This is a genomic window from Pseudophaeobacter sp., assembly GCF_039971195.1.
Taxonomy (GTDB): Bacteria; Pseudomonadota; Alphaproteobacteria; order Rhodobacterales; family Rhodobacteraceae; genus Pseudophaeobacter.
The window spans coordinates 1-46,526 of the sequence record NZ_JBDWPJ010000010.1; the positions used below are offsets into that span (position 1 = coordinate 1).

A 46,526-nucleotide genomic window follows, 5' to 3' on the forward strand; every position below is an offset into this window, starting at 1 on the left:
TGACATTGGGGCGCAATGCACTTTCAGGCAGTGAGTGGGATCATGTTTGGCCGGTTGAAAGACTGGCGGCGCGTGGCAACCCGCTATGACCGGTGCCCCAAGGTCTTCCTGTCTGCCATCGCTCTCGCCGCAACAGTCATAAGCTGGTTAGGAGAGATGAGCCTAGACCCAACCGCGCGCGCCGTGAGGCGCGCGCTGGGCCCAACAGGAGCGGGGCATCTGTGATGCACCTGGCTCTTGGCGGGAGCGCTTGGTGGTGTGTTCAGCCGCCAGGCTGCAGCCCCAGGTTTTGCAAAACAGCGCCCATCTCTGCCTGCCAGCGGGTTTTCAGCTCGGCATTGGGGCTGCGGCGCAGCCCAAGAGATTTGAGTCCATCAAAAGCCGCGGAGGCCTCGGCGCCAAAACTGGCCGCCACCCGTGGCCACCAATAGTTGATTGCGGCTTGCAGATCGCCTTTGCCTCTGTCCTGGATCAGCCGTTCCAGGCCTTCCTGCGCCAGTTCTGCGTGGCGGGCCTCAATGGGAGCAATGGCGCGAAAGGCCTCTGCTAAGGGCTGGTAAGATATCATCGAGAATTCCGCCAGTTGCACCACAACCGCGCGGCCCATCAGCAGGTTCATCACCACCGCATCGGCCCAGCCTTCCAGCGGATAGTTGAACACCGCCAGCCGCATGTCATGGTCCGAGCGTTGTTGGCCGATGTCAGCATCCCGATGAAGCCGGGCGGTCCAGGGGTGGTGATCGGCGTAGCGCTCGGTATCAGCCCCAAACTCGCCCATGATCTGCAGTACCCGGTCAGCGTTGTCGCTTTTCTCCAGCACGATTTTGGCGGCGGCAATGCGTGCCTTGATGCCGGGGCCTTCGTTGATGATATCGGCAAAGCCTGCCGCCCCGGCCAGCTCGCTGTCCACAAAGGTGGCCATCAGTTTCAGCAAGGCAGCGCGGTAGCGCGGAGGAACATTGGCAGGGTTGCTCAACATCCCGCCCTGGGCGAGGTAGCTCTCAATGCTCATGTCGTCGGCCATGATGTCTCTCTCCTTTGAAACGCGTTACTGATCGTAGTCGACCACAACCTTGTCGGTTACTGGGAAGGCCTGACAGGAGAGCACATAGCCCTTCTCGACCTCGTAGTCCTCTAGCGCATGGTTGGCGACCATATCGACTTCGCCTTCAATCACCTTGCAGCGGCAGGTCGAACAGACCCCGGCCTTGCAGGCATAGGGCGCGTCCATGGCGTTTTCCAAGGCGGCATCCAGAAGGGTCATGTCCTTATTCATCTGCACTGTCTGAGTGGCCCCATCCAGGGTGATGGCTGCGGTGGATTGGTTCGCCGCAGTGGTGGCGCCTTGGCTGCCTTCCTTGCGTTTGGCGCGGCCGGGCTGGGCGCTGGCAAAGAGTTCAAATTTGATCTGGCCATCCTCCAGTCCGGCGCTGCGCAGGGCGGCGGCGATGCCCAGCATCATCGGCTCCGGCCCGCAGATAAAGGCAGTGTCGACGGATTTGATGTCGATCCAGTGTTCAAACAGCTGAGCGCATTTCTCTTCGGTGACCAAGCCGGTGAAAAGATCGATTTCCTGGGCGTCTGATTCCAGTATATGGATTACGTTGAAGCGCCCCATATAGATGTTTTTCAGGTCTTCCAGCTCTTCGCGGAACATGATCGTGTTCACGCCCTTGTTGGCATAGACCAAGGTGAAGGTGGACTCTGGCTCGGCTTCCAGGGTGGTCTTCAGGATCGACAGCACCGGGGTGACACCGGAACCGCCGGCAAAACCGAGATAGTTCCTGGCCGAACCGGCATCCAATGGGGTGAAAAAGCTGCCCATCGGGGGCATTGCGTCCAGCATGTCGCCTGTCTGCAGTTCTGTATTGGCCCAGGTCGAGAAGGCGCCGCCATCGACCCGTTTGATGCCGACTTGCAGGATGCCGTCACCCTTGCCGGCACAGATCGAATAGCTGCGGCGAAGTTCTTCGCCGTCAAAATCGCGCCGGAAGGTCAGGTATTGGCCCTGGGTGAAATCAAATTCCGCGGCCGCGCCATTGGCGGGCTTCAGAGAAACCACAACCGCATCGCGGATGGTTTTGCGGACATCGGTAACTTCGAGTTGGTGGAAGCGCGCCATGGAGCTCTCCTCAGATGCACTTGAAATAATCAAAGGGTTCAAGGCAGTCCTGGCAGCGCCAGTGAGCCTTACAGGGGGTGGAGCCAAACTGGCTCACACGGGTGACATTCTTGCTTTGGCAGTTGGGGCAGCGCTCTGGTCCGCCAGCAGCCTGCGGCGGAGCGATGCCGTAGTCTTCCAGCTTGGCGCGGCCCTTTTCGGACATCCAGTCGGTGGTCCAGGGGGGCGAGATCTGGGTTTTGAGCTGGATTTTCTCCAGCCCGTGGTCGCGCAGCGCGGTCTCGATATCGAGGTTGATGATGGCCGTGGCCGGGCAGCCCGAATAGGTCGGAGTGACGGAGACGACGAGAGTGTCTTCCTGCCATTCGACACCGCGAATGATGCCCAGATCGACCAGGCTGATCACCGGGATTTCCGGATCGGGCACAGCATCGAGCCAATCCCAGATCTGGTCTACGCTTGGTTTTTCAACGACTTGCTTCATGCGTTCTGTCCTTGGCTACGCCCCGCCTGGCCGGAAGGCCAGGCAGCGCCCGTCCGCCCCCATGGGCGGGCGCGTCGCTTCCGCCCGCGGGCAGGAACTGCCCTAAGCGGTGTCGCGCAATTTACCAGCTGGCGCCGGGATAGGCGCGCTGCAGCCACTGCATCTGGGTCAGCAAATGGCCCAGATGTTCGGTATGCATGGCACCGGTGCGGCCGCCCTTATGGGCAAAGGCACTGTCCGGAATGGTCAGCGTGGCCTCCGCTAGAACCCGGTTGATCAACGCATCATAATCGGCGCGCAGCGTTGCCGGATCCGGCGCGATGCCCGCTGCCACCATGGAGGCGTCCACATCATCAGAGACAAACATCTCACCCACATAGGGCCAAAGGTAGTCAAGCGCCGCCTGCATGAAGCCGTGGCTTTCAGCAGTGCCATCGCCCAGACCCACAACCGTATCGGCCGAGCGTTCCAGGTGATACGCCACCTCTTTGCTGGTCTTGGCTGCGATGGCTGCGATGCGCTCATCCGAGGACTTCATCAGGTGTCCCAGCTGGATCGAATGCCAGGCATCAAACAGGAACTGGCGCATCAGGGTGCGGCCAAAGTCCTCGTTTGGAACCTCGACCAGCAGCACATTGCGGAAATCCCAGACGTCACGCAAAAAGGCCAGATCATCGGCAGTTTTGCCTTCGCCCTGAGTTTCAGCCGCGAGGCCCAGCCACATCTGGGTCTGACCAATCAGATCCAGCGCGGTATTGGCCAGGGCAATATCCTCTTCCAGCACCGGCGAATGGCCACACCATTCGCTGACCCGGTGACCAAGGATCAGGGTATTGTCGCCCATGCGCAGCAGGAACTGAAACAGGGCCTCATCTTGTGTGAGCTTGCCCGCCATTACATCGCTCCCACTTCGTCGGGAATGTCAAAGAAGGTCGGGTGACGGTAGACCTTGCTCTCGGAGGGTTCATAAAGCGGGCCCTTGTCGCTGGGTGAGGAGGCGGCGATATTATTGGCCTCGACCACCCAGATCGACACGCCCTCATTGCGGCGGGTATAGACGTCGCGGGCGTTTTTGATTGCCATTTCGGCGTCTGGCGCATGCAGCGAGCCGACGTGGCGGTGGCTCATGCCGTGCTGGCCGCGGATGAAGACTTCCCAGAGGGGCCATTCGTTTTTCATAGCTCAGTTCTCCTGGCTGGGGCGGCCCTGACAATCTGTCAGGGCGCCTAATCGGTTTGATTGCAGCTGCGGCTTATTCAGCCGCCACTTTGCGAGCGGCCTTTTTTTTGCGGGCATGGGCCAGCAGACCGTCGCGCACCCATTGGCCGTCTTTCCAGGCCTTGTTGCGCGCCGCCAGCCGGTCCACGTTGCAGGGGCCATTGCCCTGGATCACGTCAAAGAACTCGGCCCAGTCAGGGTCTGAATAGTCGTAGCTGCCGCGCTCTTCGTTCCATTTGATGCCATCGTCCGGCAGGTCGAGACCAAGGAATTCGATCTGCGGCACAGTTTGATCGACAAATTTCTGGCGCAGCTCGTCATTGGTGTTCATTTTGATTTTCCAGGCCATGGACTGCTCGGAATGGGTCGAGTCCTTGTCCGAGGGGCCAAACATCATCAGCGCCGGGAACCAGAGGCGGTTGACCGCATCCTGGGCCATCTTCTTTTGCGCGGGTGTCCCTTCGGCCATCTTGCGGATGGCGTCAAAGCCCTGACGTGCGTGGAAGCTCTCTTCTTTGCAAACCCGGATCATGGCGCGCGAATAAGGCCCGAACGAAGTTCGCTGCAGCGGCACTTGGTTCAAAATGGCAGCGCCATCCACCAGCCAGCCCACGGCGCCCATATCGGCCCAGTTCAATGTGGGGTAGTTGAAGATGGAGGAGTATTTCATCCGCCCGTCCAACAGTTTTTCTGTCAGCTCATCCCGCGAGACGCCCAGCGTTTCAGCCGCACAATAGAGGTAAAGCCCGTGGCCGGCCTCATCCTGCACCTTGGCCAGAAGGATCGCCTTGCGCTCCAGGGTCGGCGCGCGGGTGATCCAGTTGCCCTCGGGCAGCTGGCCGACAATTTCTGAATGGGCGTGCTGACCGATCTGGCGGATTAGGGTCTTGCGATAGCCCGCAGGCATCCAATCCTTGGGTTCGATCTTTTCGCCGGCATCAATGCGGGCCTGAAAGGCGGCCAGCTTTTCGGGATCATCCGTTGAGGCTTCGGATTTGACCATCTGTGCATACATGACTTGCTCCTCCCCTATAGGGTTGCTGGCTTAAACGCGTTCGAGGATCAGGGCCGTGCCCTGACCGACACCAACACACATGGTGCACAGCGCATAGCGCCCACCGGTGCGTTGCAATTGATAGGCGGCTGTCAGCACCAGACGGGCGCCGGACATGCCAAGCGGGTGACCAATGGCGATGGCGCCCCCGTTAGGATTCACATGGGGCGCGTCATCGGCAATGCCAAGCTCCCGAAGTGTCGCAAGCCCCTGCGAGGCAAAGGCCTCGTTCAGCTCAATCACATCCATCTGGTCGATGCTCAGCCCTGTGCGGGCCAGCACCTTGCGGGTGGCAGGCACCGGGCCAATGCCCATGACGCGGGGCTCGACCCCGGCGGCGGCCATGCCAACAATCCGCGCCATTGGCTTCAAGCCGTTTTTGGCTGCAGCGGCTTCATTTGCCATCAAGATAGCAGCAGCGCCATCGTTGACGCCAGAGGCATTGCCAGCAGTCACCGTGAGGTCGGGGCCATTGACACCTTTGAGCTTGGCCAGTTTGTCGGCGCCGGTGCCCGGACGGGGGTGTTCATCGGTATCCACCACCAAGGGGTCGCCCCTGCGCTGCGGCACGGAAACCGGGGTGATCTCGTCGCCAAAGACACCGGCCTCGTGGGCCGCAGCCCAACGGGCCTGGCTGCGGGCGGCAAAGGCATCCTGGTCGGCGCGGCTGATGCCGTAGTCAGTCGCCACGTTGTCGGCGGTTTGTGGCATTGAATCAGTGCCATACATCGCCTGCATCTTCTTGTTTACAAAGCGCCAGCCGATGGTGGTGTCATAGACCTGATTGGCGCGGGTAAAGGCCGATGTCGCCTTGGGCATTACAAAAGGCGCGCGGCTCATGCTTTCGACGCCGCCAGCAATGGCCATGTCATAGTCGCCGGCGCGGATCCCGCGTGAGGCCATGCCCACCGCATCCATGCCCGAAGCACAAAGGCGGTTGATGGTGGTGCCGGGGACATCTATCGGCAGTCCTGCCAGCAGCGCTGCCATGCGGGCAACATTTCGGTTGCTCTCACCGGCCTGATTGGCATCGCCAAGAATCACATCATCAATGCTGGCCCAGTCAACCTGCGGATTGCGCGCCGCCAGGGCGGCAATCGGCGCGGCGGCCAGATCGTCGGTGCGCACCTGGCTGAGGGCGCCGCCGTAGCGGCCAATCGGGGTTCGGGTGGCATCGCAGATGAATGCATCCATGGTGTTCGCGTCTCCTGTCTGGCGGCGAAATAAGCCGACCGTTGGGTCGGTATAATGCTGCTTTGCGATTCGTGGCAAGTAAAACGTAACAGGTTTTTCCTCCTTGGCTGAATTGTGTAACGTATCTTCTTTACTCTAGTGACTTCACGTCGTGCGATAGCCCTGTAGGTTTTTGGTTGCAGGTGGGGGCAGGCTTGGATCATGGTAAAACAGAACGTTCGGTCTGTGAATTGATCGCCGAAGGTCTACCGCTTGAGAATGTGCAGCGGGCAGGCGGTCCGGCTGGGTGGAAGGAGGGAAGAGGATGACGAAAGCTTTGCGCATCGGAGGCGCCAGCGGGTTTTGGGGTGATGCCAGCGTGGCAACGCCGCAATTGCTGGCGGCAGGCGGGCTGGATTTCATTGTCTATGACTACCTGGCCGAGATCACCATGGCGATCCTGGCGCGGGCGCGGGACAAGGATCCACAGGCCGGCTTTGCCACCGATTTTGTCACTGCAGCCATGGCGTCAAACCTGGCTGAGATCGCCCGGCAAGGCGTCAAAATCGTGTCTAACGCAGGGGGAATGAACCCAGTAGCCTGTGCTGTAGCGCTGCGGTCAGAGATCGAAGCGCAGGGCCTGCAGTTGAAGGTGGCGGTGGTCATGGGCGATGATCTGTTGCCACAGCGCGATGAAATAGCACAGTCTGCGCCGCGCGAAATGTTTCGCGACACTGCCCTGCCGCCGGTAGAGAAGATCGCCAGTATCAATGCCTACCTCGGCGCCTTTCCCATTGCGGCAGCCCTGGACCGCGGTGCCGATATTGTCATCACTGGGCGCTGTGTTGACAGCGCTGTCACTCTGGGCGCAGCGATCCACCATTTTGGCTGGGCAGCCAGTGATCTGGATGCTTTGGCCGGGGGTAGTCTGGCTGGACATATTCTGGAATGCGGCCCGCAGGCTACAGGTGGCAACTTTACCGATTGGCGCGAGGTGGCAGAGGGTCTGGCAGAGATCGGCTATCCTATTGCGGAGCTGTTTGCCGACGGCAGTTTTGACGTCAGCAAGCCCGAAGGATCTGGCGGCATGGTCTCGCGCGGCACGGTCGCCGAGCAGATGCTCTATGAAATTGGCGATCCGCAGGCCTATCTTTTGCCGGATGTGGCCTGTGATTTTTCGCAGGTGACAGTGCAGGAAACGGGCGAGGATCGGGTGCACGTCGCAGGTGCGCGTGGGCTTGGCGTGCCAGATAGCTACAAAACCTGTCTGACCTGGGCAGATGGCTATCGCTCCGGGCATGTCTTTACCTTCTATGGGCTGGAGGCCGAAGCGAAAGCGCAGCATTTTGCCGATACCGTATTGAAGCGCTGTCGGACTGCTTTGGCGCGAATGCAGGCACCGGACTACAGCGATGTCAGTGTTGAACTACTGGGGGCAGAAAGCCAGTTTGGTGGCCTGCGTAATGCGGCCCCGGCGCGCGAGGTGGCTGCCAAGATCGCTGTTCGCCATGCGGATGCCCGCGCCGTTGGTCTGTTTTTGAAAGAGGCCACGGGGCTTGGCCTGGCAACGCCTCCGGGGCTCAGTGGCTTTGCCGGGGCGCGGCCCAAACCCTCTCCGGTGATGGCGCTATTCTCCTATTTGACCCCCAAAGATCAGGTCCGGGTTCTGCTGCAGGATGAGGCAGGGGAGCTGGACTGCTCCACAATGTCACCTCAGCCGGTGATCCAAACCGCCCGTCTTGAAGCCCCTCAGGCTCCCCAAGCCAACCGCCTAGCCGAAGTGCCGTTGGTCGATCTGGCCTGGGCTCGCAGTGGTGACAAGGGCGACATTGCCAATATCGGCGTGATCGCGCGGGATCCGGCGCTGATGCCCTGGATCTGGGCCGCCATGACGCCCGCGCATCTGCGTCAGGTCTTTGGCCATTTTCTGCAAGATCCCGGCACCGCCCGGATCGAACGATTCTACCTGCCTGGCAGCAGCGCGCTGAACATCCTGCTGCACGGGGCGCTGGGCGGCGGCGGTACGTCATCGCTGCGCAATGATCCGCAGGCCAAGGGCTATGCCCAGCTGTTGCTGGCCGCGCCGATCCCAGTGGATGCGGATCTACTTGCAGGGCTGGCAGGGCAAAAATGATGTACCAAAAAAGAATGAGATCACTGGTTTATGAGCACGCAGTGAACGGCGGCAAACAAACTGGTTCAAGGATCAACCCGATGAGGATATGCCGATGAAGGCTTTTGAAAGCAGGATCAACAGCGCCAGCGACAGTTTTGCCCAAAACCAGGCCGATATGCTGGCGCAGGTGGAGCGTATGCGGGTGTTGGAAGCCCGCGCCGCAGCCAAATCAGAGCAGCGCCGACCGGTCTTTGACAAACGCGGCCAGCTATCGCCGCGCGAACGTCTGGCAGCGCTCCTAGATACGGGCATGCCTTTTCTCGAACTCTACAATATGGCCTCCTATTTGGTGGACGATCCAGATCCGGAAACCTCGATCCCGGGCGCCTCGATCATCCTGGGGATTGGCTATGTCTCGGGCGTGCGCGCTATGGTTTTTGTCGATGACGCGGGCATCAATGCCGGCGCGATGACCGGGAAATCGGTGGACAAGGCGCTAGGGGCGATAGATATCGCGCTGAAACAAAAACTGCCCTTCATTCATCTGGTGGAAAGTGCGGGCGCGGATCTGACCCGCTACACGGTGGAGCTTTGGGCGCATGGAGGCGGCATGTTCGCAGGTCTGGCACGGCTCTCGGCGGCGGGCAATCCGGTAATTACGGTACTGCATGGGGCCTCCACTGCAGGCGGGGCTTATCAGCCTGGATTGTCGGACTATGTGATCGGGGTCAAGGGCAACGGGATGGCGATGCTGGCGGGTGCGGCTTTGGTGCAGGCGGCAACGGGTGAGGTCGCCAAGGATGCCGATCTGGGCGGTGCTGAAATGCATGCCGATGTCACCGGACTGGTCGAATACCTCGCCGAAGATGACGCCCATGGGCTGGAGATCGCCCGCGATGTTGTGGCAGGGCTCGGCTGGCAGGGCTGCGCTTCGACACTTGCAGAATATGCGGCCCCAAAATATGCAGCCGAGGAACTGGCCGGGGCCATTCCTGCGGATTACCGCAAGCCCTACGATATGCGGGAATTGGCAGCGCGACTAGTAGATGGCTCGGTGCTGCGGGATTTTAAACCCGGATATGGTCCGGCCTTGGTGTGCCTTCAGGCCCATATCATGGGGCAGCCGGTGGGTATCCTCGGCAATAACGGCCCGATTGATCCAGATGGCGCCACCAAGGCGGTGCATTTCTTGCAGGCGATGGATCAGGCGGGCACGCCGGTGGTCTTTCTCGGCAATACCACGGGCTACATGGTTGGCACCGAATATGAGCGTGCCGGCATGATCAAACATGGCTCCAAGATGATCCAGGCGGTGACCAATCTGCGCGTGCCCAAGATCTCGCTTTACACCGGGGCCAGTTTTGGCGCTGGCAATTATGGAATGTGCGGTCATGCCTTTGGCGCTGATTTCCTGTTCACCTGGCCCAATGCCATGACCGGGGTGATGGGCGGCGAACAGGCGGCCCTGACCATGGAACAGGTGGCGCGGCGCACTGCTGCGCGCAAAGGCATCGAGGTGGACGAGGCACGTCTGGCCAAACAGAGCGCCGGAATTGCCGCCCATTTTGACAACCAGTCGGATGCGTTTTTCACCTCTGGGCGGATGCTCGATATGGGCATGATCGACCCGCGCGACAGCCGCAGGGTGATCGGCTTTTGCCTTGCCACCTGCATGGAAGCGCGGCGGCGTGATCTCAACCCCAATGCCTTTGGCGTGGGCCGGGCCTGATGGGAGAGGATCAGACAATGACGGATTTCAATTCGATTTTGGTGGCCAACCGCGGCGAGATCGCCCTGCGCATCATGCGCACGGCCCGCGCCATGGGGCTGAGCTGTATTGCGATCTATACCGAGGCCGACGCGGATAGCCCGCATGTGGGTTTTGCCGACCGGGCCATTTGCATTGGTGCCGGACCGGTGGGGGACAGCTATCTGGACATGGGCAAGGTTCTCGCCGCCGCTGCCGAAGTCGGCGCCGAAGCGGTGCATCCCGGCTATGGCTTCCTGTCGGAGAGTGTCGAATTTGCTCAGGCCTGTCAGGATGCGGGCCTCGTGTTTATTGGCCCCAGCCCCAATGCCATTGCCCTGATGGGCAACAAGGCTGCCGCCAAGCGCCGGATGATCGAGGCAGGCGTGCCCTGCGTGCCGGGCTATGAAGGTGCCGATCAGGCTGCAAGCCTGCTCAAGGCAGAGGCCGACCTGATCACCTATCCGGTGATGATCAAAGCCGCCGCTGGTGGCGGTGGACGTGGCATGCGTCTGGTGTCATCGGCAGAGGATTTCCTCTCGGCGCTGGAGCTCGCCAAAAGCGAGGCAAAGGCCGCCTTTGGCTCGGATGAGATGATCCTGGAAAAGGCCGTGATGCAGCCGCGCCATGTGGAGTTTCAGGTCTTTGCCGATGCCTCGGGCCATTGTGTCCACCTAGGGGAGCGGGACTGTTCGGTGCAGCGTCGCCATCAGAAGGTGGTCGAAGAATCTCCCTGTCCGGTGATGACGCCAGAGCTGCGCGCCAGAATGGGTGCAGCGGCGGTCGAGGCTGCGCGGGCGATCAACTATCTGGGCGCGGGCACCGTAGAGTTCCTGCTGGACGGTAGCGGCGCCTTCTATTTCCTGGAGATGAACACCCGTCTGCAGGTGGAACATCCGGTGACGGAGATGGTCACCGGGCTGGATCTGGTGGCCCTGCAAATTCGCGCCGCACGGGGGCAGGATCTGGGCTTTGCCCAGGAAGACCTGTCCTTGCAGGGGCATGCCATCGAGGTGCGGCTCTATGCTGAAGATCCAAGCCAGGACTTCCTGCCACAATCGGGGCTGATCCATCAGTGGCAGCCGCCAGAGGCAGCGGGGATCCGGGTCGATGCTGGTATTCGATCTGGCCAAGAGGTCTCAGCCTTTTATGACCCGATGCTGGCCAAGCTGATTGCTCATGGCTCTAATAGGGCGGAAGCCTTGCAACGGCTGATCGCGGCGCTGGGCGATACGGTGTTGTTTGGCCCGGCCTGCAATCGCGACTTCCTGATGGATGTGCTGCGCCACGAGGTCTTTGCCAGCGGGGAAGCCACAACCGGGTTTATCGCCGATCATTTCGACCCTTTGCCAGTGCCCGCGGTGACCTCTGGCGATCTGGCACTAGGGGCGGCGCTGATCTACCGGGCCGAACAGGAGGAGCTGGCCGCGGCCTCGCAGATCCCGGCAGAGCTATCTGGTTGGTCCAGTCAGGGGGCATTGCTGGCGCGGATGCAATTGCAGGCTGGATCTGAGGAGGCGGTGACGGTGCTGCTGCAACAGCTGGGCAGCGGCCTGACGCTGCAGGTGGGGGAGGCGTCCCATCATCTAACCCAGCAGGGCGATTGCCTACGCCTAGATGGGCTCCGGGTCGACCTGCGACAACAGTTGAGAGTTGGCGATGAACTGTTTCTGGCCACTGGCAGTCGGCTGTTGAAACTGACCCGTCTGCGGCCCGGTGCCAGCGGTACAGCCGCTGCGGGCGGTGGCGAAGTGCGGGCGCCGATGCATGGTAATCTGCTGGAGATCTGCGTCGAGACCGGTGATCAGGTGGCGGTTGGCACCCGATTGGCAGTGCTGGAAGCGATGAAGATGCAACATGAGATCCTGGCTGAAGTGGCGGGATCCGTGCGCGAGGTTGCGGCTGTGGCAGCAACCCAGGTGAAAGCAGGAGACCTGCTGGTGCAGATGGATCCACAACAGACCACAGAGGAGACCAAGGTATGAATTCAAACCTGTGCAAACGGCTCGGCATCGAGTTTCCGCTTTTTGCCTTTTCCCATTGCCGCGACGTGGTTGCAGCCGTCACCAATGCTGGTGGTATGGGGGTGTTTGGCGCCGCCATGATGTCGCCCGAGGAGCTGGAAGAAGAGCTGACTTGGATTGATGCCCATGTGAATGGCAAGCCCTACGGGGTGGATCTGATTGTGCCCAACAAGTTTGAAGCCAAGGGTGAAGATATCTCGGATGCCCAGATCCTCGCCATGGTGCCCGAAGATCACAAGGGCTTTGCCAATGAGGTGATGCAGTCCCATGGGGTTGAGCCCGGCGATCTGGAGCCGGTACGCGCTGAGCAACTGGTGTTTCGTGAAAACATCAGCGCTGCTGGCGCGCGGCGCAGCCTGGACGTGGCCTTTGCGCATCCAATTGCCCTGATCGCCAATGCACTGGGCCTGCCGCCGCAAGAGATGCTGGAGCGCGGCAAGGCGCAGGGCGTCGCTGTCGGGGCGCTGGTTGGCACGGCGGAGCACGCCCGCGCCCAGGAGGCGGCAGGCGTTGATGTGATCATTGCCGCTGGCGGTGAGGCCGGCGGTCATACCGGCGAGGTCTCTACCATGGTGCTGGTGCCAGAGGTGGTGCAGGCCATCGCCGGATCCGGCGTGCCGGTGCTGGCAGCGGGCGGTATTGCCACTGGTGCGCAGATGGCGGCAGCCATGGCCATGGGGGCGGCGGGCGCCTGGTGTGGCTCTGTCTGGCTGACCACAGCCGAGGCCGAGACCAACCCGGTGGTGAAGGAAAAGATGCTGGCCGCCAGCAGCGCCGATACTGTGCGTTCACGCTCGCGCACTGGCAAACCATCACGCCAGCTTGTCAGCAGCTGGACCGAGGCCTGGGAGGGCAAAGGCGCACCAAAACCCCTGCCGATGCCCCTGCAAACCTTGGTTTCAGAGCCAGCTCTGCAGCTGATCGATCAGATGTCGCAAAAGGGACACGCAGGGGCGCAGGATCTGGCCACCTATTGGGTTGGTCAGGGTGTTGGGTTGATGAACCAGACGATGTCGGCTGGGGGCGTGGTGCAGGCCTTCAAAGAGGATTTTCTCACAGCCTATGAACGGCTGCAATCTGCCCTCGAGGGATAGGTGCATGGTTGGGCCGCACTGATTACACCTGTCAGCGGTAGGCCCTGGCACCAGGCAGAAAATGCGGCGGTGCCAGGTTAGGCGAGACCGGGAAACACTGCCCTGGCGCCGGTCACAATCATTTCAATGGCAATGGCGAGCAGGATCATGCCCATCAGTCTGGCCATAATGACGCGCATTGTATTGCTGAGCGCTTTGCCAAAGGAAGAGGCAAAGAACAAAACAAGGAACAACAGGGCCAGAATTGCGGTGACAACCAGAAGGATGGATACGAAGCCCTCCAGCCCCTTTGCGTGTCCGGCATAGATGATCAGGGTGGCAATGGTTCCGGGTCCGACAATCATCGGGAAGGTGATTGGATAAAAGGCCAGCTCGGAGAGGTCTGCGATTTGCGCCTTCTCCCCATCGGTGCCGTGGTGTGATGTGATGTCCTGCCCGTTGAGCATCGACCAAGCGATATGGGCCAAAACCACACCGCCGGCAATTCTGAACTGATCAATGGAAACTCCAAAGAAGCCAATGATCTGTTGCCCGGCTACTAGAATAATGATGCACATGGCAGTGCAGAAAACGGTCACCTTGATCGCTAGTCTGCGCTGTTGGAGGATGGAGTACTCTGCGGTCAAGGCCAGGTAGATTGGCAGATTCACAAAGGGATTCATGACCGCAAAAAAGGCTCCAAAGGCCCGGGTGAGTTCCGCATAGTCCATAGCGTTTGGTCCAAGTTTCTAGCCAGAAGGACGCCTGAGCAGCGCAGCTATTGGCCATTTCTGCCCCAAAAGGCTAGCAGGGTAAATGGCGAAGGACGCGTTGCCGATATTGATGGACTTTTATGGTCCTTTCACTTTTTGCACCTGCTGTCTCGCCATTTTACTTTACCTGTTTAATAGTTGGAGCAAATTGCCTGGGAGGCCCGCGATGAATATTCTCTACATCATGTTTGATCAGCTCAGGTTCGACTATCTAAGCTGCGCTGGCCATCCGCATCTGCAGACACCGCATATCGACGGGCTGGCCGCAAAGGGGCTGCGCTTTACCCGGGCCTATGTGCAGTCGCCAACCTGTGGCTCCTCGCGCATGTCGAGCTATACCGGTCGCTACCCGTCTTCGCATGGGGTGCAGTTCAACAGCTACCCTTTGAAGGTGGGGGAATGGACCATGGGCGATCATCTGCGTGGCGCGGGCATGAGCTGCAGTCTTATCGGCAAGACCCATATGGTGGCGGATGCCGTGGGTTTGGAGCGGCTGGGGCTGGCGCCGGATAGCATCATTGGGGTGCGGCAAAGCGAATGTGGTTTTGACCCCTATGTGCGCGACGACGGGCTTTGGGCCGAGGGGCCAGCCGGGTTTTATGACCAAAAACGCAGCCCCTATAATGAATATCTGAAACAGCAGGGTTATCCTGGCGACAACCCCTGGAACGATTTTGCCAATGCCGGGGTCGAAGGTGGTGATATCGCCTCGGGCTGGTTCATGGTCAATGCGGACAAGCCTGCCAATATCAGGGAAGAAGACAGCGAGACGCCCTGGCTGACCTCCAAGGCGATAGAGTTCATGGAGGAACGGCGGCGACAGGATGACGGTCCCTGGTGCGCCCATCTGAGCTATATCAAGCCGCATTGGCCCTATATCGTGCCCGCGCCCTATCACGATATGTATGGGCCAAAGGACGTGCTGCCGGTGGTCCGGTCCGAGGCCGAGCGGGAAGATGCGCATCCGGTTTTTGACGGCATGATGAACAATCAGATCGGCAAGTGTTTCAGCCGCAATGAGGTGCGCGAGAAGGTGATCCCGGCCTATATGGGGCTGATAAAACAGGCGGATGATCAGATGGGACGGCTTCTTACCTATCTGGAGGAAACCGGGCGGATGCAGGACACCATGGTGGTGGTGACTTCGGACCACGGCGACTATCTGGGCGATCACTGGCTGGGTGAAAAAAACCTGTTCCACGAGCCCTCGATCAAAGTGCCTCTGATCATCTTTGACCCGCGACCGCAGGCGGATGCCACACGCGGTACAATCTGCGATGCCCTGGTAGAGGCCATCGATCTGGCACCGACCTTTTTGGATTTTGCTGGCGGCACACCCTTGGGGCATATTCTGGAGGGGCGCGACCTGACGCCTTTACTGCACGGGCAAGACCCGGAGTGGCGTGAATATGCGGTGGCGGAGTTTGATTACTCCACCATGCCGCTCTGCGCTAAGCTGGGGCTGGAGCCCAAGGACGCCCGGCTGTTCATGGTGACGGATGCCCGTTGGAAGTTCATGCATGCCGAAGGCGGCCTGCCGCCGATGCTGTTTGATCTGCAAGAAGATCCGGATGAGCTGGTCGATCTGGGTAGATCAGCAGGCCATGGCGCGGTGATTGACCTGATGTACGACCGGCTGCGCCACTGGGGGCTGCGCATGTCACAGCGTACCACTGTGTCGGATTCGCAGATCACAGCGGGGCGTGGAAAATCCGGGCAAAAGGGCATTTTGCTGGGGGTTTTTGAGCCCGAGGATGTGGCGCAGGATCTGACACAGAAAATCCGTGGACCGGTGCCCGGGGGAGGGTGAAGGGCGATTGTTGCCTTGCGGCGGGGCGCTGCCTATGGTGAGGCGAGATTTGGCAATTGCAAAACAGGGTGCATGAACAGTGGCAGGGCAGACCGAAGGGTTACTCAATGCGATCCTTGCGGATATTGACGCCGGCCAGCTGAACCCTGGAGATCTGTTGGATGAAGCCGGGCTGGCGGCGCGCCATCAGGTGTCGCGCACGCCTGTTCGGGAAGTCTTTATTCAATTGGAGGCAGCGGGACTGATCCGGCGCATGCCGCGCAAGGGGGCGGTGCTGTTCAAGCCAACGTTGGAAGAGTTCCTTGCTATTCTGGAGGTTCATGCCAACCTAGAGGGCCAGGCCGCAGGTCTGGCAGCGCGGCGGATGACGGGAGAGCAGGCGGCAGAACTGGAGCAGATCGTGCAGGCCTGCGAGGCCCATGCCGCTCAAAAAGGTGATGGCGATCCCAATGGCTATTACCAGCTGAACCTGCGCTTTCATGGGGCTGTGGCCATGGGCGCCGGAAACCCGTTTCTGGTCGAAATGATCAAGACCAATGCCCGCAAGCTGATGGCCTACTATCGCGCGCGCTATCAGTATCCAGGCTCGATTGCCTTATCTGCCAAGGAGCACCGTGAGATTGCCGAGCTGATCTTTGCGCATGACCGCGCAGCGGCAGAGGCACTGATGGTGCGTCATGTGCAGTTTGATCAGGTCACGGTGATGGATCTATTGGCGGCGCTGGGCTGAGAGGCGGGATGCCTCCGGCGGGAATATTTTTGGAAAGATGATGGGGGAAGGACCTCCTGAAATTTCCGTTACTGCGCCTGTTCGAAGAAGCGCGCCAGGCTTTCGGCAAAGGCGGATTGGTCTGCGGAGTGGCCTAGGCTTTCCTGCGCTTTGTCATAGAAGTCGGGGCCGAGCTCCGGGCGTATTTCCTCGGTCAGGGCACGGATGAAATCATGGCTCATTTCCGGATGATGCTGGCTGGTCCAGATGTGGGTGCCAATGCAAAACCCGGCGTTCAGACCAGTGCTGGTTGCGGTTTCTAGAGCACTGGCGGGCAGCTGGTCGACATATTCACTGTGCGAGCCATAGAGGTTGAGATCCTTAGGCAGGTCTTTGGCCCAGGGAGGTGCTAAACGCATCTGATTGGGGATTACCCCGTGGTTCCACCCTTTTGGGTTTGTGGCCACGGATCCCCCCAGAGCAAGGGCAATGGCCTGGTGGCCAAAACAGGCGCCAAACTGCGGAAACTTGGCCCTCTCCATATCCCTTATCAGATCCAGCAACGGAGCAATCCAGGGTCGGTCACTGCGGGTAGAAGCCGGGCTACCAGTGATCATTGCGCCGTCAAAAGGGGTGAGATCTGTAGGGAAATCTCCCTCATGGATCTGAAACACATCTGTTGTCCAACCGGGCCGCGCCAGCTGAATGAGCTGGGTGAATTTTTCACCATCCAGCGGGTGCTTGGCGGCAAAGGCGCTTTTGTCCGTATTGGTGACCAGAATTGCTAAGTGCATGGATTGGCTCGTGAGTTTTATGTTTACATATTTATGAGGTCTCATAATATACACAAAGCAAGTATTCGGGAAGCCCATTATGACCATCTGGACACCGCAGGACGACGGCTATGCCGATCTGAGCAGCCATGACACTTTTGCCAATGGGGCGCCGCACAATACCTTTGCGCGGTTGCGCCGGGAGGACCCGCTGCATTGGACAGAATATGCGGGCGGTGAAAACTACTGGTCTGTCACGCGCTATGCCGACATCACCCAGATGAACAAGAATACGGAGGTGTTTTCCTCGGCCCGCGGCATTCGCATGGAAGACCAGAGCTATGAGGAATACCTGGCGCGGCGTACCTTTCAGGAGACCGACCCGCCGGAGCACTCCAAGGTGCGGATGAAGCTGATGAAGGCCTTCTCCAAAACATCGATGGCACAGTATGAACAGGAGATCCGCGATATCTGTGTCGAGATCCTGGACCGGGTGCTGCAGCAGGGTACATTTGACGCCACCAAGGAAATCTCCCGGCAATTGCCGATGCGGATGCTGGGGCGCGTAGTAGGCCTGCCCGAGGCGGATCTGCCCTGGCTGGTGGAAAAGGGCGATGCGCTGATTGCCAATACTGACCCGGATTTCACCGCCCATGTGATGGATAAGTTGCAGACGGATGAATACCGGATGATGCCGTTTAACTCACCGGCCGGGGCGGAGCTCTATGTCTATGCCAAGGAATTGATGGCGGATAAGGCCAAGGCGGGCGATACCTCTGGCGTGCTCAATATGATCCTGGAACCGGCTAAGGATGGATCGACCATTACTGAGACCGAGTTTCGCAATTTCTTTTGCCTTTTGGTGGCGGCGGGCAATGACACCACCCGCTATTCGATTGCCGCGGGCATTCAGGCGCTTTGTCATCAGCCGGAGCTGTTGGCGCAGATGCAGGCGGGTGGCGCGATCTGGGAGACGGCGGCGGATGAGATCATCCGCTGGGCCACGCCGGCGATCTATTTTCGCCGCACGGCTACCCGCGATATCGAGATGCATAACAAGCTGATCCGCGAAGGCGACAAGCTGCTCTATTGGTTTGCTTCGGCCAATCGGGATGAGAGTTATTTTGACGACCCCTTCAGGGTCAATCTGATGCGCAGTCCCAACCGCCATCTGGCCTTTGGTCAGTTTGGTCCGCATGTTTGCCTTGGTATGTGGCTGGCGCGGCTGGAAGTCACGGTTCTGTTCCAGGAGCTCGCCAAGCGCATCAGCCATATAGAGGCTGCCGGTCCACAGAAGTTCCTGAGGTCGAATTTTGTCGGTGGCATCAAGGAATTGCCGGTACGTGTCACCTGTCGGTAGATTTTGAGAAAACGATGCCCCTGTGTGGCGCTGAATATGTTAAGTAAAAGCCAAGGCGCTAAGCTAGGGTGATCTTGGCCGGTGTGAACTGGGCCAGGCCAATTTTGAAAGGGACTTGAGATATGAAAACCCGCTTGCGCGCGATGTTCTGTGACCACCTCAGCATCATGCGGGGGAAATACCTGCCCAATTCCAAGATTGGCGATAGTGACACTCGGTTTTGCCGCTCGGTTTTTGGCACCCATTATGATCGGGATCTGCTGGATGCGCCGGGCTCCTTGGTGAAACAGGGGATGCCGGATATGGAGCTGCGCTGGCTGCATGATGACATCCGTGACAGCTGGCATGCCTCGACCAAGGTGGTGCTGGGGGATCTTTATGATGTGGAAGGGGTGCCGCTGGCGCTTTGCCCGCGAGGGACTTTAAAGCGGGCTGTGGCGGCCTGGCAGGCCAAGGGGTTAAGTCCAAAGGTGGGGATCGAGCTGGAGGCCTATGCGTTGCAGGCTGACGATCGTGGCCGGTTGATGCCCTATGATGCGCCAGGGGGCGTGGTCTATGGCACCGGCCCCTTTGCAGATCCTTTGCGGTTCAATGACCGGATCTGGGCGATGGCGGATGAGATGGGGTTCTCATTGGATATGATCACGGCTGAGTTTGACACGCCGCAGTTCGAATACACTCTGACCTTTGATGATGCGGTGAAGGCAGTGGATGACATTGTTTTGTTTCGCCTGATGGCGCGAGAGATCGCTCTGGAATATGGTATCGTGCTGAGCTTTATGCCTAAACCCATTGCCGAGGCAGGGGGCTCGGGCATGCATATCAACTTCTCCTTTGTAGATGAGGCAGGGGGCAATGCGCTGTCTTCAGGGCCACGGGGCGGGCCGGAGCATATGAATGATCTGGCGCGCGGCTGTCTGGCCGGGGTTTTGCGACATCACAAGGGGCTTGCAGGTCTGATTGCACCCACGGCCAATAGTTACATGCGGCTGCAGCCGGGATCGCTGTCGGGCTATTGGCAGAACTGGGGTGGCGATCACCGCAATGTGACCACGCGGATCAGCTCTGAAGGCGGTGCCAAGGCGCGGTTGGAGCACCGGATGGCGGATGCCTCCTCCAACCCCTATACTGCGGTCGCGGCCGTTCTGCAGGCCTCATTGCTCGGGGTGGAGCACGGCTATGAGCTGCCGCCGATGGAGACAGGGGATGGCTTTGATCGCACCGATGCGCGGGAAGGCACAGCGATTGACCTCAAAGGCGCTGTGGCGGATCTGGAGCGGGATACTGCCTTGTCTGAGGCCGTGGGAGCAGAATTGGTCGCTAACCATGTGTTCATGAAACGCAAGGAAGTCCGCAAAACCCGCGATCTGGAAGGCGAGGGAATGCGGGATTTCTACGTTCACTTTATCTAAGCGAGGTCTCGTTCTGGGGCTTTGGCGCTTGCCAGGCGGGGGGCCGTGGCGAAAGCTGCCCAGCTGGCCGTATCTGACTGCCGCGCCGCGACAGCGGCGCTACGAGAAGCAGCGGGCCCGAAGCACCTGCTTCGGGCCCGCCATGGTATCTGGTGGCAGCCGACCAAAGGTCGGCTGCGGTCGCGCCTGCTGCAAGCCTAGCTTGCCGCAGCGAAACCTGCGTCCAGAGCGGTGAGAATGCCTTGAACCTCCTCTGAGGTGAGAACCAGCGGCGGCGAGAGGATGATATTGGGGCCTGAAACCCGCACCATGGCGCCCTCTTGGTAGGTGACCTCCTGCAGGGTGGCCGTGGTCTTTTTGTCGGTTGATGTCTTGGTGTTGCGGTCGGCAACCAGTTCCATCGCGCACATCAACCCATGGCCGCCGCGCACATCGCCGATCAGTTCGTATTTTTCCTGCAAGACGAGCAGCCCCTGATGCAATTCCTGCCCGCGTGCGGCAGCATTTTCCGGTACGTTCAGGCGCTGGGTCTCTTCCATGCAGGCCAGGGCTGCGGCGGCGCCGACGGGATGGCCGGAATAGGTATAGCCATGGCCAATCGCAGCCCGCCCGGTCGCATCCTGCTCAAACACCTCTGCCACTGCCTCGGCAATCATCACCGCGCCAAAGGGGAAGTAACCATTGGTGATCGCCTTGGCGGTACACATGAAATCGGGCTGCACCCCCCAGTGCCGCGACCCGGACCAGGATCCAGTGCGGCCAAAGGCGGTGATCACCTCATCCGCGATCAGCAGGATGCCGTGTTTGGTGCAGATCTCGCGCACACCTGACATAAAGCTCTCATGCGGGGGGATCACCCCACCGGCACCCAAGATAGGCTCCATGATAAAGGCGGCAATGGTTCCAGCCCCTTGAAAGGCAATCTCATCCTCCAGGGCCTGCAGGCAGAGCTGCGCCAGTTTTTCAGGATCGCTCTCATTGAACGGATTGCGATAGGTATAGGGCGCGGGAATGTGGTGGCAGCCAGGCAGGAGCGGCTCGTATTGGGTGCGGAAATTGGCATTGCCGTTTACCGATGCGCCGCCCATATGGGTGCCATGATAGCCCTTTTTCAGGCTAAGGAATTTGGTGCGGCCGGCCTCGCCGCGGATCTTGTGACACTGCCGCGCCAGCCGCAGGGCGGTTTCCACCGAATCCGATCCGCCCGAAGTGAAGAAGGCTCGGGTCAGCCCATCGGGAGCAAAAAACTCGCGGAGGACTTCGGCCAGTTGGATCACCTGATCATTGGAGGTGCCGCGAAAGGTGGAGTAATAGGGCAGCACGTCCAACTGTGCGGCAATGGCATCCTTGATCGGCTGGCAAGAGAAGCCGAGGTTGACGTTCCACAGTCCTCCCACGGCATCAATCACCTCGTGGCCGTCGATATCCTTGATCCGCACGCCTGAGGCGCCGGTGATGATGGCGGGCGGATTGGCCTGGCTGTCGGCGGGATGGGCCATCGGATGCCAGAGCGATTTGGCGTTGTGTTCTTTGAGGAAATTGGAATCTTTCATCGAGGGAACTCCTGATCAGGTCCGGAGAGGACCGGGGTATCTTGAAGGGAAACAAACTGGATCATCGGGCAGTATCCTGCGGGTAATCCGCTGGCGGGCTGCCGCCAATGCGATGGGTCAGGGCGGCACCAGCGCGACGCAGGGCAGCCTGAATGGTTTTTTTCTGATCTGGGGACATGCGCGAGGCGGGTGCGGCAACGGCAAGGGCGCCAAGGGCTTTGTGGTCGGCGCCAAAGATCGGCACCGCATGTGAATGCACCTCCAGCTCAAAACTGCCCAGCGTATCAGACAGCCCAGTCTCGCGGATCTGCGCCAGCTTCGCACGAACTTCGTCCGGGTCCACCAGCGTCTTGCTGGTGTGCATTTTCAGGGGGTGCGATAACACCTGTTCGACAAACGCGGGATCGGCATAGGCGAGGATCGCCAGGCCGGAGCTGGTGGCGTGGTAGGTTACGGTCTGCGCATCATCCATGGTGACCTTGGTCGCGTGGCGCGGCGAATAGGCATGGCTGAGGGTTTGCACCCAGGTCTCATGCCCCAAAGAGACATGGGTGGTTTCCCCGGTTTCTTCGCTTAGCTCGCGCAGGATGCGGCGCGACACGGAGAGGATGGGCGTCGAGGCCTCGCGCAGGGCCGCCAGGTGCAAAACCTGCGGGCCAAGCCGATAGGCACGATCATTTTCACCCTGTTCGACAAAGCCTGATTCTTGCAGTTCGCCCATCAGGCGATAGACCGTTGCCTTGTTCATCCCCGACAGCCGGGTGAGGTCGCTCAGGCCTATTTCGGTCCGGTCGGGGGCAAAAAAGCTTAACAATGAAAGGGCTTTGCTTACAGTTCCCATGTGCCGGTGCGCGCTCCGTTTTGGCCAGATGAGGGGCGTGAGTTCGGAAAAACAAACACCCGAGATGATATTTTGTTGACAGATAAGCGGGCGGCCTGTCAATCTAAATTCAAACCAATGGTTCAAATAATGAACCAGCGCCGCTGAAACCTCAGCATCAACCGGGAGACTGAAATGAAACTGACCCATCTCGTAAAAGGCGCCGCAGCTGTGGCGGCTCTTGGCCTCAGCGCTGTTGCTGCGCAGGCTGAATATCCGGAAAAACCTGTGAGCTTTATCGTACCCTGGCCTCCCGGTGATCTGGAGGATGTGCTGACGCGGATGATTGCGGATGATTTCCAGGCCGAATATGGCGTTGCGGCGGCAGTTGTGAACAAGCCGGGCGGTGGCGGCGGGCCATTCCCCGGCGCAATCGAAGTCGCCAATGCCCCGGCGGATGGCTACACAATTGGCTCTTTTGTGATTGGCGTGCCGGTCATGGGTCACCAGATCGATATCCCGCCGCTGACACCTGAGAAGTTTGATCCGCTGGGGATCTTCCTCACCTATCCCTTTGTCATCGCCACTTCGGCAGATGCGCCCTATTCCAGCATGGAAGAGCTGGCGGCGCACGCCAAGGAAAACGACGTGGCCCTGGGCCATTTTGGCGATGTGCTGACCCCTACCCAAGTGACCAAGGCCTTTGCCAAGAATGCTGGTTTTGAATGGGGGTCTGATGCCGCCTTTGATGCGCTGGACTGCAACACCCTGGCCTCGGGCGATGCGGATGTGATCAACACCACCCTGCAATTGATCCTGCCCTGCCTCGATCAAGTCAAGGTTCTGGTCTCGATCACTGATGAGCGTATTCCGCTGGTCCCAGATGCCCCGGCCATCGGCGAGCTGGATGCGAGCCTGAATATCGCTCTGTGGAATGGTCTGTTTGTCAGCAAGGACACGCCCCAGGATGTGCGCGAGAAGATCATCGCCGTTGCGCAGAAAACCATGATGAGCGAACGTGCCCAGGCCGTGGCCGCTGAAACCGGTGCGCTGGTCTATTGGCAAAACGCGCCTGACAGTGCCGCCCGCGTGGCAACCGATATTGCCACCATGGCAAAAATCGGCTCGATCCTGGAGTAGCCCTCTCCTTCTCCCTTGCCGGGGCCAGCCTTGACCCCGGTTCCTGATTTGCGCGAAAAAGATCCCCTATGACCACCGAAAGAGAACGCCGCTTTGTAGGCCCCCGGCGCGGACAGCTGATTTTTGCCCTGGTCTTTCTGACCCTCTCGGTGCTGCTTTTGGCGCTGATTGGCGAACAGACCGCTTGGGTGAAAAAGACCAAGCTCTTTGCACAGCCGCGGTTTTGGCCTGCGGTCAGCCTTGGCGGTATGGTGCTGCTTGGCGGGCTTCATTTCTACAAACTGCCCTGGCGGCGCGCCTCGCGCTATGATCTTTGGGAAGCACGTCAATGGGGCCGTAGCGCGGAATATGCGCTTTGGTTCATGGGCTATGTGTTTCTGGTGCCGATCCTTGGCTATCTGCCCGTGACCCTGGTCTTTGTGCCGCTGCTGGCGCGGCGTATGGGCTATCGCAGCCGGCTCATGATGGGCATCTGCCTCTGTTTCGCCCTCACGGTTGTGGTGCTGTTCAAAGGTGTTCTGGCGGTGCGCATTCCCGGAGCCCTGCTCTATGAATATCTGCCGGGATCCCTGCGCAACTTCTTCATTCTCTACTTCTAGGCCTCGGGGTTTTTGATGGATCTTATCCTCTCTGCAGTTGAAATCCTGATGCGCTGGGATGTGGCTCTGGCGCTGCTTGCAGGCTCGGTTGGTGGCGTGCTGATCGGCGCTATCCCTGGCGTCGGCCCGGCAGTGGCAATCGCGATCCTTCTTCCTGCGACTTTCTCGATGGATCCCATCGTTGGGCTTACCGTTCTGTTGGGCATTTACGGATCTTCTATGTATGGCGGCGCCATTCCCGCGATCCTGATCAACACACCCGGCACAGCAGTCAACGCGCTGACCACCTATGATGGCTATCCAATGACCGCGCGCGGCGAGCCGCGGCGAGCCCTCAGCCTTGCCTATTCCGCCAGCTTTTTTGGCGGGGTGTTTTCCGTTGTCTGCCTGATCCTGTTTGCCCCGGTGCTGGCCAAGGTGGCGCCGATGTTTGGCAGCCGCGAGATCTTTTTGGCGGCGCTCCTGGGGCTGATCCTGGTGGTGGTGGCCCATCGTGGTCAGGCTTTGATTGCGGGGGCGCTGGCCTGTCTGGGGATTTTTCTCAACACCATCGGCATGGAGCCGGTGAAATACACCCAGCGCTACACTTTTGAACAGGATTTCCTTGGCGGTGGGGTCAACCTCATCGTGGTTGTCCTGGGGCTCTTTGCCCTTAGTCAGGCCTTTGTGCTGCTGATGGATGAGGATGAAAAGGTCCATGTAACCAAACTGCGTGGCGGCATGTTTCAGGGGCTGCGCGAACTGGCCCGTCATCCGCGTGTCACCGCCGTATCGGCCAGTTTTGGCGTTTTGATGGGGATGATCCCGGGCGTGGGGGAATTCACTGCTCAGTTCATGTCATATACCTATGCCCAGAAATCTTCCAAACGACCGCAGGATTTTGGCAAGGGCTCTTCCGAGGGGCTGATTGCTGCTGAGACCGCCAATAACGCGGTGCCTGCTGCTGCGATGGTGCCGCTTTTGGCGCTGGGCATTCCCGGAGAGGCGCTAACCGCGATGATGCTCAGCGTGTTTTATGTGCACAACGTTGTGCCGGGACCGGGGCTGTTTCAAAACGACATGGATTTTGTCGTTGCGCTCTATCTGGCGCTGCTGATCCTCAATGTATTGGTGCTGGGGTTCTTGCTTTTTGCCACCCGGGCGCTGGTGCAGGTGGTGAAGATCCCCAACCGCTTCCTCGGCGTCTGTATCCTGACGCTCAGCTTTGTTGGCGTCTATTCGCTGCGCAATTCCGCCACGGATTGCCTGATGGCGGCTGGCTTTGGGCTCTTTGGTTTTGTGCTCAAACGCCTGTCCCTGCCGGCGGTGCCGATCATCCTTGGCATGGTTCTGGGCGGCATCATGGAGGTCAAGCTGCGGTCTGGCATGGCACGTGTCAAAGAGCCGTTGGATTTCATCGACCGACCGATATCGTTCATTCTTTTCACTATCATCATCTTGGTTCTTGCGAGTCATATCCTGCGCGTCTGGCGCGATCGCAAAGAGCTGAAGGAGGCCGAATGGCAGAACAAGACCGCATCAACCAGCTTCGGAAAGCTGATGTCGCGCCGCAAAAACTCTTTCTTGAAGGATCGTGGCAAAGAGGTTCGGGGACGCCACTCGAAGTTACTTCGCCGATTGAGGGGGCTGTTCTGACCACGCTTGAAGGGGCCTCAGCAACAGATGTCGAAGGCGCTGTCGCTTCGGCGCGGCGGGCCTTTGACGATCGCCGCTGGGCGGGGCAGTCCCCCGCCGCACGTAAAAAGGTGCTCTACCGCATTGCCGAGCGTATCGAAGCCGAGGCGGTAGAGCTGGCGGTTATGGGCGTGCGCGACAATGGGACTGAGTTCAACATGGCGTTGAAGGCAGAGCCAGGCTCAGCCGCCGGAACTTTCCGCTATTACGCCGAAGCCTTGGACAAGGTCGCAGGTGAAGTGGCGCCAACTCAGGGGGATGTCCTGGGATTGGTGCACCGGGCACCGGTTGGCGTTGTCGGCGCCATCGTGCCGTGGAATTTCCCCCTGATGATCGGAGCCTGGAAACTGGCGCCAGCGCTGGCCATGGGCAATTCCGTGGTGCTCAAACCTGCGGAAACCGCCTCGCTGACACTTCTGCGGCTGGCCGAGATCTGCGTCGAATGCGGTTTGCCGGACGGGGTGTTCAATGTGGTGACGGGATCGGGCGCCGAAGCCGGTGCGGCGCTGGCCAATTCCATGGGGGTGGATGTGCTCACCTTTACGGGATCCGGTGCAACCGGCCGCAAACTCCTTGAGGCCTCGGCGCGCTCCAATCTGAAGCGCTGCTATCTGGAACTGGGGGGGAAATCTCCCAATATCGTTTTTGCCGACGCACCAGATTTGGCCAAGGCAGCCAAGGTCTCGGCCATGGGGATTTTCCGCAACTCCGGTCAAGTCTGTGTCGCGGGCTCGCGGCTATTGGTCGAAGCCTCGGTGCATGATGAATTTGTGGCCTTGCTGAAGGCCGAGGCCGAGGCGCTGCGGGTGGGGGATCCCTTGGATCTGAACAGCCAGATTGGCGCGGTGAACTCCGAGGATCAGCTGCGGCGCAATCTGTCGTTCATGGATATGGCCCGCGCCGAGGGTGGCCAGGTCGTGACCGGTGGGGCGCGAATTCTGGAAGAGACTGGCGGCAGCTACATGGCGCCGACGATTGTGACCCATGTGGCGCGGGATCACGCCCTGTTCCAGCGCGAGGTCTTTGGGCCGGTCCTGTCTGTGACCAAGTTTGATACGGAGGCTGAGGCCTTGAGCCTGGCGAATGCCACTGATTTTGGCCTGGCGGCCGGGGTTTGGACTGCGGATCTGTCGCGGGCGCATCGCATGGTGGCGGGCATTCGTGCTGGGGTGGTGCATGTGAACACCTATGGCGGGGCGGACAATACGGTTCCCTTGGGCGGGGTTGGGCAATCCGGCAATGGCCATGACAAATCCCTGCATGCCTTGGACAAATATGTGGATCTCAAAACCGCCTGGATTCAGTTGTGAAACAGGTTTTGCAGGGCAAAACCTGTGGCCTCCGGCGGGAATATTTTGGGAAAGATGATGGCGGGAGTGCAATAGGCCACCGCTGGGGGAGAAGGCTATGACTGTGGCAAAGGCAATATTGGTCGCGGGGACCTATGATACCAAGGACGACGAGCTACACTATCTGGCAGAAGTTATCCACGGACAGGGTGGCCGGGTTTTGTCGATGGATGTGAGCGTGTTGGGAGAGCCAAGCCGACCGACGGATGTGAGCAAACATCAGGTGGCCGAGGCCGGTGGATCTTCGATCGAGGCGGCGATTGCCTCTGGCGATGAAAACACTGCGATGCAGATCATGGGGGCCGGGGCCGCTGCCCAGGCGCTAGAGCTGTACCGCGCGGGGCGTATTGATGGGGTGATTGTGCTGGGTGGCTCCATGGGCACCGATCTGGCGCTGGATCTGTGCGCGGCGCTGCCGGTTGGGGTGCCAAAATATGTGGTCTCCACCGTGGCCTTTTCACCGCTGATGCCGCCGGAACGCATCCCGGCGGATGTGCAGATGATCCTTTGGGCCGGTGGGCTTTATGGTTTAAACTCGATCTGCAAGGCCTCGCTCAGCCAGGCTGCCGGGGCGGTTTTGGGCGCGGCCCGCGCTGTTGAGGCACCTCGCCGGGAGCGGCCTTTGATTGGCATGACCTCTTTTGGCAAAACGGTCCTGCGTTATATGGTGACGCTGAAACCGGCCTTGGAGGAGCGCGGTTTTGAGGTCGCGGTGTTTCATGCCACCGGCATGGGCGGGCGCGCCTTTGAGAGCCTGGCGGGAGAGGGCGCCTTTGCGGCGGTGCTGGATTTTGCTCCTCAGGAAGTGTCGAACCATTTGTTTGGTGGGTTGTCCGCTGGTGCGGACCGGATGACCAATGCCGGGCGCAGCAAGACGCCGCAGCTGGTGGCGCCGGGTTGTTATGATTTGGTGGATTTTGTCGGCTGGCAGGGGGTGCCAAAGCAGCTGGAGGGCCGTCCAACCCATGCCCACAACCGATTGCTGTCCTCCGCCGTTCTGGAGCCAGAGGAACGCCGCGTGGTGGCGCGTGGCCTGTGCAGTAAACTGGCCGAGGCGCAGGCGCCAGTTGCGTTCCTGTTGCCAGGGCAGGGATGCAATGAATGGGACCGTCCTGGTGGTGATTTGCATGATGCCGAGGGGCTGGCGGCCTTTTGCGATGAGATACGCAGCGCCTCTCCGTCAAATGTCGCCTTGAGCGAGCTGGACTGCCATATCAATGACGCGGATTTCTGCACCAAGGTGCTGGAGATCTTTGATGGCTGGGTGGCCGGTGGCGTGATCCGCAAGACGCTCTAATTCTGAGAGAGAGGAGCTTCGGCTTGAGGGCATTTGCACCTGCAGATGCCCTTTTGTGTTTTGGCGCCCGGTCTCTCTGCAATGCAGCAATGACTCAGGGTCGTGCGCGTTTATTGCTTGATCACCGGGGGGCTCTTGCCTAGGGTGCCCCCAATTCAGTGGAACCACGTTCCGCATGATGGAATTTTTGGTCTGACATGTGCCGCTGCCAAGTGGTTCTGATCCAGGCCGGAGCTGTGACGCGAGGTTTTGGCGCTGCGCAGTCGGCAGGGGCTTGGCGCTGCAGCGGGGCCTATGCTGAAATTGACATGGGAGAATGGCAGCGCCGGGTGCAGACTCGGGGGTGGGCCAGACGGGAAAGAGGGAATTCAAATGACAGATGCCATCGCTTATGAACGTGTTGGAGATATCGCCGTTCTGAAGGCGCAGAACCCGCCAGTGAATGCGCTGGGTTTTGATATTCGCGAAGGTCTTTTGGCCGGGGTCGAGCGCGCCGAAAAAGAGGGTGCCAAGGCGGTGCTGATCTACGGTGATGGCCGCACCTATTTTGCTGGGGCCGACATCAAGGAATTCGGCCAGGCGCCAAAGGGCATCTTTTTGCCCGATCTGTGTAACCGCATTGAGGCCTCGCCGCTGATTGTTGTCTCGGCCCTGCACGGTACGGCCCTGGGCGGTGGTTTGGAGGTGGCGCTGTCGTCGCATTACCGCATCGCGGTTCCAAGCGCCAAGATCGGCCTTCCCGAAGTGCACCTCGGTATATTGCCTGGGGCTGGCGGCACCCAGCGCCTGCCGCGTGTGGCAGGGACCGAAAAGGCACTGGAGATGATCACCTCTGGGCGCCAGGTTGGGGCCAAAGAGGCGCTGGAAGCGGGTATCATTGATAAGGTCGCTGAGGGTGAACCGCGCGAGATTGGCCTCGCCTATGCGCAGGAACTTTTGGATCAAGGCGCGTCTCGTCGTGCCGTGGGGGAAATGCCCGCGCCTCAAGCCATTGATTTCGATGCGGTCTATGCCGCGACTTTGAAAAAGGGACGCGGACAGCTGTCCGCGGCGACCTGTGTGCGTGCAGTTCAAGCGGCAGCTGAAGCCCCGAGCCTGGAAGAGGGTCTGAAGCGCGAGCGCGAACTCTTCATGGAGTTGATGAACTCGGATCAGCGAAAAGGGCTGATCCATGCCTTTTTCTCGGAGCGGGCTGTAAGCAAGCTGCCTGAACTCAAAGGTGTAGCTCCGCGTGCGCTGGCGTCGATTGGCGTGATCGGTGGTGGCACCATGGGGGCGGGCATTGCCACGGCGGCGCTGCTGTCTGGCCTGCCGGTGGTGATGCTGGAAATGAGCGATGAGGCCGCCGAAGCTGCAAAGGGCCGGATTGCAGGCAATCTGCAAGGCGCTTTGAAGCGGGGCAAAATCACCGAGGCGCAGTTCACCCAGCTCACCGAAGAGATCCTGACCCTCTCCACGGATTACGCGGCGCTCAGCGATGTGGATCTGGTGATCGAGGCTGTCTTTGAGGAGATGAGTGTCAAGAAAGTGGTCTTTGGCAAGCTGGACGAGGTCTGCAAGAAGGGCGCTATTCTGGCCTCCAATACCTCCTATCTGGATGTGAATGAGATTGCTGCCTGCACCTCGCGGCCCGAGGATGTCATTGGCCTACATTTCTTCTCACCCGCCCATGTGATGAAACTGCTGGAAATTGTCGTCGCCGACAAGACCGCGCTGGATGTGGTGGCGACCGGCTTTGCCCTGGGACAGCGGTTGAAAAAAACTTCGGTCCGGGCTGGCGTTTGTGATGGCTTTATTGGCAACCGCATTCTGTCGACCTATCGCAAGGCGGCGGATCATATGATCCTCGATGGGGCTTCGCCCTATCAGATCGACAAGGCATTGACCGATTTTGGCTTTGCCATGGGGCCCTTTGCGGTTGCCGATCTGGCGGGGTTGGATATTGGCTGGGCCATGCGCAAACGCAAAAGGGCCGAGGGCATGGATCCGCGCGAACGCGACAGTTCTTATGTCGACAAGATGTGCGAGGCAGGGAACTTTGGCCAGAAAACAGGCAAGGGCTACTATGTCTATGAGGCGGGCAAACGCGGCGGCACGCCAAATCCGGAAGTCACTGATCTGATCGCGGCTGAACGGGCTGAAAAGGGCATCATCCCGCGTGACTTCACCGATGAGGAAATTATCACCCGCTATATGGCGGCGATGGTGAATGAGGCCGCCAAGGTGGTGGGCGAAGGCATTGCCCGCCGTCCCTTGGATGTCGATATGACGCTGCTCTTTGGCTATGGCTTCCCGCGCTATCGCGGCGGGCCGCTGAAATGGGCGGATATCGAAGGTTTGGACAAGGTTTTGGCCACCATCAAATCCGGTGCAGAGGAAGACGACTACTTCTGGCAGCCCGCACCACTGCTCGAGAAACTGGCGGCCGAGGGCCGCACATTTGATGATCTCAACAAGGAAAACAGCTGATGAAACAGGCCGTTATTGTCTCTGCCGCCCGCACCGGGCTGGCCAAATCCTTCCGGGGTTCTTTCAACATGACCCATGGCGCCTCGATGGGGGGGCATGCGGTCGAAGCCGCAGTGGCCCGCGCTGGCCTCACCGGCGATGAGATCGAAGATTGCATCATCGGTTGCGGTCTGCCCGAGGGTGAAACCGGTGGCAACATCGGACGTCAGATCGCCATTCGCGCCGGTTTGCCGGTCACAGCATCCGGCATGACCGTAAACCGCTTTTGTTCGTCGGGGCTGCAGAGCATCGCCCTGGCAGCGCAGTCGATCACCGAAGGTGGCTCTGGCCCCATGGTGGCCGGCGGTGTTGAGAGCATCTCGATGGTGCAATCCAAGATGCGCCCGGCGGCGGATCCTTGGATTCTGGCAAACAAGCCGGCGATTTATATGACCATGATCGAAACCGCTGATATTGTCGCGGATCGCTATGGTATCAGCCGCGAGGATCAGGATGCCTATGGGCTGCGGAGCCAGCAGCGCATTGCCGCGGCCCAGGCCAATGGCATCTTTGACGACGAAATCGTGCCGATGACCACCACCATGGCGGTGAAAGACAAGGAAACCGGCGAGATCAGCAAGGTTGAGGCTGTGGTGGACCGCGATGAATGCAACCGCCCGACGACCACAATCGAAGGTCTGTCCGGTCTGGCGCCGGTGCGCGGTGACGGCAATTTCATCACTGCGGGCAATGCCAGCCAGCTCTCGGACGGGGCCGCGGCGGTGGTGCTGATGGACAGCAAAGAGGCCGAACAGCGCGGCATCGAGGCCATGGGCGCCTTCAAAGGCTTCTGCGTTGCGGGCTGTGAGCCGGATGAGATGGGCATTGGTCCGGTCTTTGCGGTGCCTCGCCTGTTGCAACGCCATGGCCTGACCGTGGATGACATCGACATCTGGGAGTTGAACGAAGCCTTTGCCAGCCAGGCGCTTTATAGCCGGGATCGGCTCGGCATTGATGATGAGAAGTGCAACGTCAACGGCGGCTCCATTGCCATTGGTCACCCCTTTGGCATGACCGGCGCCCGGATGACCGGCCATATCCTGCGCGAAGGCAAACGCCGTGGCGCCAAGCTCGGCGTTGTCACCATGTGTATCGGTGGCGGCATGGGGGCCGCAGGCCTGTTCGAGATCTACTAAGCTGAGATTATTATAAAACGAGGGAGCGCCCAAACGACCCATCGAGGGTCGCATGGGCGCGCCCCGGCCTGTGAGGCCGGGGGGCGGCTTTCGGGGAGGAAGCACCAAAATGGATCTGAATTACTCTGTTGAAGAACAGGCCTTTCGTGCCGAAGTGCGCGAATTCCTGGCGCAGAAACTGCCCAAGGAAATGTCCGATGCCATTCGTGTCGGGCGCGAGCTGGGCAAGGAGGGGCATGACCAGTGGCATGCCATCCTGAACGAACAGGGCTGGCTGGCACCAAACTGGCCCAAGGAGTTTGGCGGCTGCGAATGGAATGCAGTGCAGCGCCATATCTTTGAAGAAGAATGCTGCCGCGCCAATGCTCCGCGCATTGTGCCCTTTGGCCTGTCGATGCTGGCACCTGTGCTGCAGAAATTCGGCTCTAAGCAACAGCAGGACCACTATCTGCCCCGCATTCTGTCCGGCGAAGACTGGTGGTGCCAGGGCTATTCCGAGCCCGGTGCCGGGTCGGATCTGGCGAGCCTAAAGACCCGCGCCGTGCGGGAGGGGGATCACTATGTGGTCAATGGTCAAAAGACCTGGACCACCCTTGGGCAATACGCCAACTGGATCTTTTGCCTGGTGCGCACCGACCCGGAGGCCAAACAGCAATCCGGTATTTCCTTTCTGCTGATCGACATGGACACGCCAGGCATCGAAGTGCGCCCGATCATTCTGTTAGATGGCACCCATGAGGTGAACGAAGTCTGGTTCACCGATGTAAAAGTGCCGGTGGAAAACCTGGTGGGCGAGGAAAACAAAGGCTGGACCTACGCCAAATACCTGCTCACCCACGAGCGGACCAATATCGCCGGGGTTGGCTTTAGCCAGGCGGGCCTGGAAGCGGTGAAACGCATGGCCCGCAGCCAGATGCACCGGGGCCGTCCCTTGATCGAGAACAGCCATTTTGCCGCCCGCGTGGCGCGGGCTGAAATCGACCTGATGGCCATGTCCACCACCAACCTGCGCATCATCTCGCGTGCGGCCTCTGGTCAGGCGCCGGGAGTCGAGAGCTCGATGCTGAAGGTGAAGGGCACAGAAATTCGCCAGGAGATCAACGATCTGGCCCGCCGTGCTGCGGGAGCCTATGCCATGCCCTTTGTCTCGGAGGCGCTGGAAGGCGGCAATGAGCCTGATATGGGCCCCGAAGGCGCAGCGGCCGCGGCGCCGCAGTATTTCAACTATCGCAAGCTGTCGATCTTTGGCGGCTCCAACGAGATCCAGAAGAACATCATTGCCAAAGTCAAACTGGGAGGTGGGGCATGAATTTTGAGCTGACCGAAGAACGCCAAATGCTGCAGGATTCCCTGCGCCGGTTCCTGCGCGACAACCAGGACGCGCTGCGGGCCAGCACCCGGCTAGGAAATGCGGACAACACCTTAGGCTTTGACGCAGAGATCTGGGGCAAGCTGGCAGAACTGGGCGTGATCGGCGCGCTGTTTAGCGAAGAGGACGGCGGCTTTGCCGGGGAAGGTTTTGACCTCACTACCGTTTTTGAAGAGCTGGGTCGTGCTGGTGCAGTAGAGCCGCTACTAGACACAGCCATTCTGGGCGGTGGGCTGATTGCTGCTCTGGGCTCCGATGCGCAAAAGGCGCTGGTAGAGCAGGTGATCGGTGGCGAACTGCACCTGGCCCTGGCGCATGGTGAACCCAATAGCCGCTATGACCTGACGCAGGTGGAAACCACCGCCACGGTTGAGGGCGATAGCATCCTTTTGTCGGGTCGCAAGGCCGTGGCCGTCAATGCGGAAGCCGCGGATTTTCTGATCATCTCGGCGCGCGAAAGCGGCGCGGCGGGCGATGAAGATGGCATTTCGCTGTTCCTGGTGCCGCGCGACAGCGCAGGTGTGACCCTGCGTGGCTATGGTCTGCTGGCCGGTGGTCGAGCGGCTGAGGTTGACCTCGAAACACTGCGCCTGACGCAAGCTGATCGCCTAGGGGCAGCGGGGGCTGCCTATCCGGCGCTGAAACGCGCCATCACTCGGGCCGAGGTTGCCCTGGCGGCTGAAACCCTGGGGGCCATGGAGGCGGCAACGGAACTGACGCGGGAATACCTGCTGACGCGGCAACAGTTTGGGCGACCCATTGGCAGCTTCCAAGCGTTGCAGCATCGGATGGCAACCCTGTTGATCGAGCTGGAGCAGGCACGCTCGGCGGTGATCAATGCTGCAGGTCATCTGGACGCGTCACCAACGGAGCAGGCTTTGCATATCTCTGCCGCGCGTAACCTGATTGGTCGCGCGGGCCGACTGGTGGCAGAAGAAAGCATCCAGCTGCATGGCGGCATCGCCATGACCGAGGAATATGAGCTGGCCCATATCGCCAAACGGATCGTGATGGCGGATCACCGTTTTGGCGATACCGATACCCAGCTGGAGCGTTTCCTTGACCAAAGTGCCGCCTGAAGGCGGATCGCCTGAGGTTGAAACCTTTGCGGCGGGCTCTTCGCAGCCCGCCCAGACCTTTCAGATCGAAGATCCGGGTGTTCAGCAGCTGGTGGGTTACAAAACCACCATCGACCGGCGGGATGGGTCTTGCCGGGTGACCTTGGATCTTGAACCGCCACATTTGAACCGTCACGGCATTCTGCACGGCGGCATGGTGGCGACGGTTCTGGATGTGGTCTGCGGCAATACGGCCTCGCAGTTTTTTGACCCGGAAAACCATGCTGCATTGGTCACCGTGTCGCTGACGCTCTCCTATGTGGCAGCGGCGCGGGGCGGGCGGATAACGGGCACTGCGCGTGTCACCGGTGGTGGGGCCTCCATTGCCCATGTCTTTGGCGAGCTGCACGACGATGATGGGCGGCTTTTGGCCACGGCCACGGGCGTTTTCAAAAGGATCAAAAAATGACAGCTCTTGCGCGTTTGGAAGATCAGGGCGACCGCGCCGTTGTAGTGAACATGAACGGCACGCGCCGGGGGGCTTTGTCGCCGGATCTGTACGTAGCAATCAATGACGCCGTGGCACTGGCACAGGAACCCCGCATTCGCGCTATTTTGCTGACCTCTGAGGGCGGGTTTTTCTGCGCGGGTGGTGATCTCAACGTTCTGATCGAACGGCGCGAGCTGAGCGAAGAACAGCGACGCGGCAAAGTCGACGAGCTGCATGGGGTGATCCGGGGGCTTCGCGCTGCCCCGGTGCCGGTGATTGCTGCCGTCGAGGGTGGCGCCGCAGGTGCGGGCCTGTCGCTGGCCTTGGCGGCAGATCTCATTGTTGCAGAGACAGGTGCCAAATTCACCGCTGCCTATGTCAAAGCCGGGCTGGTGCCGGATGGCGGGCTGACCTCATCACTGGCCCGCATCTTGCCGCGCCCTTTGGCGATGGAAATGTGCCTGTTGGCACGGCCTGTCACCGCTGAACGGATGGAAGCGCAGGGGGCGGTGAACCTGGTGGTGCCGGGGGAAAAAGTGCTGACTGCGGCGCAGGCGCTGGCAGATCGTCTTGCCAAGGGCCCGCCCGAAGCCCAACGTGTCATCCGCCAAATGATGGCCGAGGCCTATGAGACGCGAGAGGTAGACCAGCTCGATCGGGAGCGTAACGCCATGGCGCAGGCGGCTGGTGGGGCAGAGGCGGGCGAGGGCATCGCCGCTTTTTTGGAAAAAAGAGCCCCCTCTTTTGAGAGCGATTAACACGACGCCATGACGACGCTGGGGAAGACGACAGGCAGGTCAAGGAGATGCAGAGATGAAGCAATGGCATGATCTATTGGCGGCGCAGCTGGCTGCGCGTCCCGAGGCCTCGGCCTTCTCTGACAGTTTGGGCACCAGTTGGACCTATTGCGATCTGGCTGCTGCCTCAGTGGAACTGGCCCAACTGATCGCGCAGGCGGGGGTGGTGCCGGGGGACAGGGTGATGGTGCTGGCTGAAAACTGCTGCGCCGTTGTGGCGGCCCTGATGGCCACTTCGCAATGCGGCGCGGTTGCCGTACCGGTGAATGCCCGGATGAGCGCCAGCGAAGTCGACAGAATTCTGGAGCACGCCCGCCCCGCTGTGGTGCTGATTTCCACTCAACTTGCAGGGGGTGCACAGGCCCATGCCACCCGTCTCGCTGCCATCCCCATCACAGGTTCGTTTGGGGCGATGCATATGGCCCGGCCCTCCCCAAGCTCGGGCGATGCACCAAAAGAAGTGGCAGTGTTGCTCTATACCACCGGCACCACCGGCGCGCCCAAGGGGGTGATGCTGACTCATGGCAACCTTTTGTTTGGCGGTCGGGCTTCGGCGGAACTGCGCGATATGGAGCCGGGCGATGTGATTTACGGTGTGCTGCCAATGACCCATGTCTTTGGGCTGGCCTCGGTGATGACGGCAGCGCTGCATGCCGGGGCCGAAGTCTGGCTGGAGGCGCGCTTCTCAGCTGCCAAGCTATACGCGGCCCTCAGACGTGGGGTGACCCGGCTGGCGGCAGTGCCGCAGATGCATGCCCTGGTGATGCAATTTGCCAAGGAACAGGGGCTGGAACGGCTCAACAGCCCGGTGTTGCAATATGTGTCGTCCGGGGCGGCGCCACTGGACCCAGATTGGAAACGCCGGGCCGAGGAGTTTTACGGCGTGGCCCTGCAAAACGGCTATGGCATGACCGAAGCCACCGCAGGCGTCTGCGCCACCAAGAACAGTCGTCTCGGGGATCCTGATATTTCGGCCGGCCCACCGCTGCCCGGTGTCGAGGTGCGCATCGATGAGCGCGTGACCGGTGGCGGCAATGGCATCGGCGAAGTGCAGATCCGCGGGGCCAATGTGATGCTGGGCTATTACCGCAACCCAGAAGAAACCGTGCGGGTGCTGGACGCCGAAGGCTGGCTCAGCAGTGGTGATCTGGGACGGCTGGACACGCAGGGATTTCTGCATATCGAAGGCCGCTCAAAAGAACTGATCATCCACGGCGGTTTCAACGTCTTCCCGCCCGAGGTGGAGGCGGCGCTCAATGCCCATCCACAGGTGGTTCAATCGGCCGTGGTAGGGCGGCGTACCAACAGCGACGAGGAGGTGCTGGCCTTTGTGCAGGTGGCAGAAGTTGACAGGCCCGAGGTGGCAGAGCTGATGAGTTTTGTGCGGGATCAACTGGCCGGATATAAATGTCCGTCGCAGATTATCCTCACCGAGGGCTTGCCCGCTGCCCCCACAGGCAAAATCCTCAAGCACAAATTATTGAAGCAGTTTGCCGCGCAGTTGAATTAGGGCTGCCCTGGGAAAAGGGCAGCCGCCTCAAGCTGGTGATCGGGAGAGAGTACTGAGGCTGGGTTTGGGTCAGTTCAGGGTTGGGAAGTGCGGGGCTCAAAAGTCCTGCCATTTGCTTTCACCATCCGCCGCGATGGGGTTGAGCTGCTCTGGCAGATCTTCGTCATCCCACTCCAGATAATCCTGGGTTGGCACGGTTTCTGGGGCGGGGCTATTGGCCTGAACAGATCCTACCTTGGTGCTGCCGCCCTGGATCTGAAAGCCAGAAACCACTTCGGTGAGCTTGACCGCATCGGCCTTGAGCAGATGGCCTGCGGCGGTAGATTCTTCGACCATTGCGGCGTTTTGCTGAGTCACCTGATCCAGCTGTGTGACACCGATGTTGATCTCTGCGAGGCCAGTGGATTGTTCAACCGCGCCTTCGGTGATGTCAGACACCAGTTCAGAGATTTCGTTCACCCGACCAACAATCGAATTCAGCGCCTGGCCTGCTTTGCCCACCAGATCGACTCCACGGCCGACCTGTTCCGCGCTGGTGCCAATCAGCGCTTTGATCTCCATCGCCGCCTCGGAGGAACGCCCTGCAAGGGCGCGAACCTCAGAAGCGACCACGGCAAAGCCACGTCCGGCTTCCCCGGCACGGGCGGCCTCGACCCCGGCGTTCAGCGCCAACAGGTTGGTTTGGAAGGCAATATCGTCGATCACGGTGATGATCTGGCCGATGTGGCTGGAAGATTCCGAAATCGCGGTCATCGCAGAGACCGCATTGGCGACGACTTCACCACTGCTGCGGGCCTCTTCCTTTGCCTCATCCATGGTGTGTTCGACGCTGCGAGCGCCATCGGCGGCAGCCTTCACGGAGGCGGTGAGCTGGTCCAGAGCCGCGGCGGTCTGTTCTAGTGTGGCGGCCTGGCTTTCGGTCCGATGCGACAGATCATCCGAGGCTTGACTGATTTCGGCGGCGCCATTGCCGATGGAATCCGAGGCTTCGATCACCTGTGAAACGGTGCCAGAGAGGGTGTCGATGGTCTGGTTGAAGTTCTGTCGCAGCTTTTCATGGGAGCCAGAAAACTCAGCCTCGATGGGTTGCGAGAAATCCCCCTTTGACAGCCGCACCAGGCCAGAGCTCAGGTGTTGGACCACGTCGTGCTGCTCTTGCTGTAGAGCGGCGCGGCGTTCTTCTCCCTCGCGGGCCTGGCGCAGGTCTTTTTGCAACCCAACCAGGGCTTTGCCGATTTTGCCGATCTCATCCTTGCGGCCGGCGGCCTGAACTTCGGTGTCGAGATCGCCGCCGGAAACCGCTGCAATATCGTTGCAGATACGGTCAATTGGCCGGGTGACCGAGCGGGCAACCGACACACAAAGGGTGAGCAAGAAGGCAGCGGCGACACCAAGGGCCAGCAGGATATTGCGCGACAGGGCCTGGGTATCGGTGAGGATGCCATCAATATTGCGGCGTACTTCGATCACACCGCGCAGATCGCCCAATTGCCAATCGGTCTTGGGTGATCCCGCGTGGGAGTTGTGACAGGCAACGCAAACCTCTGAGCTCATCTGGTCCCCCACCGCAACGCGCAGGAAGGTGATGCCACCGATGACTTCGGTGCGTTCAAAACGGGCCTCGGGATCCTTTGACAGGGCCTCCCAGGCCTCTTGCATGAATGGGTCCAGTGTACGCTCAGCCCGGTTTTCAAACGGATAGGCGCTGTAGAGCGACAGTGCGACGTCTTCCTCTGAGAGCATATCGCTGATCTCATGCACTAGGGTAGCGGGCAGGGGGATAACGCTGGGATCTGTCTGGTGGTCGATGCCTGGGGAAAGATCGGAGGAGGCTTTGACGTCGCCAATGACATATTTGGTGTAGTAGCTTCGGATGGCCTTGACGCGCCCGGCGGTCAGGCTGGCGCCTTCTGAAGCGGCAGAGATGGCATTGTCGCGCATCGAACTGGGCAGGGTCAGCCCGGCAACCAATAGGCCCAGGCAGAGGAACAGCGGGATTGGCAGCGCCAATTTGACCAGGAGAGAGTTTCTATTCACCAAACGAACTTTCTATTCACTTGACGATACCATCAGGCAACGTACCAACCGCAAAACCGATCTGGGTGGATCGAATCCTGCAAAACCAAAAACACAGGATAAAACTGAATTGATTCGGTTAAAGAACCTGAAAATTTGAGCGGGTTTCATCCAAATAGCGGATGCGTCTTGTTTTCGTGTTGCGCCAAGGCCAGACCCGCGACCGGAAGCTGTGGGCTCCAACAGCGCTGGCAAAGAAGACGCGGTCCAAAGAAAAAAGCGGACCCAAAGGCCCGCTCTGATCGTTTGAGATGGAGACACTCTTGAGAGGCTGGAACCTCCCTAAAGAGCGGATGCGCTGACAGGAGGGCCCAGGTTAAACCCAGCGGCCCTCGGCTGCGGCGCGAATACCACGGATGTTTTCGCCATAGACCTCGGGGTTGGACACGGATCCACCTTTGAAGACTGCAGAGCCTGCCACCAGCACATCCGCACCAGCTTCGACCACCAGCGGTGCTGTCTTTGGGTCAACGCCGCCGTCGATCTCAATATGAATGGGGCGGTCGCCAATCATCTGCCGCAGTCGACGGACCTTACCGGTCATATCGATGAATTTCTGCCCGCCAAAACCGGGGTTTACCGTCATCACGCAGATCAGATCCGTAAGATCCAGAAGATGGGCCACGGCCTCGGCTGGGGTGCCGGGATTGAGGGCAACACCGGCCTTCATGCCTGCTGCACGGATGGCCTGAAGGGTGCGGTGGATATGGGGGCCTGCCTCGATATGAGCGGTGAGCACATCGGCGCCGGCATCGGCGTAGGCGTCGATATAGGCATCCACCGGCGAGATCATCAGATGCACATCCATCACGGTTTTTACATGCGGGCGGAAGGCTTTTACAGCCTGCGGGCCAAAGGTCAGGTTGGGCACAAAATGGCCATCCATCACATCCACATGCACCCAGTCGGCGCCCTGGGCTTCGATGGCCTGAATCTCCTGGCCAAAATTTGCAAAATCGGCGGAGAGGATAGAAGGGGCAATCTTGATCTTGCGGTCAAAGGACATCGGAAGGGTTCCTGTTTGGAAGAGCAGAGGAGAAGTGTTCAGCCGCCATATACTCCCTTGCTGCGCGCCTGCACAGGGGCAGTTTGCTTCGCAAAAGCGGAGGAGCTTTACAAAAGCTTCATTCGCTTGACACAAATCGTTTGATTGCCAGCCTTAGTCAGTCCCCGAAACGAAGGGGACGAACTGTGCTGCGTATCGAGAAACTGACTAAACGCTTTGGTGACAAGACTGCGGTGGATGCCGCGACATTGGACATCGACAAACCCTGTATGATCGGGGTGATCGGACGGTCAGGTGCCGGCAAATCGACCCTGCTGCGGATGGTCAACCGTCTGAGCGATGCCAGCGAAGGCCGCATTATGTTTGAAGGCCGTGAAATCACCGGCCTGCGCGGCAGTGACAAACGCGCCTGGCAGTCCGAATGCGCGATGATCTTTCAGCAGTTCAATCTGGTGCCGCGCATGGATGTGGTCTCCAACGTGCTGCATGGCACACTCAACCGTCGCTCCACCTTTGCCACCATGTTCAACCTGTTCCCGATGGAGGACATCCACACAGCGATCGACATTCTGGATCGCCTGGGCATTGCTGAACATGCCGCCAAACGGGCAGAGGCCCTGTCAGGTGGTCAGCAACAGCGGGTCGCCATTGCCCGCGCCCTGATGCAGGACCCAAAGATCATTTTGGCGGACGAACCCATTGCCTCGTTGGATCCGATGAATGCCCAGACCGTAATGGAAGCGCTGCGTCGCATTCACGAAGAAGATGGCCGCACGGTTATTGCCAACCTGCACACCCTGGATACCGCGCGTCGCTACTGCGACCGGGTTGTTGGCATGCGCGATGGCCGCATCGTCTTTGACGGGCTGCCCGAACAGCTGACCACCGGCGTTGCCCGCGAAATCTACGGTGCCGATGCCAGCTTCTCGGAAGCGGCGACCTCGACCGAGATCGAAACACTGGAACAGACCATTCGCGCCGAGATGGCCGAGGCCTGATCCACCCGAACAACCCACTTTCATCACCCGCACCCGATGGGGGGACGGGAAACACTTAACCGGAGAAAAAAGATGAAAAAACTGCTGCTGGCCGCTCTGGCCTCGACTGCCCTGACAACACCCGTCATGGCCGAAGAAATCACTCAGTTCCGCATCGGCCTGTTGGGCGGCGAAAACGCTCAGGACCGTCTGAACAACAACGAATGCCTGCGGGCCAAAACCGAAGAGCTGCTGGGTGTTGAAACCAAGCTGTTCGCCCCTGCCGATTACAACGGCGTTATCCAGGGGCTGCTGGGCGGCACCCTCGACATGGCATGGCTGGGTGCTTCCGGCTACGCAAAAACCTACCTGTCCGACCCAGAAGCGGTTGAGCCTATCCTGGTCAAAGTCAACGTTGACGGTGGCTACGGCTACTACTCAGTTGGCTTTGCTCGCGCCGACAGCGGCATCACTTCGCTCGAAGACATGCAGGGCAAGGTCTTTGGCTTTGGCGACCCTAACTCGACATCCGGCTTCCTGATCCCCTCAATCGAGATCCCCGAAATCACTGGCTCCACCATGACCTCCGGCGACTACTTCGGCGAAGTTAAATTCTCCGGCGGTCACGAGCAGACCATCGTTGGCGTCAACAACGGCGACTTTGACGGCGGCGTGACCTGGGCTGACGGTCTGGGCAACTGGGAAGACGGCTACAACTCTGGCGCCCTGCGTCGCGCTGTGGATGCCGGCCTGGTTGACATGAACGAGCTGGTTCAGATCTGGCAGTCCAAGCCAATCCCCGAAGGCCCAATCGTTCTGCGCAAAGACCTGCCAGAAGACGTCAAAGTTAAGTTCACCGCCCTGATGGCTTCGCTGCCTGCGATGGACCCAGAGTGCGCCTATGGTGTTCTTTCCGGTGAGGCCAAAGGCGTTATGCCAATCGGCCATGACGCCTACCAGGCGATCATCGAAGCCCGCCAGCTGAAGTCCAACTAAGACTTCCACGCGGATCTTACTCGGGGTTCGGGCAGCATAGCCCGGACCCCGTTTTCCAGTGATCGACAGGCCCGCGGGGCCGCGATGACGCAGACGAATAATCAGGACGGCAATGATGGCAGAACTGACCGCAGCGCCCCTCACGACCGCGGAAATTCGCGCTCAGTATGGCGAGATGACCCGACGCAAGCGTCTTTATGGTGGCATAATCTTGGTGGTGTTTGTCGCCCTGATGATGGCGGGATTTCGCACCGCTGATGCCCGCAACGCAGGCTCGTTTTTCGATGGCATCACCCATGTCTTTGACTACCCAGCCGAGGTGTTGGCCGAGGCCAGCGAAAAACTCTCTGAACTGCCTGGCCATTTGATCAGTTTCTTCCCGGCCTTGATCGAGACCTTGAACATTGCTGCGGCATCTACCCTGGTGGGACTGGTCTTTGGCACGCTGTTGTCGCTCTTGTCCACCCGCGGCATGGCGCCCTGGCCGCGGCTTATCCCGCTGTTTCGCCGCATCATGGATATTTGCCGGGCCATCCCTGAAATCGTTATCGCCCTGGTGCTGATCTTCCTGCTCGGCGGCGGGCCGGTGCCGGCGATGATTGCCATTGCCATTCATACCGCCGGGGCTCTGGGCAAGCTGTTCTCTGAGGTTAATGAAAACGCTTCCTTGAAGCCGGTTGAAGGGCTGGAATCCGTCGGGGCGAGCTGGGGACAGCGCATGTGGCTCGGGGTGATCCCGCAGGTGGGACCAAACTATGTGAGCTATGCGCTCTTGCGGTTTGAAATCAATATTCGTGCCTCGGCCATCCTTGGCTTTGTTGGTGCCGGCGGCATTGGCTACGAGTTGAAGAACGCCATGTCCTGGGGCCAGGGGCGCTACGACGAAGCCGCCGCCATCTTCCTTTTGCTGTTTCTCACCATCACCCTGGTCGATCAGATCTCCAGCGGCATGCGTGATCGCCTGATCAATGGAGCCAAGGCATGACTATTCTTGAGGCCGACCTGAGCCCCGCAATTCTGAAACAGGACATGGATCGTCTGTTCTGGAAAAAGAAGCTGTTCAACTTTGCCCTGCCGGCGCTGGTGCTGGCCTATATGGCCTATGTCTTTGTGGCCTTTGACATGGCCGGGCTGTGGGAGCGCGCCAGTCTGAAGAACGCCCAGACTCTGGTGAGCGATACCTATAGCTACAAAACCCATGTGACGCGCAACAATCGCGACGGCTCGGTTTCGGTTGCAATCGAGGGGGAACGCAAAGGGGCCTATCCAGACGGGCAAAGCCCGGAATGGGTCACCCTGGCTGAGACCGCCCAAGCTGATACCGTGATTGACCTCGACGATGGACATCAGGTGCGCTTTGGCCCTGAAAGCATCGAATATGATATTCCGGGTTATGGTCTGGTCCGGGCCACGCCAAGCCGCAGCAAAGGGGTTCAGGCCGAACTGCCCGCCGGAGATGTGCCAGAGTGGATCAGCGTCTCAAAGAACCGTCTGGCGATCAAAACCGAGGCCGGGCGGCTCACCGTTACCCGCAATCGCGCCGAGGTGTTTCGCTACTTTGCCGGGTGGGAGCTGTTCTTCTTCACCCTCGACAGCCCCTATCATGGGCTTGGCCTTGGCGAACTGTTGAGCCGGGCAGCCACGGGCGAGGTCGGCGCCATCCTGAATGACTTCTGGACCAACAAGATGTGGCGCCATCAGGATGTGGCCTGGGCCATTGCCGAAACCCTGCTGATGGCCTTCCTCGGCACCATCGGGGCTGGCATCATTGCCCTGCCGCTGGCCTTTCTTGCAGCGCGTAACTTTACCCCGCTGGCGCCAATTCGTTTTGCCATGCGCCGGGTGTTTGATTTTGTGCGCGGCGTCGACAGTCTGATCTGGACGGTTGTGCTGGCGCGGGCCTTTGGCCCTGGTCCCCTGACCGGTGCCCTGGCCATTCTGGTGACAGATACCGGCACCTTTGGCAAAATATTCTCGGAAGCGCTGGAAAACGTCGATGAGAAACAGATCGAAGGCGTGGCTTCGACTGGGGCCAAACCGGCGCAGCGCTACCGGTTTGGCGTGATCCCGCAGATCACCCCGGTGTTGTTGAGCCAGCTGCTGTATTTCCTTGAATCCAACACCCGCTCGGCCACCATCATTGGGGCCATTACCGGCGGCGGCATTGGTCTGTTGTTGACCCAGGCGATCATCACCCAGAAAGACTGGGAAGAGGTGGCCTACTACATCGTCTTGATCATCCTGATGGTGATGATGATGGATTGGCTCTCGGGCTGGCTGCGCCGCCGATTGATCAAAGGAGAGGGCGGTAAGACAAAGCGCAGAGCCCGCGCCGATGGCAAGGCCTTTTTGCTGCCTTGAGGCCTTTTTGAAGCTAAAGACGCAAGCCCTCAGTCGCTCTTAAGGGAACGGCTGAGGCAGACTATGGAGTGTGACCCGCGTGGCGCGACTATCCCCAAACACCCCGTTCTTTCACCCTGATTGCCAAATCAGCGACAGTAGTTTTGGCTCCTACGTGGAGATTGGCGCAGGCAGCCGCGTCGCCAATAGCCATTTTGGCGATTACTCTTATTGCGACCGAAACAGCGATATTGCCAATGCGCAGATTGGAAAATTTTCCAACATTGCCAGTGCCACTCGTATTGGGGCGACGGATCACCCGATGGAGAAAGCCTCGCTGCATCATTTTCACTATCGTTCGGCGCTATACTGGGACGATGTGGGTGATGATGCCGATTGGTTTGCCCATCGAGCCAGCCGTCGGGCGCATATTGGCCATGACACCTGGATTGGGCATGGGGCGCTGATCAAGCCGGAAGTGACCATTGGCCATGGGGCGGTTGTTGCCTCGGGCACAGTGGTGACAAAGGATGTCGCGCCCTACACGATTGTAGGCGGCAATACGGCGCATCTGATCCGGCGGCGTCATACAGCCCTGGTGGCAGAGCAGATGATGGAGCTGGCCTGGTGGGATTGGGACCATGACCGTTTGCGGGCCTGCCTGCCGGATTTTCGCGCCCTGACGGCGGAGGCGTTTTTGGAAAAACACGCCTGAGGAGAGCAAACCGACTTCTTTGCGTTTCGCCCCAGTTTCGCTCAATTGTTTTCAAGACAGGCAGCGCTCCCGCCCGCGCAGGACAAACTGGCTGCGCCAGTTGGCCCTTGGCGGCGTTGGTCGCGGCGCCGCCGCGCGGCGTAAAGGACGAGATTGCTGAGAAGCCCTTGATGGGCAGGTTTGCCCAGCAAGGGCCGACTCGATTTTACAAGGTTGAGGCCCCTCAAGGGTAAACCCTGCCTGGCGGCAGGGCCGCTGAGGCGGCCCTTGACCGGCCGCTGCCGGATAAATACAGCGCCGCGGTAGCGGCGCTGGGCCCAACGGGAGGAGATCCCGACAGGGATCTGCCGACGGGCGGGAGCCCCCCTTCGCCTCAGGATGCTAGCTTTCTGGAGTGACGTGCAGAGCAAACTGGTCCAGTTCTGCTTCCTGTGGGGCAATGCTGCGATAGCTTTCGCGCACCCCTGCTTCGCTCAGCTCGCGCGCAACTGTCAGCAGGGTATTGGGGGCGTGTTCGGCGCAGATTTCCTGCATCTGGCGCAGCTCTTCGATCGCAACGGGGCGGGCGGATGCCAGATCCGGGGCGCCATAGTAGCTGACAAAATGCTGGGCCAACAGCTCCGTCAGCCTGTCCAGCTCCCCCTCTTCGATCTGGGTCACAGCAACAAATGTCACCCGGCCACCGGTTTCAAGCCCGAGCCAGCCATTGGCAAAGGCCTGGCGTTGCTTACCGGTCAAATCCGCCTCTACCCAGTTGGAAAACTCAAAACCACCCGAAATGCACCACTCACTGGTCCGGGCCGGGTTGGCAAAGATGTTTTGATCGCTTTCGTCAAAATGGATGGCGCGGGCAAGATTAGTCATGAGATCTCCAGTCTGGTGCTCAGGGGGATGAGCCGGGTGCCTTCTGCATCGCGCAGCAGCATGCCAAAGTCTTCGTCGACCCCAAGGAACGTGCCCTTGCCGCCGGGCCATTGACCGTCTTCGCCCATACCATGGGCCAGACCGCGCCATTCCGCATGCAGCGGTTCCAACCCGTCGTCTTCCCAGCGGGCAATCCAATGCAGCGCGTGGCGGGTCCAGCTCTCCAGCAGGGCTGGGGCGGCAACATCGGCGCAGCCCTCGGCATAGAGAGCGGTTTCATCAGGGGTTTCGCCGCCGTCCCCATTGGCGGGCCATAGCGGCAGTTCCAGGCCAAGAACCAACCAGTCGGGCATGGCTTCGGGGTTCTGAGTGCTGGCTGCGATGCGCAGGGTCCCGCAGCGGGC

At 59.9% G+C, this 46,526-nt stretch carries 40 protein-coding genes and 1 pseudogene; 26 read left to right on the forward strand and 15 right to left on the reverse strand.

The annotated features are described in order from the left end of the window. Positions 1-39 precede the first annotated feature (39 nt). Positions 40-150 (forward strand): annotated as a pseudogene (locus tag ABJP42_RS00545) (IS5/IS1182 family transposase); the annotation flags it as partial. A 112-nt stretch (positions 151-262) separates the two neighbouring features. On the opposite strand, the gene ABJP42_RS00550 reads toward ABJP42_RS00545, so the two are convergent. The 7 genes from ABJP42_RS00550 to pcaF form a co-directional block, all read right to left on the reverse strand. Then, positions 263-1,024 (reverse strand): Phenylacetic acid catabolic protein, encoded by a 762-nt coding sequence (locus ABJP42_RS00550; protein ID WP_348337925.1) that lies wholly within the window; start codon positions 1,022-1,024, stop codon positions 263-265. Positions 1,025-1,048: 24 nt separating this feature from the next. Next, a complete protein-coding gene (locus ABJP42_RS00555) occupies positions 1,049-2,122 on the reverse strand; it encodes a 2Fe-2S iron-sulfur cluster-binding protein (protein WP_348337926.1) in 1,074 nt (357 codons plus the stop codon). Between the two features lie 10 nt (positions 2,123-2,132). Next, the gene (gene paaD, locus ABJP42_RS00560) at positions 2,133-2,606 is read right to left on the reverse strand and encodes a 1,2-phenylacetyl-CoA epoxidase subunit PaaD (RefSeq protein ID WP_348337927.1); all 474 of its coding nucleotides are present in this window, start codon (positions 2,604-2,606) and stop codon (positions 2,133-2,135) included. 121 nt (positions 2,607-2,727) lie between these two features. Then, complete coding sequence (gene paaC / locus ABJP42_RS00565) at positions 2,728-3,501, reverse strand: 1,2-phenylacetyl-CoA epoxidase subunit PaaC (RefSeq protein WP_348337928.1); 774 nt, start codon at positions 3,499-3,501, stop codon at positions 2,728-2,730. Beyond that, positions 3,501-3,785, reverse strand: a complete 285-nt coding sequence (gene paaB / locus ABJP42_RS00570; RefSeq protein ID WP_348337929.1) for a 1,2-phenylacetyl-CoA epoxidase subunit PaaB — start codon at positions 3,783-3,785, stop codon at positions 3,501-3,503. The genes paaC and paaB overlap by 1 nt, the downstream gene beginning before the upstream one ends. A 73-nt stretch (positions 3,786-3,858) precedes the next feature. Continuing rightward, on the reverse strand, positions 3,859-4,839 hold the full coding sequence (paaA, locus tag ABJP42_RS00575) for a 1,2-phenylacetyl-CoA epoxidase subunit PaaA (protein WP_348337930.1): 981 nt from the start codon (positions 4,837-4,839) through the stop codon (positions 3,859-3,861). 30 nt (positions 4,840-4,869) lie between these two features. Further along, the gene (gene pcaF, locus ABJP42_RS00580) at positions 4,870-6,072 is read right to left on the reverse strand and encodes a 3-oxoadipyl-CoA thiolase (protein ID WP_348337931.1); all 1,203 of its coding nucleotides are present in this window, start codon (positions 6,070-6,072) and stop codon (positions 4,870-4,872) included. A gap of 304 nt (positions 6,073-6,376) precedes the next feature. Between pcaF and ABJP42_RS00585 the strand changes: the two genes are divergently transcribed. The 4 genes from ABJP42_RS00585 (at position 6,377) to ABJP42_RS00600 (ending at position 13,032) form a co-directional block, all read left to right on the forward strand. Beyond that, positions 6,377-8,185: an acyclic terpene utilization AtuA family protein gene (locus tag ABJP42_RS00585; protein ID WP_348337932.1), complete on the forward strand. Its 1,809-nt coding sequence runs from the start codon at positions 6,377-6,379 to the stop codon at positions 8,183-8,185. 94 nt (positions 8,186-8,279) lie between these two features. Then, positions 8,280-9,896, forward strand: coding sequence for an acyl-CoA carboxylase subunit beta (locus tag ABJP42_RS00590; protein WP_348337933.1), 1,617 nt, complete (start codon positions 8,280-8,282; stop codon positions 9,894-9,896). 17 nt (positions 9,897-9,913) lie between these two features. Next, entirely contained in the window at positions 9,914-11,899 is a 1,986-nt protein-coding gene (locus tag ABJP42_RS00595) for an acetyl/propionyl/methylcrotonyl-CoA carboxylase subunit alpha (RefSeq protein ID WP_348337934.1), read from the forward strand. Continuing rightward, positions 11,896-13,032: a nitronate monooxygenase gene (locus ABJP42_RS00600; RefSeq protein WP_348337935.1), complete on the forward strand. Its 1,137-nt coding sequence runs from the start codon at positions 11,896-11,898 to the stop codon at positions 13,030-13,032. Before ABJP42_RS00595 ends, ABJP42_RS00600 begins: the two co-directional genes overlap by 4 nt. A gap of 77 nt (positions 13,033-13,109) precedes the next feature. On the opposite strand, the gene ABJP42_RS00605 is transcribed toward ABJP42_RS00600, so the two are convergent. Beyond that, positions 13,110-13,742 (reverse strand): MarC family protein, encoded by a 633-nt coding sequence (locus ABJP42_RS00605; RefSeq protein WP_348337936.1) that lies wholly within the window; start codon positions 13,740-13,742, stop codon positions 13,110-13,112. A 208-nt stretch (positions 13,743-13,950) separates the two neighbouring features. Between ABJP42_RS00605 and ABJP42_RS00610 the strand changes: the two genes are divergently transcribed. Next, a complete protein-coding gene (locus ABJP42_RS00610; protein ID WP_348337937.1) occupies positions 13,951-15,594 on the forward strand; it encodes a sulfatase-like hydrolase/transferase in 1,644 nt (547 codons plus the stop codon). A gap of 79 nt (positions 15,595-15,673) precedes the next feature. Next, positions 15,674-16,324 (forward strand): GntR family transcriptional regulator, encoded by a 651-nt coding sequence (locus ABJP42_RS00615; RefSeq protein WP_348337938.1) that lies wholly within the window; start codon positions 15,674-15,676, stop codon positions 16,322-16,324. 68 nt (positions 16,325-16,392) lie between these two features. Here the strand turns inward: ABJP42_RS00615 and ABJP42_RS00620 are convergent, their stop codons facing one another. After that, a complete protein-coding gene (locus ABJP42_RS00620; RefSeq protein ID WP_348337939.1) occupies positions 16,393-17,097 on the reverse strand; it encodes a type 1 glutamine amidotransferase in 705 nt (234 codons plus the stop codon). 79 nt (positions 17,098-17,176) lie between these two features. Between ABJP42_RS00620 and ABJP42_RS00625 the strand changes: the two genes are divergently transcribed. Then, positions 17,177-18,436, forward strand: a complete 1,260-nt coding sequence (locus tag ABJP42_RS00625; RefSeq protein ID WP_348337940.1) for a cytochrome P450 — start codon at positions 17,177-17,179, stop codon at positions 18,434-18,436. Between the two features lie 122 nt (positions 18,437-18,558). After that, positions 18,559-19,848 (forward strand): type I glutamate--ammonia ligase, encoded by a 1,290-nt coding sequence (locus ABJP42_RS00630; protein ID WP_348337941.1) that lies wholly within the window; start codon positions 18,559-18,561, stop codon positions 19,846-19,848. A 197-nt stretch (positions 19,849-20,045) separates the two neighbouring features. Here ABJP42_RS00630 and ABJP42_RS00635 read toward each other — a convergent pair whose 3' ends face one another. Both ABJP42_RS00635 and ABJP42_RS00640 read right to left on the reverse strand, forming a co-directional pair. Next, complete coding sequence (locus ABJP42_RS00635; RefSeq protein WP_348337942.1) at positions 20,046-21,401, reverse strand: aspartate aminotransferase family protein; 1,356 nt, start codon at positions 21,399-21,401, stop codon at positions 20,046-20,048. 61 nt (positions 21,402-21,462) lie between these two features. After that, a complete protein-coding gene (locus ABJP42_RS00640; protein WP_348337943.1) occupies positions 21,463-22,242 on the reverse strand; it encodes an IclR family transcriptional regulator in 780 nt (259 codons plus the stop codon). 174 nt (positions 22,243-22,416) lie between these two features. Between ABJP42_RS00640 and ABJP42_RS00645 the strand changes: the two genes are divergently transcribed. The 12 genes from ABJP42_RS00645 (at position 22,417) to ABJP42_RS00700 (ending at position 37,148) form a co-directional block, all read left to right on the forward strand. Further along, positions 22,417-23,361 (forward strand): tripartite tricarboxylate transporter substrate binding protein, encoded by a 945-nt coding sequence (locus ABJP42_RS00645; RefSeq protein WP_348337944.1) that lies wholly within the window; start codon positions 22,417-22,419, stop codon positions 23,359-23,361. A gap of 68 nt (positions 23,362-23,429) precedes the next feature. Then, positions 23,430-23,960 carry a tripartite tricarboxylate transporter TctB family protein gene (locus ABJP42_RS00650; RefSeq protein ID WP_348337945.1) on the forward strand — a complete coding sequence of 177 codons (531 nt, stop codon included), beginning with the start codon at positions 23,430-23,432 and terminating at the stop codon, positions 23,958-23,960. 15 nt (positions 23,961-23,975) lie between these two features. Then, on the forward strand, positions 23,976-25,595 hold the full coding sequence (locus ABJP42_RS00655) for a tripartite tricarboxylate transporter permease (protein WP_348337946.1): 1,620 nt from the start codon (positions 23,976-23,978) through the stop codon (positions 25,593-25,595). Then, entirely contained in the window at positions 25,577-26,944 is a 1,368-nt protein-coding gene (locus tag ABJP42_RS00660) for an aldehyde dehydrogenase family protein (protein WP_348337963.1), read from the forward strand. The genes ABJP42_RS00655 and ABJP42_RS00660 overlap by 19 nt, the downstream gene beginning before the upstream one ends. Positions 26,945-27,041: 97 nt before the next feature. Continuing rightward, on the forward strand, positions 27,042-28,280 hold the full coding sequence (locus ABJP42_RS00665; protein WP_348337947.1) for a Tm-1-like ATP-binding domain-containing protein: 1,239 nt from the start codon (positions 27,042-27,044) through the stop codon (positions 28,278-28,280). Between the two features lie 372 nt (positions 28,281-28,652). Beyond that, a complete protein-coding gene (locus tag ABJP42_RS00670) occupies positions 28,653-30,749 on the forward strand; it encodes a 3-hydroxyacyl-CoA dehydrogenase NAD-binding domain-containing protein (protein WP_348337948.1) in 2,097 nt (698 codons plus the stop codon). Then, on the forward strand, positions 30,749-31,924 hold the full coding sequence (locus ABJP42_RS00675; protein ID WP_348337949.1) for an acetyl-CoA C-acyltransferase: 1,176 nt from the start codon (positions 30,749-30,751) through the stop codon (positions 31,922-31,924). The genes ABJP42_RS00670 and ABJP42_RS00675 overlap by 1 nt, the downstream gene beginning before the upstream one ends. A gap of 109 nt (positions 31,925-32,033) precedes the next feature. After that, positions 32,034-33,233: an acyl-CoA dehydrogenase family protein gene (locus tag ABJP42_RS00680; protein ID WP_348337950.1), complete on the forward strand. Its 1,200-nt coding sequence runs from the start codon at positions 32,034-32,036 to the stop codon at positions 33,231-33,233. Beyond that, positions 33,230-34,372, forward strand: coding sequence for an acyl-CoA dehydrogenase family protein (locus ABJP42_RS00685; protein ID WP_348337951.1), 1,143 nt, complete (start codon positions 33,230-33,232; stop codon positions 34,370-34,372). The genes ABJP42_RS00680 and ABJP42_RS00685 overlap by 4 nt, the downstream gene beginning before the upstream one ends. Further along, positions 34,353-34,820, forward strand: coding sequence for a PaaI family thioesterase (locus tag ABJP42_RS00690; RefSeq protein WP_490363171.1), 468 nt, complete (start codon positions 34,353-34,355; stop codon positions 34,818-34,820). Before ABJP42_RS00685 ends, ABJP42_RS00690 begins: the two co-directional genes overlap by 20 nt. After that, positions 34,817-35,599, forward strand: a complete 783-nt coding sequence (locus tag ABJP42_RS00695) for an oxepin-CoA hydrolase, alternative type (protein WP_348337952.1) — start codon at positions 34,817-34,819, stop codon at positions 35,597-35,599. The genes ABJP42_RS00690 and ABJP42_RS00695 overlap by 4 nt, the downstream gene beginning before the upstream one ends. A 55-nt stretch (positions 35,600-35,654) precedes the next feature. Continuing rightward, complete coding sequence (locus ABJP42_RS00700; protein WP_348337953.1) at positions 35,655-37,148, forward strand: class I adenylate-forming enzyme family protein; 1,494 nt, start codon at positions 35,655-35,657, stop codon at positions 37,146-37,148. Positions 37,149-37,244: 96 nt separating this feature from the next. On the opposite strand, the gene ABJP42_RS00705 is transcribed toward ABJP42_RS00700, so the two are convergent. Together ABJP42_RS00705 and rpe are read right to left on the reverse strand one after the other, a co-directional pair. Next, positions 37,245-39,185 carry a methyl-accepting chemotaxis protein gene (locus ABJP42_RS00705; RefSeq protein ID WP_348337954.1) on the reverse strand — a complete coding sequence of 647 codons (1,941 nt, stop codon included), beginning with the start codon at positions 39,183-39,185 and terminating at the stop codon, positions 37,245-37,247. 355 nt (positions 39,186-39,540) lie between these two features. Next, positions 39,541-40,230: a ribulose-phosphate 3-epimerase gene (rpe, locus tag ABJP42_RS00710; RefSeq protein ID WP_348337955.1), complete on the reverse strand. Its 690-nt coding sequence runs from the start codon at positions 40,228-40,230 to the stop codon at positions 39,541-39,543. A 185-nt stretch (positions 40,231-40,415) separates the two neighbouring features. Here rpe and phnC point away from each other — a divergent pair, with 185 nt between their 5' ends. The 5 genes from phnC to ABJP42_RS00735 all read left to right on the forward strand — a co-directional run bounded on the left by phnC (position 40,416) and on the right by ABJP42_RS00735 (position 45,258). After that, complete coding sequence (phnC, locus tag ABJP42_RS00715; RefSeq protein WP_348337956.1) at positions 40,416-41,228, forward strand: phosphonate ABC transporter ATP-binding protein; 813 nt, start codon at positions 40,416-40,418, stop codon at positions 41,226-41,228. 72 nt (positions 41,229-41,300) lie between these two features. Continuing rightward, positions 41,301-42,203: a phosphonate ABC transporter substrate-binding protein gene (gene phnD / locus ABJP42_RS00720; protein WP_348337957.1), complete on the forward strand. Its 903-nt coding sequence runs from the start codon at positions 41,301-41,303 to the stop codon at positions 42,201-42,203. A gap of 115 nt (positions 42,204-42,318) precedes the next feature. Further along, the gene (gene phnE / locus ABJP42_RS00725; protein ID WP_348337958.1) at positions 42,319-43,188 is read left to right on the forward strand and encodes a phosphonate ABC transporter, permease protein PhnE; all 870 of its coding nucleotides are present in this window, start codon (positions 42,319-42,321) and stop codon (positions 43,186-43,188) included. Next, positions 43,185-44,564: a phosphonate ABC transporter, permease protein PhnE gene (gene phnE / locus ABJP42_RS00730; RefSeq protein ID WP_348337959.1), complete on the forward strand. Its 1,380-nt coding sequence runs from the start codon at positions 43,185-43,187 to the stop codon at positions 44,562-44,564. The genes phnE (ABJP42_RS00725) and phnE (ABJP42_RS00730) overlap by 4 nt, the downstream gene beginning before the upstream one ends. Positions 44,565-44,643: 79 nt before the next feature. Then, positions 44,644-45,258, forward strand: a complete 615-nt coding sequence (locus ABJP42_RS00735) for an LbetaH domain-containing protein (RefSeq protein WP_348337960.1) — start codon at positions 44,644-44,646, stop codon at positions 45,256-45,258. Positions 45,259-45,639: 381 nt separating this feature from the next. Here ABJP42_RS00735 and ABJP42_RS00740 read toward each other — a convergent pair whose 3' ends face one another. Continuing rightward, on the reverse strand, positions 45,640-46,122 hold the full coding sequence (locus ABJP42_RS00740; protein ID WP_348337961.1) for a DUF6505 family protein: 483 nt from the start codon (positions 46,120-46,122) through the stop codon (positions 45,640-45,642). Beyond that, a partial coding sequence (locus ABJP42_RS00745; RefSeq protein WP_348337962.1) for a DUF4444 domain-containing protein occupies positions 46,119-46,526 on the reverse strand: 408 nt, incomplete at its 5' end. The genes ABJP42_RS00740 and ABJP42_RS00745, both read right to left, overlap by 4 nt.

Coding starts and splice junctions, on each gene's coding strand:
- ABJP42_RS00550 (WP_348337925.1), bottom strand. CDS start 1,024: ATGGCCGACGACATGAGCATTGAGAGCTACCTCGCCCAGGGCGGGATG.
- ABJP42_RS00555 (WP_348337926.1), bottom strand. CDS start 2,122: ATGGCGCGCTTCCACCAACTCGAAGTTACCGATGTCCGCAAAACCATC.
- paaD (WP_348337927.1), bottom strand. CDS start 2,606: ATGAAGCAAGTCGTTGAAAAACCAAGCGTAGACCAGATCTGGGATTGG.
- paaC (WP_348337928.1), bottom strand. CDS start 3,501: ATGGCGGGCAAGCTCACACAAGATGAGGCCCTGTTTCAGTTCCTGCTG.
- paaB (WP_348337929.1), bottom strand. CDS start 3,785: ATGAAAAACGAATGGCCCCTCTGGGAAGTCTTCATCCGCGGCCAGCAC.
- paaA (WP_348337930.1), bottom strand. CDS start 4,839: ATGTATGCACAGATGGTCAAATCCGAAGCCTCAACGGATGATCCCGAA.
- pcaF (WP_348337931.1), bottom strand. CDS start 6,072: ATGGATGCATTCATCTGCGATGCCACCCGAACCCCGATTGGCCGCTAC.
- ABJP42_RS00585 (WP_348337932.1), top strand. CDS start 6,377: ATGACGAAAGCTTTGCGCATCGGAGGCGCCAGCGGGTTTTGGGGTGAT.
- ABJP42_RS00590 (WP_348337933.1), top strand. CDS start 8,280: ATGAAGGCTTTTGAAAGCAGGATCAACAGCGCCAGCGACAGTTTTGCC.
- ABJP42_RS00595 (WP_348337934.1), top strand. CDS start 9,914: ATGACGGATTTCAATTCGATTTTGGTGGCCAACCGCGGCGAGATCGCC.
- ABJP42_RS00600 (WP_348337935.1), top strand. CDS start 11,896: ATGAATTCAAACCTGTGCAAACGGCTCGGCATCGAGTTTCCGCTTTTT.
- ABJP42_RS00605 (WP_348337936.1), bottom strand. CDS start 13,742: ATGGACTATGCGGAACTCACCCGGGCCTTTGGAGCCTTTTTTGCGGTC.
- ABJP42_RS00610 (WP_348337937.1), top strand. CDS start 13,951: ATGAATATTCTCTACATCATGTTTGATCAGCTCAGGTTCGACTATCTA.
- ABJP42_RS00620 (WP_348337939.1), bottom strand. CDS start 17,097: ATGCACTTAGCAATTCTGGTCACCAATACGGACAAAAGCGCCTTTGCC.
- ABJP42_RS00625 (WP_348337940.1), top strand. CDS start 17,177: ATGACCATCTGGACACCGCAGGACGACGGCTATGCCGATCTGAGCAGC.
- ABJP42_RS00630 (WP_348337941.1), top strand. CDS start 18,559: ATGAAAACCCGCTTGCGCGCGATGTTCTGTGACCACCTCAGCATCATG.
- ABJP42_RS00635 (WP_348337942.1), bottom strand. CDS start 21,401: ATGAAAGATTCCAATTTCCTCAAAGAACACAACGCCAAATCGCTCTGG.
- ABJP42_RS00640 (WP_348337943.1), bottom strand. CDS start 22,242: ATGGGAACTGTAAGCAAAGCCCTTTCATTGTTAAGCTTTTTTGCCCCC.
- ABJP42_RS00645 (WP_348337944.1), top strand. CDS start 22,417: ATGAAACTGACCCATCTCGTAAAAGGCGCCGCAGCTGTGGCGGCTCTT.
- ABJP42_RS00650 (WP_348337945.1), top strand. CDS start 23,430: ATGACCACCGAAAGAGAACGCCGCTTTGTAGGCCCCCGGCGCGGACAG.
- ABJP42_RS00655 (WP_348337946.1), top strand. CDS start 23,976: ATGGATCTTATCCTCTCTGCAGTTGAAATCCTGATGCGCTGGGATGTG.
- ABJP42_RS00665 (WP_348337947.1), top strand. CDS start 27,042: ATGACTGTGGCAAAGGCAATATTGGTCGCGGGGACCTATGATACCAAG.
- ABJP42_RS00670 (WP_348337948.1), top strand. CDS start 28,653: ATGACAGATGCCATCGCTTATGAACGTGTTGGAGATATCGCCGTTCTG.
- ABJP42_RS00675 (WP_348337949.1), top strand. CDS start 30,749: ATGAAACAGGCCGTTATTGTCTCTGCCGCCCGCACCGGGCTGGCCAAA.
- ABJP42_RS00680 (WP_348337950.1), top strand. CDS start 32,034: ATGGATCTGAATTACTCTGTTGAAGAACAGGCCTTTCGTGCCGAAGTG.
- ABJP42_RS00685 (WP_348337951.1), top strand. CDS start 33,230: ATGAATTTTGAGCTGACCGAAGAACGCCAAATGCTGCAGGATTCCCTG.
- ABJP42_RS00695 (WP_348337952.1), top strand. CDS start 34,817: ATGACAGCTCTTGCGCGTTTGGAAGATCAGGGCGACCGCGCCGTTGTA.
- ABJP42_RS00700 (WP_348337953.1), top strand. CDS start 35,655: ATGAAGCAATGGCATGATCTATTGGCGGCGCAGCTGGCTGCGCGTCCC.
- rpe (WP_348337955.1), bottom strand. CDS start 40,230: ATGTCCTTTGACCGCAAGATCAAGATTGCCCCTTCTATCCTCTCCGCC.
- phnD (WP_348337957.1), top strand. CDS start 41,301: ATGAAAAAACTGCTGCTGGCCGCTCTGGCCTCGACTGCCCTGACAACA.
- phnE (WP_348337958.1), top strand. CDS start 42,319: ATGGCAGAACTGACCGCAGCGCCCCTCACGACCGCGGAAATTCGCGCT.
- phnE (WP_348337959.1), top strand. CDS start 43,185: ATGACTATTCTTGAGGCCGACCTGAGCCCCGCAATTCTGAAACAGGAC.
- ABJP42_RS00740 (WP_348337961.1), bottom strand. CDS start 46,122: ATGACTAATCTTGCCCGCGCCATCCATTTTGACGAAAGCGATCAAAAC.